38 protein-coding genes and 1 pseudogene (2 of these 39 cut by a window edge) are annotated in these 57,671 nt (G+C 45.2%); 24 read left to right on the top strand and 15 right to left on the bottom strand.

The window, feature by feature from the left end:
- Positions 1 to 145, bottom strand: the 5' portion of a protein-coding gene (locus tag AR442_RS18405) for a small acid-soluble spore protein P (protein ID WP_003153984.1). 2 nt of this gene lie to the left of the window's left edge; the window shows 145 of its 147 coding nt (coding positions 1-145); it begins with the start codon at positions 143 to 145; the stop codon is cut by the window's left edge — 1 of its three bases falls inside, at position 1.
- Between the two features lie 29 nt (positions 146 to 174).
- Positions 175 to 321, bottom strand: a complete 147-nt coding sequence (gene sspO / locus AR442_RS18400; RefSeq protein ID WP_003153982.1) for an acid-soluble spore protein SspO — start codon at positions 319 to 321, stop codon at positions 175 to 177.
- Positions 322 to 552: 231 nt separating this feature from the next.
- Here sspO and acnA point away from each other — a divergent pair, with 231 nt between their 5' ends.
- The 7 genes from acnA (at position 553) to AR442_RS18365 (ending at position 5,349) form a co-directional block, all read left to right on the top strand.
- Positions 553 to 3,279, top strand: coding sequence for an aconitate hydratase AcnA (acnA, locus tag AR442_RS18395; protein WP_017417878.1), 2,727 nt, complete (start codon positions 553 to 555; stop codon positions 3,277 to 3,279).
- 61 nt (positions 3,280 to 3,340) lie between these two features.
- The gene (locus tag AR442_RS18390; protein ID WP_014418022.1) at positions 3,341 to 3,850 is read left to right on the top strand and encodes a TlpA family protein disulfide reductase; all 510 of its coding nucleotides are present in this window, start codon (positions 3,341 to 3,343) and stop codon (positions 3,848 to 3,850) included.
- 78 nt (positions 3,851 to 3,928) lie between these two features.
- Positions 3,929 to 4,054, top strand: coding sequence for an FbpB family small basic protein (locus AR442_RS18385; RefSeq protein ID WP_012117651.1), 126 nt, complete (start codon positions 3,929 to 3,931; stop codon positions 4,052 to 4,054).
- A gap of 63 nt (positions 4,055 to 4,117) precedes the next feature.
- A complete protein-coding gene (locus tag AR442_RS18380) occupies positions 4,118 to 4,264 on the top strand; it encodes an acid-soluble spore protein N (RefSeq protein WP_003153977.1) in 147 nt (48 codons plus the stop codon).
- 24 nt (positions 4,265 to 4,288) lie between these two features.
- Positions 4,289 to 4,531 carry a small acid-soluble spore protein Tlp gene (gene tlp / locus AR442_RS18375; RefSeq protein ID WP_021493415.1) on the top strand — a complete coding sequence of 81 codons (243 nt, stop codon included), beginning with the start codon at positions 4,289 to 4,291 and terminating at the stop codon, positions 4,529 to 4,531.
- An 86-nt stretch (positions 4,532 to 4,617) separates the two neighbouring features.
- The gene (locus AR442_RS18370; RefSeq protein ID WP_003153973.1) at positions 4,618 to 5,034 is read left to right on the top strand and encodes a YbgC/FadM family acyl-CoA thioesterase; all 417 of its coding nucleotides are present in this window, start codon (positions 4,618 to 4,620) and stop codon (positions 5,032 to 5,034) included.
- A gap of 15 nt (positions 5,035 to 5,049) precedes the next feature.
- The gene (locus tag AR442_RS18365; protein ID WP_007611759.1) at positions 5,050 to 5,349 is read left to right on the top strand and encodes a hypothetical protein; all 300 of its coding nucleotides are present in this window, start codon (positions 5,050 to 5,052) and stop codon (positions 5,347 to 5,349) included.
- 32 nt (positions 5,350 to 5,381) lie between these two features.
- On the opposite strand, the gene AR442_RS18360 is transcribed toward AR442_RS18365, so the two are convergent.
- Together AR442_RS18360 and plsY are read right to left on the bottom strand one after the other, a co-directional pair.
- Positions 5,382 to 5,669, bottom strand: coding sequence for a HesB/YadR/YfhF family protein (locus tag AR442_RS18360; protein ID WP_007410318.1), 288 nt, complete (start codon positions 5,667 to 5,669; stop codon positions 5,382 to 5,384).
- Positions 5,670 to 5,757: 88 nt separating this feature from the next.
- Entirely contained in the window at positions 5,758 to 6,339 is a 582-nt protein-coding gene (gene plsY, locus AR442_RS18355; RefSeq protein ID WP_014418024.1) for a glycerol-3-phosphate 1-O-acyltransferase PlsY, read from the bottom strand.
- A gap of 151 nt (positions 6,340 to 6,490) precedes the next feature.
- Here plsY and AR442_RS18350 point away from each other — a divergent pair, with 151 nt between their 5' ends.
- From AR442_RS18350 to parC, 3 genes are all read left to right on the top strand, one after another.
- The gene (locus AR442_RS18350; protein ID WP_007410316.1) at positions 6,491 to 6,898 is read left to right on the top strand and encodes a CoA-binding protein; all 408 of its coding nucleotides are present in this window, start codon (positions 6,491 to 6,493) and stop codon (positions 6,896 to 6,898) included.
- 423 nt (positions 6,899 to 7,321) lie between these two features.
- Complete coding sequence (gene parE, locus AR442_RS18345; protein WP_014305073.1) at positions 7,322 to 9,289, top strand: DNA topoisomerase IV subunit B; 1,968 nt, start codon at positions 7,322 to 7,324, stop codon at positions 9,287 to 9,289.
- Positions 9,290 to 9,291: 2 nt separating this feature from the next.
- Positions 9,292 to 11,715, top strand: a complete 2,424-nt coding sequence (parC, locus tag AR442_RS18340; protein ID WP_053285104.1) for a DNA topoisomerase IV subunit A — start codon at positions 9,292 to 9,294, stop codon at positions 11,713 to 11,715.
- Positions 11,716 to 11,774: 59 nt separating this feature from the next.
- On the opposite strand, the gene AR442_RS21015 is transcribed toward parC, so the two are convergent.
- Positions 11,775 to 11,900: a hypothetical protein gene (locus AR442_RS21015; protein ID WP_003153957.1), complete on the bottom strand. Its 126-nt coding sequence runs from the start codon at positions 11,898 to 11,900 to the stop codon at positions 11,775 to 11,777.
- 24 nt (positions 11,901 to 11,924) lie between these two features.
- Positions 11,925 to 12,278 carry a hypothetical protein gene (locus AR442_RS18335; RefSeq protein WP_003153956.1) on the bottom strand — a complete coding sequence of 118 codons (354 nt, stop codon included), beginning with the start codon at positions 12,276 to 12,278 and terminating at the stop codon, positions 11,925 to 11,927.
- 377 nt (positions 12,279 to 12,655) lie between these two features.
- On the opposite strand from AR442_RS18335, the gene AR442_RS18330 reads away from it, so the two are divergent.
- The 13 genes and pseudogenes from AR442_RS18330 to AR442_RS18270 all read left to right on the top strand — a co-directional run bounded on the left by AR442_RS18330 (position 12,656) and on the right by AR442_RS18270 (position 25,391).
- The gene (locus AR442_RS18330) at positions 12,656 to 14,074 is read left to right on the top strand and encodes an alanine/glycine:cation symporter family protein (protein ID WP_007410311.1); all 1,419 of its coding nucleotides are present in this window, start codon (positions 12,656 to 12,658) and stop codon (positions 14,072 to 14,074) included.
- Positions 14,075 to 14,277: 203 nt separating this feature from the next.
- Positions 14,278 to 15,234, top strand: a complete 957-nt coding sequence (locus AR442_RS18325; RefSeq protein WP_029973851.1) for a sugar kinase — start codon at positions 14,278 to 14,280, stop codon at positions 15,232 to 15,234.
- Positions 15,235 to 15,263: 29 nt separating this feature from the next.
- Entirely contained in the window at positions 15,264 to 16,283 is a 1,020-nt protein-coding gene (locus AR442_RS18320) for a zinc-binding alcohol dehydrogenase family protein (protein ID WP_053285105.1), read from the top strand.
- Positions 16,284 to 16,296: 13 nt separating this feature from the next.
- The gene (locus tag AR442_RS18315; protein WP_053285106.1) at positions 16,297 to 16,932 is read left to right on the top strand and encodes a bifunctional 2-keto-4-hydroxyglutarate aldolase/2-keto-3-deoxy-6-phosphogluconate aldolase; all 636 of its coding nucleotides are present in this window, start codon (positions 16,297 to 16,299) and stop codon (positions 16,930 to 16,932) included.
- A 1-nt stretch (position 16,933) separates the two neighbouring features.
- Positions 16,934 to 18,009: pseudogene (gene uxuA / locus AR442_RS18310) on the top strand (mannonate dehydratase).
- Positions 18,006 to 18,842 carry an SDR family oxidoreductase gene (locus AR442_RS18305; protein WP_053285107.1) on the top strand — a complete coding sequence of 279 codons (837 nt, stop codon included), beginning with the start codon at positions 18,006 to 18,008 and terminating at the stop codon, positions 18,840 to 18,842. Before uxuA ends, AR442_RS18305 begins: the two are co-directional and overlap by 4 nt.
- 83 nt (positions 18,843 to 18,925) lie before the next feature.
- Positions 18,926 to 19,927, top strand: coding sequence for a substrate-binding domain-containing protein (locus AR442_RS18300; protein WP_025650135.1), 1,002 nt, complete (start codon positions 18,926 to 18,928; stop codon positions 19,925 to 19,927).
- Between the two features lie 172 nt (positions 19,928 to 20,099).
- Positions 20,100 to 21,371 (top strand): MFS transporter, encoded by a 1,272-nt coding sequence (locus AR442_RS18295; RefSeq protein WP_053285108.1) that lies wholly within the window; start codon positions 20,100 to 20,102, stop codon positions 21,369 to 21,371.
- A 118-nt stretch (positions 21,372 to 21,489) separates the two neighbouring features.
- The gene (locus AR442_RS18290; protein WP_022553278.1) at positions 21,490 to 22,305 is read left to right on the top strand and encodes a hypothetical protein; all 816 of its coding nucleotides are present in this window, start codon (positions 21,490 to 21,492) and stop codon (positions 22,303 to 22,305) included.
- Positions 22,302 to 22,910, top strand: coding sequence for a DUF4166 domain-containing protein (locus AR442_RS18285; protein ID WP_038461489.1), 609 nt, complete (start codon positions 22,302 to 22,304; stop codon positions 22,908 to 22,910). The genes AR442_RS18290 and AR442_RS18285 overlap by 4 nt, the downstream gene beginning before the upstream one ends.
- A complete protein-coding gene (locus AR442_RS18280) occupies positions 22,904 to 24,532 on the top strand; it encodes a YndJ family protein (RefSeq protein WP_053285109.1) in 1,629 nt (542 codons plus the stop codon). Before AR442_RS18285 ends, AR442_RS18280 begins: the two co-directional genes overlap by 7 nt.
- A 181-nt stretch (positions 24,533 to 24,713) precedes the next feature.
- Positions 24,714 to 24,977 carry an MFS transporter gene (locus tag AR442_RS20545; protein ID WP_014418036.1) on the top strand — a complete coding sequence of 88 codons (264 nt, stop codon included), beginning with the start codon at positions 24,714 to 24,716 and terminating at the stop codon, positions 24,975 to 24,977.
- A gap of 144 nt (positions 24,978 to 25,121) precedes the next feature.
- The gene (locus AR442_RS18270) at positions 25,122 to 25,391 is read left to right on the top strand and encodes a hypothetical protein (RefSeq protein WP_014418037.1); all 270 of its coding nucleotides are present in this window, start codon (positions 25,122 to 25,124) and stop codon (positions 25,389 to 25,391) included.
- 296 nt (positions 25,392 to 25,687) lie between these two features.
- Here the strand turns inward: AR442_RS18270 and thsB are convergent, their stop codons facing one another.
- From thsB to AR442_RS18255, 3 genes are all read right to left on the bottom strand, one after another.
- Positions 25,688 to 26,260, bottom strand: coding sequence for a Thoeris anti-phage system ThsA activator ThsB (thsB, locus tag AR442_RS18265; protein WP_014418038.1), 573 nt, complete (start codon positions 26,258 to 26,260; stop codon positions 25,688 to 25,690).
- Positions 26,250 to 27,143, bottom strand: a complete 894-nt coding sequence (thsA, locus tag AR442_RS18260) for a Thoeris anti-phage system NAD(+) hydrolase ThsA (RefSeq protein WP_014418039.1) — start codon at positions 27,141 to 27,143, stop codon at positions 26,250 to 26,252. The genes thsB and thsA overlap by 11 nt, the downstream gene beginning before the upstream one ends.
- A 296-nt stretch (positions 27,144 to 27,439) precedes the next feature.
- Positions 27,440 to 28,945 (bottom strand): cellulase family glycosylhydrolase, encoded by a 1,506-nt coding sequence (locus AR442_RS18255; protein WP_014418040.1) that lies wholly within the window; start codon positions 28,943 to 28,945, stop codon positions 27,440 to 27,442.
- Between the two features lie 443 nt (positions 28,946 to 29,388).
- On the opposite strand from AR442_RS18255, the gene AR442_RS18250 reads away from it, so the two are divergent.
- On the top strand, positions 29,389 to 29,700 hold the full coding sequence (locus AR442_RS18250; protein WP_014418041.1) for a magnetosome magnetite crystal formation protein family: 312 nt from the start codon (positions 29,389 to 29,391) through the stop codon (positions 29,698 to 29,700).
- Positions 29,701 to 29,749: 49 nt separating this feature from the next.
- Here AR442_RS18250 and AR442_RS18245 read toward each other — a convergent pair whose 3' ends face one another.
- The 6 genes from AR442_RS18245 to bamB all read right to left on the bottom strand — a co-directional run.
- Positions 29,750 to 31,150 carry a sensor histidine kinase gene (locus AR442_RS18245; protein ID WP_032863999.1) on the bottom strand — a complete coding sequence of 467 codons (1,401 nt, stop codon included), beginning with the start codon at positions 31,148 to 31,150 and terminating at the stop codon, positions 29,750 to 29,752.
- A gap of 2 nt (positions 31,151 to 31,152) precedes the next feature.
- On the bottom strand, positions 31,153 to 31,860 hold the full coding sequence (locus tag AR442_RS18240) for a response regulator transcription factor (RefSeq protein ID WP_014418043.1): 708 nt from the start codon (positions 31,858 to 31,860) through the stop codon (positions 31,153 to 31,155).
- A 143-nt stretch (positions 31,861 to 32,003) separates the two neighbouring features.
- The gene (gene xynC, locus AR442_RS18235; RefSeq protein ID WP_053285110.1) at positions 32,004 to 33,275 is read right to left on the bottom strand and encodes a glucuronoarabinoxylan endo-1,4-beta-xylanase XynC; all 1,272 of its coding nucleotides are present in this window, start codon (positions 33,273 to 33,275) and stop codon (positions 32,004 to 32,006) included.
- Positions 33,276 to 33,326: 51 nt separating this feature from the next.
- Positions 33,327 to 34,865 (bottom strand): glycoside hydrolase family 43 protein, encoded by a 1,539-nt coding sequence (locus AR442_RS18230; RefSeq protein WP_032864008.1) that lies wholly within the window; start codon positions 34,863 to 34,865, stop codon positions 33,327 to 33,329.
- Between the two features lie 170 nt (positions 34,866 to 35,035).
- A complete protein-coding gene (gene bamC, locus AR442_RS18225; RefSeq protein ID WP_053285111.1) occupies positions 35,036 to 42,895 on the bottom strand; it encodes a bacillomycin D non-ribosomal peptide synthetase BamC in 7,860 nt (2,619 codons plus the stop codon).
- Between the two features lie 83 nt (positions 42,896 to 42,978).
- Positions 42,979 to 57,671 carry the 3' portion of a bacillomycin D non-ribosomal peptide synthetase BamB gene (gene bamB, locus AR442_RS18220; RefSeq protein WP_053285112.1) on the bottom strand. 1,399 nt of this gene lie beyond the right edge of the window, so 14,693 of the gene's 16,092 nt are visible here — the last part of the coding sequence; its start codon lies off the right edge, out of view; its stop codon occupies positions 42,979 to 42,981.

Here is a 57,671-nt window from a genome sequence, read left to right as displayed (position 1 = left end):
ACATATCGTGGCTTGTATTATGTTTTTGTCTTGTATGGTTGCGGTTTTTCACTTTTTTGCTTCCGCTCAGCGGTTCCGGCTGGCCGGGGTTATGGCCCTTCGGAGCATTTTTATGCATATCTTTACTCGTATTTTTATTTGTCATGTTAAAGCCTCCTTTTTAAGGTGTTCCGGCTATTGGTTTGTTTTTCTTTTTTTATTGTTCTGCCGTTCTTCTTCCGTCAGGACGAGCTGGTCATTTTCTATATAACCCGCGCCTTTGCCTTGGCTTTTCGCATCATTCATGCCGTTAATTACATGATTGGCTTTCCGTTTTACCATGATCATCACCTCAACATTAATATGGCTCTTTACAGCCCGTTGTATGAGGCGGAAAATCGGACAAAATTTACCGAAAATCATACTGATAAGACGATCTTATTGTATTTAATAAAAACATTGATATTTACTTATGTATGATTTTATACTAAGATGAAATTGTGAGAAAATTGTGATGGAATGTGAACATTCATCTAAAGAACGATCTTGATCATTGAAGGGGGATTTTGGAGAATGACAAATCAGCAAAAAGTCGCAACACAAGACGTTTTCCAAGCAAGAAAAACATTTTCTTCAAATGGGAAAACATACAACTACTATTCATTAAAAGCATTGGAAGACGCAGGGGTCGGCAATGTTTCAAAACTTCCTTATTCTATTAAGGTTCTTTTGGAATCTGTTTTGCGTCAGGTAGACGGACGTGTCATTACAAAAGAACATGTTGAAAATTTAGCAAGATGGGGTACTGCTGAATTAAAAGATATCGATGTGCCGTTTAAACCGTCACGGGTTATTCTACAGGACTTTACCGGCGTTCCGGCCGTAGTTGACCTGGCATCTTTAAGAAAAGCCATGGCCTCTGTCGGCGGAGACCCTGATAAAATCAATCCTGAAATTCCGGTTGACTTGGTCATTGACCACTCCGTACAAGTCGACAAAGCCGGTACGGAAGACGCGTTAGCCATTAATATGGACTTAGAATTCGAAAGAAATGCAGAACGTTATAAATTTTTAAGCTGGGCAAAGAAAGCGTTTAACAATTATCAGGCTGTTCCGCCTGCAACAGGTATCGTTCACCAGGTAAACCTTGAGTTTTTGGCAAGTGTCGTTCATACGAAAGAGGAAGACGGAGAACTTGTGACATATCCTGATACATTGGTGGGAACAGATTCCCATACAACAATGATTAACGGAATCGGCGTCCTCGGCTGGGGTGTCGGCGGTATTGAGGCGGAAGCGGGAATGCTCGGCCAGCCTTCATATTTCCCTGTTCCTGAGGTCATCGGCGCGAAACTTGTCGGAAAATTGCCTAACGGAACGACGGCGACTGACTTGGCGCTGAAAGTCACTCAAGTGCTGCGCGAAAAAGGCGTAGTCAATAAATTTGTTGAATTCTTCGGTCCTGGTGTTGCTGAGCTTCCGCTTGCGGATCGTGCGACTATTGCCAATATGGCGCCGGAATACGGAGCGACTTGCGGATTCTTCCCGGTTGACGAGGAAGCACTTTCTTACCTGCGTCTGACCGGCCGTGAAGAAGAGCAGATCGATATTGTGGAAGCATACTGCCGCAACAATGGTTTATTCTATACGCCTGACGCGGAAGAGCCGATTTTTACAGACGTTGTGGAAATTGATCTGTCAAAAATCGAAGCGAACCTTTCAGGACCGAAACGTCCGCAGGATTTAATCCCGCTTTCCGTTATGCAGGAAACGTTTAAAAAACATCTTGTCAGCCCGGCCGGCAACCAAGGATTCGGAGCGGATGCTGCTGAAGAGAACAAAGAAATTTCATTTAAACTTAACAGCGGCGAAGATGCGGTTATGAAAACAGGGGCGATTGCAATCGCTGCTATTACAAGCTGTACGAATACATCAAACCCTTATGTATTAATCGGTGCCGGATTGGTAGCCAAAAAAGCGGTAGAATTAGGCTTGAAAGTGCCGAATTATGTTAAAACGTCACTTGCACCGGGGTCTAAGGTTGTTACTGGATACTTAGTCAACTCAGGCCTGCTTCCTTACATGAAGGAGCTCGGCTTTAACCTCGTAGGGTATGGCTGTACGACATGTATCGGGAACTCCGGCCCGCTTTCTCCAGAGATTGAAGAAGCGGTTGCTAAAAATGATCTCTTGATCACTTCTGTCTTGTCGGGTAACAGAAACTTTGAAGGCCGGATCCATCCGCTTGTCAAAGGAAACTACCTTGCGTCACCTCCGCTTGTTGTCGCATACGCATTAGCAGGCACTGTGAATATCAACCTGAAAACGGATCCGATCGGTGTCGGAAATGACGGACAAAATGTTTATTTCGATGACATCTGGCCGTCCATGGATGAAATCAATTCTCTCGTCAAACAGACTGTTACGCCGGAATTATTCCGCAAAGAGTATGAAACGGTATTTGACGACAACCAGCGCTGGAACGAAATCGAAACGACGGATGAAGCGCTGTATAAGTGGGATCAGGATTCCACTTACATTCAAAACCCGCCGTTCTTTGAGGAAATGTCTGTAGAGCCGGGAAAAGTTGAGCCTTTAAGAGGACTTCGCGTTGTCGGCAAATTCGGCGATTCCGTGACGACTGACCACATTTCTCCGGCCGGAGCGATCGGAAAAGACACACCGGCGGGCAAATACCTGCAGGAAAAAGGCGTTTCTCCTCGTGACTTTAACTCTTACGGCTCACGCCGCGGAAACCATGAAGTCATGATGAGAGGAACATTCGCCAATATCCGCATTAAAAACCAAATCGCACCGGGTACAGAAGGCGGATACACAACACATTGGCCTACCGGGAAAGTGACATCTATTTATGATGCCTGCATGCGGTATAAAGAAGATAAAACGGGTCTTGTCGTCCTGGCCGGAAAAGATTACGGAATGGGCTCTTCACGTGACTGGGCTGCAAAAGGAACAAACCTGCTCGGCATCAGAACAGTCATTGCCGAAAGCTTTGAAAGAATTCACAGAAGCAACCTCGTCTTCATGGGTGTGCTGCCGCTTCAGTTCAAACAGGGTGAAAACGCGGATACACTCGGCTTAACCGGTAAGGAAGTCATCGAGGTGGATGTTGATGAATCTGTACGTCCGCGCGACTTGCTGACTGTCAGAGCAATCAGTGAAGACGGTACGGTAAAAACATTTGAAGTTGTTGTCCGTTTTGACAGTGAAGTGGAAATTGATTACTATCGCCACGGCGGCATTTTACAAATGGTGCTTCGCGATAAAATGAAACAGTAGCAGAATGAACAAAGGAGAGAAAGCAGTCTGCTTTCTCTCTTTTTATGCGGGAGGCCTTGAGATGCTTGCGAAATGGCTGGGCGGAATATTACTTATCGGGTTGTTAGTGTATGCGGGCTGGAACATTTATTCTGTACAAAAAAGTCCGAAAGAAGGGACAGAAGAAGGGATGAAAGCCCCTGACTTTACACTTGATACATTGTCAGGAAAAAGCATCTCCCTTTCTGATTATAAAGGAAAAAAAGTGCTCCTCAATTTCTGGGCGACGTGGTGCAAGCCGTGCCGAATGGAAATGCCCGATATGCAGGAGCTGCAGAAAGAATATCCTGATATTGCGGTAGCAGCCGTTAATTTTACGTCCTCTGAAAAAAATATACAGGCTGTGAAATCATTTGCTGATCATTATCAGCTGACATTTCCTATTCTGATTGACAAAAGCGGAATTAACGGAGATTTCAACGTGCTTTCTTATCCGACAACATACATATTAGACGAAAAAGGAACCATTCAGCACATTCGCGTAGGCACGATGACAAAAAAAGAAATGAAAGAAAAACTGGATCTCAAATAGAGGTTCAGTTTTTTTATTGTGAAGGGCTTAGGTTTTGAAAAATTGGAAAAAATGAATGAAAACACGGAGGTGAGAAGATTGAAAAAAATGCGAAAACGTTCTTTTCATGAATTGGTTATGGAAAATAAACGTGAGCTGATGACCAATACGGAATATTTGAATCAGCTTGAAGAAAAGCTGGAGCAGCGGTTCAAACAAAAATAACCTTTAATTTGCAGTCATGTTTGCACCTCCTTTTGCAAAATATACTCTTAAGGAGGGATGAACATGGGCATAAACAAGAAAGACGGCCAGCCGCAATACGCTCCGAGCCACTTAGGGACAAAACCCGTTAAATATAAACGCAACAAAGGGGAAAAGTTTCATGACAAGTCAAACGGACATCCGATTGTCATGCAGACGAAAGGCGAATAACATCATCAAAGGAGAGCAGACATTATGACAAACAATTATCAAAAACCGAATCCGGATGACCGTTCCGATAACGTTGAAAAGCTGCAGGATATGGTGCAGAATACAATTGAAAATATAGAAGAAGCCAAAGAATCAATGGAATTTGCGACAGATGAGGAAAGACAGCGCATTCAAGAGAAGAATGCCAGACGCAATGAAAGCATTGAATCGTTCCGCAGTGAAATCCAGGATGAATCGGCTGCAAGAGAAAACGGCTATCAATCATAATAAAAACCAGGGAAACCTGGTTTTTTTCTCTTTCCGGCTCGTTGTGATAAAATGGGGCTAATCTGATAATAAGGGAGCAGAGAACGTTGCATGTGTCAAAAAAAGAAATAGAAGTGCGTTATGCGGAAACAGATCAAATGGGCATCGTCTATCATGCCAATTACTTAGTCTGGATGGAGGTCGGCAGAACGGCGCTGATTAAGGAACTCGGATTCCTTTACAAGGATATGGAAGATAGAGGTGTGCTGTCCCCTGTATTGGATATCAGCATTTCTTATAAAAAGCCGCTCCGCTACGGAGAAACGGCTGTCGTACATACTTGGATTGAAGAATATAACGGATTTAAAACCGTTTACGGCTACCACATCTATAATCCGGATCAAGAACTTGCCATCAAAGCGACATCCTCTCATATATGCGTTGATAAAGAGAGCTTCAAACCGATTCAGTTTCGCAAGGCTTTTCCTGATTGGCATGCCGCTTACGAAAAGGCAAAAAAATAAGGAGCGGCTGCACTTATGGCATTTGGAATTACGCGTAAGGAACTGGAAAGATGGAAGCGGGATGTATCGGAAGGGAAAATCGCTTTTTTAACGCATTACTGGCTGGACGACCGCTTTCCGGAGGCTAAGACCGTGACGAAGGCCGGTTCAAGCGATCTCAATAAACTGATCAGATGGGGAGCGGAGTACGGGCTGAAGCCGGAGTGGATTCACCATAAAAATGAATTTCCCCACTTTGACCTGCTCGGTGATACGCAAAGAAGCATATTAGAAAAAGAACGTCTGACTGATCATCTCAAAAGGTTCAGGCTGTAAAAAAAAAGAACGCATCCGCTGCGTTCTTTTTTTTACACATAATCAAATACCGGCTCTTCTGCCTGATCTGAATATGTGACTGACAAATCGTGATTATCAAAGTACCATAAGTCGCTTTCTTCAATAAAAAAGGTAATGCCTTCAACTTCCGTGCTGGTGCCGATGTTCATCGGCCGGTCTTTTAAAATGCCGAGAGAAAAGCCTTTCTGAACGTTGCTGCATCCCCCGTAACGGACAAAGAAACGGACGTGGTCGCCTGTTTCCAGATCGAGCTCTTCTTTGTACCAATCCAGCGCGCCTTTCGTTACTTTCATGTTCATCCGGAACACTCCCTTTTTGTTTCTCATATAAAGAAATTATCTCTATTATAAACGCATATGGCATTTTGATGTCAAAATTGAAGTTTCATCAAAACCATTTGATCTTCGGCTCTGTTTTGTTTATAATCCGTTTGATGTTTGCCCTGTGTCTGTAGATAACAAACGCGGTCAAGAGCGTCACTACGATTAATAAATAAGGGTCTTTTACAAACAGACAGTAAATAATCGTATAAATCCCTGTTAACATTGAAGACAGAGAAACAAATTTCGTAAGGAATAAAAATACGAAAAATACTGCAACCATCGTAACGAATAACAGCGGAGCATAAAACAGCAGGACGCCCCCTGATGTGGCTACGGCTTTGCCTCCTTTAAACTTTGCGAACACGGGGAATACATGGCCGATCACTGCTGCCACCCCTGCGAGAAGAGGATGAATGGGGACGTGCAGTAAATATGGGAGCGCCGCGGCCAAGGTGCCTTTTAAAATATCGGCTGCGATGACAACAGATCCCGCTTTAACGCCAAGCGTGCGAAAAGCATTTGTGGCGCCCAAATTGCCGCTTCCGTGTTCTCTAATATCGATCCCTTTCGCAAGTTTGCCTACGATTAAACCTGACGGGATGCTGCCTATTACATAGGCCAAAATAATCAATAAAGCAATCAACATCTACATTTCTCCTTTTCAATGTCCCTTCACTCTATTTTAACACGAGTTGTTACCGTCTGATGACAAGTTTTTTGAGAATTAAGCTGACAAAGCGCTTTTTTTGATTCCGGCGAAGCGGTCATGTACAATATATCAAAAGGAGATGGTAAAGATGCAAAATCCTTCAAAATCAGAGATTAAAGAAATTCTGGACCGGAGCAAACGGATCGCAGTCGTCGGGCTGTCAGACCGTCCCGACCGGACTTCTTACATGGTTTCCAAAGCGATGCAGGATGAAGGGTATGAAATTATTCCCGTCAATCCAACGATTGATGAGGCGCTTGGCGTTAAAGCCGTCGCTTCATTAAAAGACGTGGAAGGACCGATTGATATCGTGAATGTGTTCAGACGCTCTGAGCAGCTTCCCGGCGTCGCTGAAGAATTTTTACAGACGGACGCTCCCGTTTTTTGGGCGCAGCAGGGTCTTGCAAATGAAGAAGCGTATCGCATGATTACAGACAAAGGACGGACGGCTGTTATGGATTTATGTATAAAAGTCGCCCGCGCTGTTATAAAATAGGAACAAAAAAGGCAAAAATCCTTGGCAAATCAGGGGTTTTTGCTTTTTTATTGAAAGAATACTCTTTGCGTATGATGATGAAACAGATACAATAAAGCATGAACAGCTTTTTTAGAAACCCCTTTATACGGGGGTTTACAGTCTGTTTGCGATGGCCGGCATAAAGCTATATAATAGAAAGCGAACTCATGTTCTTATCCGCCGAAAAGGGCACCAAAAAGATGAAAAGCCGTTCGAATGTATGTCTTGCGGCCTAAAAAACGAGCCATTCGCTTAAATATGTTGCGAAATCAAGCATATTGGTTATAATTGTGAGTCCGAGGAGAATTGGACCGAAGCTTGCGCATACTGAAAAACAAAGACATGAAAACATTTAAAAAAGAGAATGATTAAGAGCAGGTTTTTTGAAAGGGGTTTGTACGTTTGGCTAGAAAACAGCAATTTGATTACAACGAAGATGCCATACAGGTGCTTGAAGGCCTGGAAGCCGTCAGAAAACGACCGGGAATGTACATCGGTTCGACGGACGCACGAGGCCTGCACCATCTGGTATATGAGATCGTCGACAATTCCGTCGATGAAGTTCTTGCCGGCTACGGAGATCATATTATCGTAACGATACATAAGGACAACAGCATCTCCGTACAGGACAGAGGACGCGGAATGCCGACCGGGATGCATAAGCTCGGAAAGCCGACGCCGGAAGTTATTTTCACCGTGCTGCATGCCGGGGGGAAATTCGGACAGGGCGGCTATAAAACAAGCGGCGGTCTGCATGGTGTCGGCGCATCTGTCGTAAACGCGTTATCGGAGTGGCTGACAGTTACTATTGAGCGTGACGGATATGTTTATAAACAGCGGTTTGAAAACGGCGGCAAGCCCGTGACTTCACTTGAAAAAATCGGAACCACCAAAAAAACGGGAACGCTTACCCATTTTAAACCTGATCCGTCAATGTTCAGCGCAACGGTTTATAATTTTGACACGCTGTCAGAACGTCTGCGCGAATCAGCTTTCTTGTTAAAAGGTTTGAAAATAGAATTAATTGATGAACGGAACGGCGTAAAAGAAGTATTTTATTATGAGAACGGAATTGAAGCATTTGTCGCTTATTTAAACGAGGAAAAAGACGCTTTATGCGAAGTGGTTTCCTTTGAAGGCGAGCATCACGACATTGAAGTCGATTTCGCGTTTCAGTTTAATGACGGGTATTCAGAAAATATGCTGTCATTCGTTAATAACGTCAGAACAAAGGACGGCGGCACCCACGAATCAGGAGCCAAAACGGCAATGACAAGAGCGTTTAACGAGTATGCGCGAAAGGTCGCCCTTTTAAAAGAGAAAGACAAGAACCTTGAAGGCGCCGATATCAGGGAAGGTTTGTCCGCAATTATTTCCGTGCGTATCCCGGAGGAACTGCTGCAATTTGAAGGCCAGACGAAAGGGAAGCTTGGCACAAGTGAGGCGAGATCAGCCGCGGATGCCGTCATTTCCGAGAATCTTGCTTATTTCTTGGAAGAAAACCGCGATACGGCGACCCTGCTTGTCAAAAAAGCGATTAAAGCAAGCCAGGCCCGTGAAGCGGCCCGTAAAGCGAGAGAAGAAGCGAGAAGCGGCAAAAAACGCAAAAAATCAGAAGCGACGCTGAGCGGAAAACTCACACCGGCCGGTTCCAGAAATCCGGCGAAGAATGAATTGTATCTTGTGGAGGGAGACTCTGCGGGAGGTTCTGCAAAACAGGGAAGAGACCGGAAATTCCAAGCCGTGCTGCCCCTTCGCGGAAAGGTCATCAACACAGAGAAAGCAAAGCTTGCAGACATCTTCAAAAATGAAGAAATCAATACGATTATTCATGCGATCGGAGGCGGTGTCGGCGCAGATTTTGATATAGACGACATCAACTATGACAAGATCATCATCATGACGGACGCGGATACCGACGGCGCGCACATTCAAGTCTTGCTGTTAACGTTTTTCTACCGCTATATGAAACCTTTAATCGAGCACGGAAAAGTCTTCATCGCCCTTCCGCCTCTTTACAAAGTGAGCAAAGGGAGCGGTAAGAAAGAGATTATTGAATATGCCTGGTCCGACGAAGAAATGGACGGCGTTTTAAAGAAAGTCGGCAAAGGGTATACCATCCAGCGCTATAAAGGTCTGGGAGAAATGAACGCAGACCAGCTCTGGGAAACGACGATGAATCCCGAATCGCGAACTCTCGTCAGAGTCAAGATCGACGATGCGGCACGGGTAGAGCGCCGCGTAACGACATTAATGGGAGACAAAGTAGAACCGAGAAGAAAATGGATTGAAAAGAATGTTGCCTTCGGATTAGATGAGGAAAGCAATATTTTAGAAAATGAAAACTTGTCGGTCGCTGAGGAGGTTTAATAGTGGCACAGCCAGAATTATTTCATGATTTACCGTTAGAAGAAGTAATCGGCGACCGTTTCGGACGCTACAGTAAATACATTATTCAAGACAGGGCGCTGCCCGACGCTCGTGACGGTTTAAAGCCGGTGCAGCGGAGAATTTTATACGCCATGCACGCAGACGGAAATACATTCGATAAAAATTTCCGTAAAGCGGCGAAAACGGTCGGAAACGTTATCGGTAATTATCATCCGCACGGTGACAGCTCCGTTTATGAAGCGATGGTGCGGATGAGCCAGGATTGGAAAGTGCGGAATGTGCTGATTGAGATGCACGGCAACAATGGAAGCATTGACGGTGATCCGCCGGCTGCCATGCGTTATACGGAAGCGAGATTATCTTCTATCGCGTCAGAGCTTTTGCGTGATATTGATAAAAATACGGTTGAATTCGTTCCGAACTTTGATGACACTAGTAAAGAACCGGTTGTTTTGCCCGCCATGTTCCCTAACTTGCTTGTCAACGGATCAACCGGGATTTCAGCGGGCTATGCGACTGATATTCCCCCTCATCATCTGGGTGAGGTCATTGATGCCGTCATTAAACGGATTGAATCTCCGGATTGCACCGTCGATGACTTGATGCAGGTGATTAAAGGGCCTGACTTTCCGACAGGAGGCATTATTCAAGGAGTCGACGGCATTCGGAAGGCTTATGAAACCGGGAAAGGCAAAATTATTATCCGCGGCAAGGCTGAAGTGGAATCCGTAAGAGGCGGACGGGAGCAGATCGTCATTACAGAAATTCCGTTTGAAGTAAACAAAGCCAATCTCGTAAAGAAAATGGACGAATACCGCATAGACAAAAAAGTCGAAGGCATTTCTGAAGTCCGGGATGAAACTGACCGCACGGGGCTTCGGGTGGTCGTTGAGTTAAAGAAAGAAGCCGATGCAAAAGGCATCCTGAATTTCTTATATAAAAACACTGATCTGCAGACAACATATAACTTTAATATGGTCGCCATACATAACCGCCGGCCGATGCTGATGAGTCTTACAGCCATCCTGGATGCGTATATTTCCCACCAGAAGGAAGTAGTGACAAACCGCTCCGTCTTTGAATTGCAAAAAGCAAAAGAGCGGCATCACATCGTTGAAGGACTGATGAAGGCACTGTCTGTGTTAGATGAGGTCATAGCGGTCATCCGGGCAAGCAGCGACAAGAAAGATGCGAAACAAAACTTAATGTCTAAATTCGCATTTACGGAGCCGCAGGCCGAAGCGATCGTATCCTTGCAGCTGTATCGTCTGACAAACACGGATATTACGGCGCTAAAAGAGGAAGCGGAAGAGCTCAGCAAGAAAATTCAGGAGCTCGAAGCCATTTTAAGTCATGATAAAAAGCTGTTAAAAGTCATTACAAGCAGCCTGAAAAAATTGAAAAAGACCTATGCTGACAGCAGACGGTCTGTCATTGAAGAAAAGATTGAGGAAATTAAAATTAATCTTGAAGTCATGGTAGCCTCTGAGGACGTATATGTGACAGTCACAAAAGACGGCTATGTAAAACGAACAAGCCAGCGGTCATTTGCCGCTTCTAACGGCCAGGATTTCGGTATGAAGGATACTGACAGGCTGATTCACCAATTTGAAATGAACACAACGGATGTTCTCCTGCTCTTTACCAATAAGGGAAGCTATGTTTATTGTCCGGTTCACCAGCTTCCCGATATCAGGTGGAAAGACATGGGGCAGCACGTAACGAACATCATCACGATTGACCGTGATGAAACCATCGTGAAAGCTATACCGGTAAAAGAATTTGATCCATCTTCATATTTATTGTTTATGACGAAAAACGGCATGGTGAAAAGAACTGAAATGACGCATTACAAAGCGCAGCGTTACTCGAAAGCGCTTGTTGCCCTTAACCTTAAAGGGGACGACGAGCTGATTGATGTTCATGTCACAGACGGCGGCAGCCAGCTGTTTATCGCCACCCGCCTCGGGTACGGTTTATGGTTCGGTGAAGATGAAGTAAATGTAGTCGGTGCCCGTGCGGCCGGCGTAAAGGGTATAAATTTAAAAGACGGTGATACCGTCGTATCAGGACAAATCCTGCATGAAACAGATTCGCTTGTCCTCGTCACACAGCGGGGAGCAATCAAGCGGATGAACCTATCTGAATTCGAAAAAACATCCAGAGCGAAGCGCGGCGTCATCATGCTGCGTGAGCTTAAAAAGAACCCGCATCGCACAGTCGGCGTATTCGCATGCGCTTTGGCCGACATGATCGCTGCGGAAACAGAAAAAGGCGAGAGAATCGAAATCGCCGTGAAGTCCTTGCGGGCGAATGACCGATACAGCAACGGTTCCTTCTTTACCGATGAAGCTGAGACAGGGCCGGTAACAGATGTATGGCGTATCCCCGCGTCTGATGTTTAAGTTTAAGAGTAAAAATAAAATAAAAAAAACCTCCGCTCATTGAGCGGAGGTTTTACTATTTAGCTTTCGTGGCTGCCGAATAAGTCAGTGATAGCGTGAATGACTTCGATTCCCTGCCATACAAATAAATTCAATGCAGTGAATGAAAACAACCCTAAAATCACCATTCGTAAGATAAACAACATGTTTAACAACCTCCTCATTTTATGTTACATAGATAGGCGATGTTGAACATGAAGCTCATCGAAATACGAGGACTGATAAAATTTAGCGATTAAAAAGCTTTTCTTTCGCTGTCTTCTCCGGGAAGCGGGGCGTCTCCTGTCTGATATCACGATCAGTGAGACAGAAGCGGCAAAAAGCGCCGTCAAGATATATGAGCCCGTCAGCGATTTTTTCTCATCATCAGCATTTTGGCCGGCCTTCATTTCGTGCATTTCCTGCTGGTCGGCTACCGCTTTAAAATGATGAGCAGTATCAAACGCATGGGGAATGGAGAGCAAATGAAAGCTTGCAATCGCTAAAAATAAAATAGAAGCTTTTAAAAACAAGATTTTTTTCAAATGTTCTCCCCCCCTTCATAAGTCTGAATATTTTTATTATAATACCCTAATTTAAATGTAAAGTAAACATATTTATTAAATTTAAAAAATTATTATCCTGGTTAAGTATATACCATTCCATCCATCTTTTCATCTCTTTTATCTTAAAGACCTATTTGTTATGATATGCACGCATTCCTTATGACGTGACAACATTTTTCGGGCTGTAAGATAAAAAACGGGGCATGACAGCAAAAGACGTGATGAAGAAACCGAAACATTTTCTTAAAAAAACTTCTCAACCACGGTCGTTGTGATATAATAATACTCGTTGTGTTAAAAGATCTAACATATGCAGCAAAAATGACAGTAAAAGATACGTAAAAGGGAGGTTAAACATGGAGGCTTTCATCAGTGAAATCATAAATGTTCCAAATGATTTTATTTGGAAGTATCTTGTTTATATTTTAGTCGGGATCGGTTTGTACTTTACGTTCCGTTTTCGCTTTATTCAATTCCAATACTTTATAGAAATGTTTAGAATCGTCGGGGAGAAGCCGCAAGGAAATAAAGGAGTGTCTTCAATGCAGGCATTCTTTATCTCAGCCGCTTCTCGTGTCGGAACCGGAAACTTGACCGGCGTCGCGCTGGCGATTGCAACAGGCGGTCCCGGCGCAGTATTTTGGATGTGGATCGTAGCGATTGTCGGTATGGCTTCCAGCTTTGTGGAAAGCACCTTGGCGCAGCTGTATAAAGTGCGTTCCGGTGACGAATTCCGCGGCGGTCCGGCATATTACATGGCAAAGGGACTGGGCGCCCGCTGGCTCGGTATTTTATTCGCCGTATTGATTACCGTTTCTTTCGGACTTATCTTTAACGCCGTGCAGTCAAATACGATTTCTGTCGCGTTTGACGAAGCATTCCATGTGAATAAAACAGTTATCGCAATCATTTTAGCTGTATTAACGGCTTTCATTATATTCGGCGGTCTGAAACGTGTTGTTTCCGTCTCGCAATTAATCGTTCCGGTCATGGCGGGTATGTATATTCTGATCGCGCTGTATGTCGTGATTGTAAATATTACAGCGGTACCTGAGCTGTTTGTTACGATTGTGAAAAATGCGTTCGGTCTTGAACAGATCGTCGGCGGAAGCTTAGGAAGCATCATTATTATCGGTGCGCAGCGCGGCCTGTTTTCAAACGAAGCGGGTATGGGAAGCGCGCCGAATGCCGCAGCGGCTGCACATGTGTCGCATCCGGCTAAGCAGGGATTAATTCAGACGCTCGGCGTATTTTTTGATACATTTATCGTTTGTACATCGACTGCCTTTATCATTTTATTGTACAGCTTTACGCCTAAAGGAGACGGCATTCAAGTGACGCAAGCCGCACTGCAGCACCACCTCGGCGGATGGGCGCCGACATTTATTGCGATTGCGATGTTTTTATTCGCATTCAGTTCTGTCGTCGGCAACTATTACTATGGTGAAACGAATATTGAATTTATTAAAACAAGCAAAACATGGCTTAATATTTACCGCGTATTCGTCGTAGTGATGGTGGTATACGGATGTTTGGCTGACTTCCAGATCGTCTGGGACATGGCAAACTTGTTTATGGGACTCTTGGCTCTCATTAACTTAGTGGCAATCTTATTGCTGAGTAATGTAGCCTACAAGATCTATAAGGATTATGCCGCTCAGCGCAAAAAAGGTCTTGATCCTGTATTCAAGGCCGAGAATACGCCGGAGCTCAAGCATATTGAAACATGGGCGGAAGAAGAAGGTACAAGCCCCGAACGTAAGACTGCTAACTAAGGAAACATGCATACAATTTTCAAAAAACCCCTTACATTTTGTTGTGAGGGGTTTTTTTATGTGAAAAACCGGGTTATTTTTGCCGAAAACAGATTTTTTTGAATTTGTTGTATTTTTCTCTTGTGTGTGTAAGGGCTTTCATATAAAGTTTAACTAAACCGGTTTACCAAACCGATTTAGTCTTAAAGGAAAGGAGTATTAATGTGGCTTCTGATTATGGCATTTTTACGATCGGTGATGCGATGATCACCTTAAATCCCGCAAGCACAGGGCCTTTGCGTTTTGTTACCCATTTTGAACGAAAAGCAGGAGGAGCTGAACTGAATTTTGCGATTGCATGCGCCAGATTGAATCTGCACTCAAAGTGGGTCAGCAGGCTGGGGAAGGATGAGTTCGGCAGAGTGATTTATCAGTTTGCCAAAGGAGAAGGAATTGATGTGACTGACGTCTCCTATGTTGAAGGCTTTCCTACATCTTTAAATGTCAAAGAGATCAGAAATGACGGTTCAGGCAAGACGTTTTATTACCGTTTCAATTCACCAATTCTGACTCTTGCACCGGAAGATATAACAGAGAATATGTTTGCCGGCATTCACATCGTTCATCTTACCGGCGTGTTCCTCGCGCTTGATAAGAAAAACCTTGAAATTGCTGAAAGGGTGCTTTCCATCGCCAAAGCAAGGGGGATTCCCGTATCTTTTGATCCGAATATCAGGCTGAAGCTGTGGACGATTGAGGAGGCGCGTGCGGCATTTCATCAAATCTTTCCGCATACTGATATTCTTCTGGCGGGCCGGGACGAAATGAAACAGCTGACAGGTCTAGGGGAAAATGAGGCATTAGCCCGGTTTGCAGAGACCTATTCAATCAGTCAGCTTGTCATAAAAGACGGTGAAGCAGGTTCTGCGCTGTATCATGATCATAAGTGGGTTCACAAAGAGGCTTTCCCGGTTGCGCCTGTTGACACGGTAGGAGCGGGTGACGGCTTTAATGCCGGTTACCTGTACAGTTATCTGCATGGTTTTGAACCGGAAAAACGTCTGGAGTTTGCCAATGCGGTCGGTGCGCTCGTCACCACAGTTTCCGGTGACAATGAAGGGCTTCCCTATCTAGAAGAGGTTCTGTCATTTGTAAACAAAGAGACTGTGATTGAACGTTAGCAAGCACAACTTAAAAAGCGGGTGAGAAAATGAAAGCGGTTCTAGTACGGAAAGCATTTGATCTGGTGGTGACGGAATGTGAGAAACCGTCTGTTGTCCACGCGGATGATGTTCTTGTCAAGGTGAAGCGGGTCGGAATTTGCGGATCAGATTTGCATATTTATCATGGGACAAATCCGTTAGCGTCCCTGCCGAGAGTAATCGGTCATGAAGTCACAGGGGAAGTCGCAAAGACCGGTTCTCTTGTCCGGCGTTTCAAGCCGGGTGACCGGGTAGTGATTGAACCGATATCTTATTGCGGAACATGCTATGCCTGCCGGAAAGGACGTCCGAACGTCTGCAAAGCGCTTTCGGTGTTCGGCGTTCATGAAGATGGCGGGATGCGGGAATATATCGTGCTTCCGGAAAAGCAGCTGCATGCCGTTTCGCCCGATCTGCCCTGGGAGGAAGCGGTCATGGCAGAACCATATACGATCGGCGCCCAGGCCGTTTGGAGAGGCGGAGTCGAGAAGGAAGATACCGTTTTGATTCAGGGGGCGGGGCCGATCGGAATCTGCATATTAAAAATGGCAAAGCTCAAAGGCGCTTCCGTCATGATAACCGACTTGAATGATGAACGCTTGGCATTCGCTGAAAAAAACGGTGCGGACGTTACCGTCAACGCGCAAAAAGAAGATCCCGTTTTGCGGGTGAACGAATGGACAAAAAATGAAGGCGCCAATGCCGTCATTGATGCCGTCTGTCTCCCCTCAACGTTTGAAACGTCTATTGACGCGGTGTCTCCGGCCGGTCATGTGGTTGTGCTTGGTTTTGATGAGAGGACTGCCGGCATTTCTCAGCTTCCGATCACAAAAAAGGAAGTCACGATAACCGGTTCAAGATTGCAGACGAATCAGTTTCCGTACATTACAGACTTACTGAATAAAGGCCTGTTAACGCACGGCGGTCTTATTACACATACATTTTCAGCAGATGACGTCCATCAAGCATTTCAGTTGATCGAACAGCACCCGGGCAAGGTGGGAAAAGCAATCATTACGTTTGATTAAAGGAGGAGCGAGAATGCTGCCTAAGTACGTTATTTACGAAAAACTTCTGCATGCACAAGTGGTGGCTGTCATAAGGGGACAAAACAGCCAAGAGGCGCTTGAAGTTTCAAGAGCGGCCATTTCAGGAGGTATCAGCGCCATTGAGCTTACATACACAACTCCTGAAGTGGAAGATGTCTTTAAGGAACTCCGGCATCAAGATATTCTTCTTGGAGCCGGCTCTGTAATGGATACAGAAACGGCGAGACACGCCATTTTATCAGGCGCCTCATTTATCGTCAGCTCTCATTTTGTAAAAGAGATAGCATCTCTATGCAACCAGTACAGCGTACCGTATCTTCCGGGATGCATGAGCGTGTCTGATATGGCTTTGGCGCTCGAAGCCGGATGTGATGTGGTAAAGCTGTTCCCCGCTAATTCGTTTGACCCTTCATTTATCAAGTCGGTCAACGGTCCTCTGCCGAATGTCCGCATTATGCCGACCGGGGGTATCTCATTAAACAGCATGAATGACTGGCTCTCTGCCGGAGCGGTCGCGGTGGGTGTGGGAAGCGACTTGACAAAAGCATATCAAAAGGGCGGCTATGAAGCTGCCGTATCCCTCAGCAAAGAATACGTCTGCCGAAAACACGAATATACGGGGGTGTAACATGAATATCACGTTTCGCTGGTATGGCCAAGGTAATGATACGGTGACTCTTGAACATGTCAGACAAATTCCCGGGGTCAAAGGCATCGTCTGGGCTCTTCACCAGAAGCCCGCGGGCGAAGTATGGGAAAAGGAGGACATTGAAGCGGAAGTCAGATTCATTCAATCCTATGGGTTTCATGCAGAGGTCGTGGAAAGCGTGAATGTTCATGAAGCCATTAAACTCGGTCATGAAGAACGCGGACAATATATTGAGCACTATAAACAGACCATTCGCAATCTGTCCGAATTCGGTGTGAAAGTCATCTGTTACAATTTCATGCCGATATTTGACTGGACGCGTACCGATATGTTCCGCGCGCTGGAGGATGGGTCAACCGCACTGTTTTTTGAAAAAGCGAAAGTGGAAAGTCTATCTCCGGAGGAACTGATCCGCACGGTTGAAGAATCTTCTGATTTGACGCTTCCCGGGTGGGAGCCGGAGAAAATGGCCCGGATCAAGGAACTGTTTGAGGCCTATCAAACGGTTGATGAAAAACAGCTTTGGGCCAATCTTGAGTTCTTTTTACATGAAATTCTTCCTGTAGCGGAGGAACACGGCATTCAAATGGCCATTCATCCGGATGATCCGCCCTGGTCAATTTTTGGCCTGCCCCGTATTATCACCGGTGAGAAAAGCTACGAAAAGCTGCGAGAGATTTCAGATTCACCCGCCAATTGTATTACGTTATGCACGGGTTCGATGGGAGCGGATCCCGCCAATGATATGGTGAAGATCGCCAAACACTATGCGGGAGCTGCGCCGTTTGCCCATATACGAAATGTGAAAATCTGCGATAACGGTGATTTTACGGAAACTTCGCATCTTACCAGTGATGGGTCCATTGATATTACCGGTGTGGTAAAAGAATTGCACGGCCAAGACTATAAAGGATATGTACGGCCTGATCACGGCCGTCATATCTGGGGCGAACAATGCGGCCGGGTTATGGTTTATATGATCGTGCCTTAGGAATTATGTACTTGAACGGACTGTGGGATGCGTTCTCGTCTCATGAGAAAGGGGTGAAGAGATGAGACCGATTCATGAACGTTTATCAGGAAGAACCGCTGTCATAACAGGCGGGAGCGGTGTTCTCTGTTCAGCAATGGCAAAGGAGCTTTCACGGCAGGGGATGAAAATTGCGATCGTCAGCCGGAATGCTGATAAAGCAGAGCGTGCGGCGGGCGAGATTGCTGACGCTGGAGGAACCGCGGTTTCTGTACCGGCTGATGTTTCAGCCCGTGATTCGCTCGAAAAGGCAAAAGACGAGATTATCAGCCGGTTCGGTTCTGTCAATCTTTTAATTAACGGAGCCGGGGGAAATCACCCTGATGCGATCACTGCCAGTGAGACGTATGAAGAGGATGAGCAGGGCACATCATTTTTTGATATGGACGAAACGGGGTTTTCCAGCGTTTTTTCAACCAACTTTACCGGTGCATTTCTGGCATCGCAAGTGTTTGGAAAAGACCTTTTGAAGGCGGAATGTCCCGCGATTATTAATATTTCTTCTATGAGTGCGTATACACCGATGACAAAGGTGCCTGCCTACAGCGCGGCCAAGGCGGCGATTCAGAATTTTACGATGTGGATGGCTGTTCATTTCGCAAAAAAAGGGATGCGGGTGAATGCCATCGCTCCGGGTTTCTTTTTGACAGCGCAAAACCGTGAGTTGTTATTACAGGAAGATGGAAGTCTGACAGACCGATCCAATAAGATTATGGCACATACACCGATGAAACGTTTCGGGAAACCGGAAGACCTTCTGGGAACGCTCCTGTGGCTTTCGGATGATTCATGCTCAGGCTTTGTCACAGGGGTCACCGTTCCCGTCGACGGAGGTTTTATGGCTTATTCCGGAGTGTGACAGAATCCATGTCCCTGTCAGATTGTAAACTATTTACTTCTGACTTATACTAGTGAAAAATGAAGACAGACGGGGATGAGTCTATGAAAACCATTACAATTTCTGATGTGGCGAAATATGCAAACGTATCTAAAAGCACCGTATCTCAATTTTTAAATCAGCGCTATGACTATATGAGCGAGAAAACGAAACAAAAAATAGAAGCGGCCATTCAAGAGCTGAACTATCAGCCGAATTTCGTCGCCCGCAGCTTAAAACAGAAATCAACATTTACAGTAGGTGTGGTGGTGGCTAATATTCTTCACACCTTTTCCACTCAGGTCATCAGGGCGGTGGAAGACTATTTTCATGAACAAGGATTTCATATTATTGTCTGCAATGCGGATGATGAACCGGAAAAAGAAAAGAAATATATTGAAATGCTGCGGGCCAAGCAGGTGGACGGAATTATTATTTTTCCGACGGGCGAAAATCTCTCTTTATATGAAAAGATGAAACGCGATACGTTTCCGGTCGTGTTTATGGACAGAACCATTGAAGAACTCGGGATTCCGACAGTGATGCTTGATAATCATCATGCAGCCGGTCTTGCCGTTGACCGGTTTATCGAAAGCGGCATAAAGAGAATCGCGATTATTACGACGTCCATTATTCGGGAAATCAGTCCGAGGGTAGAAAGGATTGAAGGGTATAAGAAGGCGCTTGACCGCCACGGAATGATAGTGCGGAACGAATATATCAAAACAGCCGATGCGGCTGATATTTCCAATGTTTTGTCAGAGCTGTTCTCACTTGAAGAGCCTCCGAAAGCGATATTGGCGGCAAACGATATCGTTCTTGTTGAGGTGCTGAAGTATATGAAGGAGCATGATATGACAATTCCGGATAAGGCAGCCGTCATCGGAATTGATGAAGTTCCTTTTGCGGGTTTTTTTACTCCTCCGATTACGACGATCGTTCAGCCTGCGGCAGAAATGGCGCGAAAAGCGGGAAGCCTTCTTCTTCGCCAGATACAAGAAAAAGATGGCGGTGAAAAACGGATTCACCGCTATAAACCGGCGCTGCTCGCAAGGCAATCCGGATAACCGGTTTCATTGCATAAACCGGTTTACTCCGGCAATTTTAATATCTGAATATTATGAAATAAGAGGGAGGGATTTTATGTTCTCAAAGGATAGATTCCCTTTTCATTGCATAAACCGGTTTACTCCGGCAATTTTAATATCTGAATATTATGAAATAAGAGGGAGGGATTTTATGTTCTCAAAGGATAGATTCCCTATTATTCTTCTTTTATTTTCAGCCGGGGTGATTAACTATTTAGACCGCTCAGCGCTGTCTATTGCAGCGCCGTTCATACAGCAGGATCTCACATTGTCGGCAACCCAAATGGGGCTGATTTTCAGCAGTTTCTCTGTCGGATACGCTGTGTTTAACTTTCTCGGCGGTGTTGCATCTGACCGGTACGGGGCTAAATTGACATTGTGTACGGCGATGATCGTTTGGTCTCTTTTCAGCGGAGCGGTTGCGCTTGCTTTCGGATTTGTAAGTCTTTTGATTATCCGTGTTTTATTCGGTATGGGGGAGGGGCCGCTGTCGGCTGCCATAAGCAAAATGGTCAACAATTGGTTTCCTCCGTCTCAGCGCGCCACGGTCATCGGCCTGACAAACAGCGGAACGCCGCTCGGCGGAGCGATCTCCGGCCCGATTGTCGGGATGATTGCTGTGGCGTTCAGCTGGAAAGTTTCCTTTGTCCTGATCATGATCATCGGTTTAGTCTGGGCGCTCATCTGGTTTAAATTTGTCAAAGAACGGCCGGCGCCGACGGAAGACGCCCCGGCAATGAAAGCAGCGATTCAATCGCATGAGCAGCATATCCCGATGACCTTTTATTTGAAACAAAAAACGGTTCTCTTCACGGCTTTTGCCTTTTTCGCCTACAACTACATTTTATTTTTCTTCTTAACATGGTTTCCGAGCTATCTGGTGAAAGAACGCGGTTTAAGTGTTGAATTTATGAGCGTGGTGACTGTTATTCCCTGGATTCTTGGATTTATCGGTTTGGCGGCAGGCGGAATGATTTCTGATTATGTATTCAAAAAAACCGCCGGAAAAGGGGTTTTGTTCTCACGGAAAGTCATTCTTGTCACTTGTCTGTTCGCTTCCGCTGTACTGATCGGATTTGCCGGACTTGTTACCACTACCGTAAGTGCCGTTATTCTCGTTGCTTTATCAGTCTTCTTTTTATATATAACGGGCTCTATCTATTGGGCGGTCATTCATGATGTGGTTGATCAAAGGAATGTCGGGTCAGTCGGCGGCTTTATGCATTTTCTTGCAAACACGGCCGGTATTATCGGGCCTGCTTTAACCGGCTTTATCGCGGACAAAAGCGGATCATTCTCGGGGGCGTTTTTGCTTGCAGGCGGATTAGCCGTTTTGGCCTCGGCTGCGGTAATCCGTTTCGTGCGTCCGATTATCATTCAAACCGCTTCTGAAGATAAAAAAGACACGATACCTTATTCATAAGTCATCAAAGTCACTGAGGCTGTCCTGCCGATAACGGGATGGCCTTTTCGTTCTGCCGCTTGATCTGTTCCTATGATAATATAGGAATTGTTTACAAAAGAAGGGAAGAGGAGGGGGCATGAAACAGAAGCCGATATATGTCGAAATCTATATTGCATCTGATATAGAAACGCTTTGGGAATATACGCAAACCCCGCATCTTCATAAGGAATGGGATCTGCGTTTTTCTGACATTACATATCTTCATAGGCTGCCAGATGAACCGCAGAGATTTCTATATGAAACACGAATCGGTTTTGGGCTGAAGGTATGCGGCACGGGCGAATCAATAGGTGACATAAGGCCTCGCTCGTCAGAAAGAGTGTCTTCGCTCGCTTTTGCCTCTGATCATCCGCTGTCACTTATAAAAGAAGGCAGGGGCTACTGGAAGTATATAGAGCGGGATAACGGACAAACCGCATTTTTGACTCAATATCAATATGAAACGGCCCGCGGTCTGCCGGGAAGTTGGATAGACCGGTTTTTATTTCGTCCTCTGCTAAGCTGGGCTACCGCATGGAGCTTTGATGCGTTGCGGCTTTGGATAGAACAAAACAGACATCCGAAGATATCAGTCCGTTTCGGGTTTGTCTATGTCTGTATGTGTCTCGTATTCAGTATGTATTGGTTTTTTCAAGGCTTTCATGATGGCTGTGCCGATGCAGAGATCGTGAGGGGAGCGCTGGAGACAGGGTTAGGGGTATTATGGCTGCTTCCCATGCGGAGAAAGTGGCTGATTCACACCGGGCAGTCAGTCTTCTTTTGTGTAACGGCACTGCTATATTCCGGCGGCGGATTCGTGATCTCATTAGGAGTGCTTACGATAGCCGGCATGATTCTTAAGCTCAAGCTGCCGAGCGCCTGGCATACAAAGCGAAAGAGAGAAGTGAAATGACGGATTCAATGTATGAAAAAACGATTACTCATTATCAATCACTGCACCCGATGCTGCAGAAACGGTACAGATTTGACGGATCACGCACGTTTTGCGGAGAAGGCGTTATGTCAGAAATAAAGGGAGGTTCTTTTCTTGTCAGAATGCTTTTAAAGACAGGTGTTTTTTTCAGATGTTTTTTCTCAGAGAGGGGAAACGATATCCCTTTCACTATCGAAAACAAAAACAGGCAAAATGGCGTGGAATGGAATCGTACCTTTTTCTTTAAAGGCAAAACGCGTTTTTTTGATGCGGTCATGGAATATGATGAGCGGGAAAACAGAATTCTTGATTACTTCGGCAAACCCCGCATCCTACTGTCTGAACTGCATTTAGAAGCGTCTTCAGAAGGAGGGCTTGTTATTACATCCGGAAGGCAGTGGCTCCTGATAGGCGGAAAGAAAATCCCGCTTCCGGCATGGCTGTGCGGCAGTTCAACCGTTTATGAGGCTTATGATGAGGAAATGAATAGCTTCAGCATAAAGGTTCATGTGAAAAATCGGATACTCGGCACGCTTTTCTCTTACCGGGGGACTTTCCGGGAAACAGAGGGAGAAACATGCTGAAGCGTCATCTCATGGTAAGCGTGATTTGCTTTTTGGGATTTGCGGCGGCTGAAGCTCCGCATATATCAGCTGCTGAGACGTTTGTTTTATTTTCCGTACTTTTTTTCGTTCCTGCTGTATTCGATTTTGCTTTTCGGCCGTCAAAGACCTTAGAGAATGTGTTGTTACGGAGTTATCCTGTTGCCGCTTTATGTGCGGTGCTTGCGCTTGTCACAGACTTCAGTTTTTTTGCCGTTGTGTGGCTCATTTATACGTTTGGGCTGGCACTGTATGCTGTCCGGCGGCTGATGAAAACAAATATTCACAGAACAGAAGAGATGTCTGTTATGGCGGGTTTCATTTATTTGGCCGGGGGCGGATTCTGGTTCTTCGCATATGTCCTTGAGATTCCCGTCATGAATTTCGGCCCGCTTATCGTTCTGCTGACGGCGGTGCACTTTCACTATTCCGCTTTTCTCATTCCGATCTTTAACGGATTGCTCGGCAGGATCATACGGGAGAAACGCGAACTTTACCGGTGGAGCACGGTCATTATTTTGATTTCGCCGATCCTTATTGCCTTGGGGATTACATTTTCAAAGACACTTGATGTGATTGCTGTCGCTCTGTATCTGGCGGGTCTGTATGTAAATGCATATCTCGTCTTTAAGGCGCCGTTTGTTACGAAAACAGGCAGGATCTTGATCAGGAGTTCTTCGGCTGTGTTAATGATCACAATTGCTTTTTCTTTGATATATTCGTACGGTGTCTACCGCGAGGAGGCAACGCTCACGATCAGCCAGATGATTTGGATTCACGGGGCCGTCAATGCATTCGGCGTTATCCTGCCGGCTTTGGCGGGGTGGAGGTTGGAAAATCCGAGACCGTTTGATGAGGGCAGTGATAGAACGTTCAGCCGTATTTACGGGAAGAGAACGATAGGCAAAGAATTTTTGACTGATATTCATGCAGCAAATGACATCCATTATACCGGCCTTCTGAATCAGATGAGAGAACTGCATTCTGAAGACTTTTCAATTGAAAAACTGGCGCCGGCCGTTATTTCCTTTTATGAAGAGACAATTGATTATGACATCATGGCAAAAGTGACGTGGAGCAGATGGTTTCGTCCGTTCGCGCGCGTGTACGAGCCGTTCAGCAGAAGAGCGGGGCAGATTCACCTGTCCATGAATCCGGATTGGTATATTATGCACAGTGATATCATAGGCGTTGACTCTGACAAAGACGGCAGAAAAAATGTCCGTGCGTGGATCAGAACAAATGAAAAGCAGGAAACCGTTTTTACTGCGCTGTATTCAGCGTACAGGGCAAAAGGGGAAGGATACATGAATATATCTCTCCCGCTGCCGTACGGCCAAATGACGGGCATTTTAAAACCTTATGCGCGTAAGCAGAATCTTGTTTTGACAAGCAGACGGCGAAAAAGCGGAGCGGGTGATGAAGGGATTTATCTGCAGACGAAATGGGGGGCGTGTCATCTTCCGCTGGCAGAGACATTTCTTATTTCAGCCCAGAGCGAAACAAGCCTGAAGGCCGTTCATCATATGTGGCTGTTCGGACTGAAATTTTTAACTGTGCATTATCGGATCACTCATGCTTCCGCAGGTAACCGAAGCAAATAACAAGCTGCAGAGCCGTCTGTTCATCAGGCGGCTTTTTCTCATCTACATGGGTTATATTCACCATTTTATTTGCGAGCTTTTTTGCGGCAGATGACACGAAAGGAGTCATGCGCTGGATCTCATTTATTCTCGTGTTAGCTCAGCTGTCAGGGATGGGCATGAGCGGTTATGTTGTCAGTGAATGAGGATGGGACGCAGCCTCGGTCTTGCCAGTCTTTGCCTGTCTTTCATGATTCGCGAAATGAAAACGACCGCAAAGATACCTGTTACATTGAGCGGTATGGTGAAGGCAGCCGGGCATATGTCCTTGCTGAAAATCTCGTTTTTATCCATTTTAGCCCATGACATGATTTTTACGAAAATGTTTGGCTTCACAACGGCATATGCGCTGCGTATAGGTGTCAGTGAGAAAGAAATCAGCTTGTTGTATGTGGGGATCGGATAAAATTCATGACAATATATGTATTTTTAGTGAAAATAAGTATCCTATCTACAAAATATGACAAATTCCCTTTGTACAAGATGGTAAAATCAGATTACCTGCTAAGTGAGAAAGCAGCAGGCAATAAATCATAAGGGGGCAATATTAATGTTAAAAAGTAAAATTAAAAAAATAGCCGGTGCGGCTGTAATTGCTGGAGCATTATTAGTTTCTGTGTCGCCAGCAAAAGCAGAAACTCTTCCGGGATTGATCTGGGTCATGGACAAATATACTGACGCTTTTAAATTCGACATGTTTATTAAAAACGGAAATGAAAAATGGGTTTATGTTTACACAAGATTATCCGATGGCAAAGTTGATGTGGAAGAAGTAAAGTGTGAAACAATTTATAAAGATCGATGCTATGTAAAGCAGTAAGAAATAAATACAAATCGTAATACATCCTATTTTTTTAATTCTGTCTCACCAACTAAGTATACTTAAGATAACGAGACAGAATTTCCATTAAAGATTTAACTTCCTAGAATATATATTATGTAAACTAGATAAAATGAAATTCATATCCAATAATCTATCTTCATCATTTTAATACCAAAACCTCTACCTCCTCAATAAATTAAATTGGTCATAGAGGTTTTTGAATTAATGAGCTACCATGAGGACGAAACTGAAAATCTATTCTTTCTCTTTAAATTATATTCACCCATAATAGATTAACATGGATAAAAATAAACCGAACCTGCAGAAATCTTTGAATTAATCATAAAATCTTTGTTCTCTAAAGCTTTTTTAATTTGGTCTTTTTTATAAGGAATATGAATAGTTGGTACCTTTAGCATAGAGTCTTTAAAAACAGGGACTCGACTCCATAAATTCACCACTTCTGATCTGAAAACCTTTGTAGTGCAGTCGATGATGTCACTCTTTTCGGAAAGTTCAGGGTATACAACGATAACTGGTAGCCCCTTCACATTAATACCGTAATCAATTTCTTCTCGCAAAGCTTTGCTGTTTTCAGTATGCTTACTTAAAAAAAAGATTATATTTTTTGATTGATCTAATCTTTTTCTTAATCTTGGCTTTAATGTTTTCTCCCAATCACTACCGTCCCGTACATTGTATGTTTTATCGTGGGAGTCATTAAATGGGTAGTTATTATCTTTTCCTTTCCATGCTCTTAACATGTTATACGACACAAAATCCTTGGTTGCATTAGCCCCTAAACTACTTTCACTAAACGGTTCACTGACATAGAAAGCAGCATAATTTCCATTCCTATAACCCATTCTTCTCAAACTCCTTTAACTTATAAAAATTGATCTTCTTGTGATCATTTTTGTACAAAAGAATTGTAACTTTGGCTGGTTCTCTAAACTTTACTTTACTGATCTGAAATGTCCACAACATTATATGTAATAGTTCATTGACTCCAACATCAGAATCCACATGTCTTGTTATTCCAGAACCTAATAAGGGGATAAACACTTCTTTGCTTGCATGTAATGTATTGATTTCATTCCATACATTAAGCATGCAGCTTGCATATTCATTTAGTTTTAATTGGGCACGATTTTCCCTATCAAACTTCGAAAAAGCAACTAGAAAAAAATCCATATCTTTAAAGACTGATCCCAAGCTGTAACGTGTTGTTTTTCCTCCAAAAGGTCTTTCAACATTTTTTTCTTCAATTTTAAGTTTTACGTCATCTTTAATTTTCTGATCCAACTCAGTGATATCTTGATGTGAATAATAACGCTTTATATATTGACCATTTAATGTTTCGCGGGCGATTATTACGTCATCTACTTGAGTGTCAAAATACTCATTAAATGCAATGACTTTATAATTATTTCTTGGCACTTCAAAAATATCACCTTTTTTAATTTCAACTTCGGAACCATTGAGATTAAGAGTGATATTATTCATAAAAAGTAGTCTAATGAATTGAACAATTATTATGACTAGCGACAACCCTACTAATATAAGTAAAATAATTAATCTACAACGAGCATCCAAGTCTAGAAATGAAATGAATGTACTCACACTAGTTGGAATAGTCAGAATTATACTCAGAGCCCACCTTCTAAATGTCTTATCTCTTATTAATTCTTTAAACTTCCACATAAAACCTCCAATGTTAGTATTGCGATCACTACCTATTATATTCATATTTTCAATTTATTACAATGAAAATATGAATATAGAACCATGACATAAATCTTGTGTAATGATTATGTCTTATCTAATAATGAAGAGCGCCTTTGACTAGGCCCTCTTCATTATTAGATTTAAATTGAACATCTGTTCAGTGAATCATATCTACTCCTGGGCTTTCTTGAGATTGCTAACAACATTTGTACAGGCCCATATACTGTTTCAGAGTTTCATCCGCCACGTAAACCTCCTTGTATTGCTGTTAAGATGATAAAAGCGGACATCGTTGCTGATGTCCGCCTAAAGCTTAACTAATTGGGTTCTGTTCCCCAAATCAGTTTTCCTTGATGATATAATGTGATTTTTTTCGTTGTTTTAAACGTATTTGATTGGAAAAAGGAATAATCGCCGCTTTGTGCATAATTGCTCCAGTCATCATTGTGAAGACGAAGCTGAATATTCCCTGTGCTTGCTCCCGGTGACAGCGTTCCTGTTTTAAACCCCAGTTCCAGATAGGTATCTGCACCTTGCTTAGGTTTATGCAGCGTCACAAATTTGTGGGTCAGATTGCCGCATCCAATCTGCGCGTAGTCACAGTCAAAGTCAAAGTTTTGGCCTTTGTTTTTCACGTTATACCAGTAACGGGCAGTGACATCTTTTAAATCCACCGTCGCATCGCCGTTATTTTTTATGTGAAGCTGCGGGCGGATTTGATTGCTGTTCACACGCCCATCCCCTGCTTTGTATTGTACAGAAATACCTTTTTCCTGTGTGGGGTTATCTTGTGCTGGCGTTTCAGGGCGTTCTTTCGTTGAATCTTTGTAGCCGCGAATGTTTTCTCTAACGAATGTTCCTGAAGCAGTTAAATCTGTAAGCGGCCAGCCGCCTGTTTTAGATGCTCCCGGCTTTAAAGCCGAGGATGATTCCTGCTTATCAGAAAGATTCCAGTTCACCCAGCTGATGTTCTTGCTGTCGAGATAATTCAGCCATTCCCGCGACTGGCCAAGGAATACACCGCCATTTCCAGACGCATCGCTTGTTCCCCATTCCGTCACGAAAATAGGCGCTCCTTTGCTGAGTGCGTAGTTTGCTTTATCCCGTAAAGATTGGCCGTGTGTGCCGGCATAAAAATGAAGCGCGTACATGACGTTTGCATCTTTTAGCTGGTCATCGGCAGCATCATTCACATCCTGGCTCCATGTACCGGTTCCGACAATGATGATGTTGTCTGGATCATTTTTGCGGATAACGGAAATCACTTCTTCCGCATACGGTTTAATATCACGCTTCCAGTTCACGTCACCGTTTGGTTCGTTTGCAATTTCATAAATGACGTTTGGCGTGTTTCCGTAAAGACTTGACATCTCCTTGAAAAATTCTTTTGCCTTCTCTTTATTTTGGTTTGGGTTGCCGTCATTTAAGATATGCCAGTCAATGATGACATATATCCCAAGTTCTTTTGCCGCTTCAACCGCTTCTTTTACTTTATTTTTCACGGTCGGGTTGTCAATATAACCGCCATCTGCCGTATACATTGCCGCGCGGAAAACGGTGATGCCCCAATCGTCTCTCAGCCATTTTAAGCTGTCTTTATTGACGAAATCGCCATACCATTGCAATCCATGTGAACTGATCCCTTTCAGTTGTACCGCTTTGCCGTCTCGGTTTACGAGTTGTGTACCTTTTATGCTAAGCTGACCATTCTTGGCTACTGGCGTTTTTGTCCCTGCTGCAGATGCCGGCGAAGGCAGCAAGCCGCCCATTGTCAATACCGCAATCAATAAACACGTAATAAAAATAGAAATTGACCGTTTCATATCTAATCTTTTCCTCCCTCGCATCATTTTGGCTCTTCACTTCTTATGAGCTCGAACTCATTGTAAAAATCTTTCTCATGATTGTCTATCAACCTAATTTCTTGTTTTTGAGAGGTGTAAAAGCCTGTCAATTTGCTCTATCTCTATTAAATAAGACACACCTGACACATATAGAACAAAGAAAACCGGACTGAAACGGGACTTTACACGTCATTTTTCAATCGAATCCAACGTAGACACGCTGAATGTGATGAGTCTCAATATGGCATTGAATCTTATGATTGCTGTAAGAAGACGAGCCCTTGCCCGTCCTTGTTAATGTAAGGTTGATGTAAGGTTTGGATTAATACGGGTTAAGGTTGGAGTTGTACAATAAGATTGTACTTCAGTGAGGGATTCAGCCAGAAGAATTCCCCTTCAATAAATCATAGAGGTGAAAAGGTTTGAGAGAAAATAAAATTTTGTCTTCATTATGTTACTTCAGTATATTTTTTGCGCCGTTTCTGTTTCCGATTATCGTCTATTTCTTAGGCCAGGACGATGTGAAATATCATGCGAAAAAATCTTTGTGGACGCATCTGATTCCTTATTTGATTTTTGTAATTGGCATCATCGCTTCAGGTTTACTTGGTATGAATGACATCAGGCACGCCGGGCCTTTCCTGCTTGCGACGTATGCTGTTACATTCCTTGTGGCGATCTACTTTTTCATTTGGAACATTGTCAAAGGAATCAAAGTGTTTTCGGAACAATAGGAAAAAAAGGTTCTGTTATTGATCAACAGAACCTTTTTTTGTATAGCCATTATGATAATTGTATATCTATCGTTGTCCCTTCTCCCGTGGTGCTTTGAATGGTGATGTCCCCTCCGTGCTTTTGGATAATATCCTTTGCTATGGCCATTCCAAGACCAGAGCCTGCATGCGTCGTTCCTGTATTTGTGCCCCTGTAATAGCGATCAAACACTTTTTCCAGCTCCTCTTCTTCTATCCCTTTGCCGTTGTCCTTAATTGTCACATGAGTTCGTTCTTTTTGTTCAAGCTGTACAACGATCTTCACATCAGGATCATTGTGAACGAGGGCATTTAAAATGAGATTCGTGACCGCTCTCCGAATTAATATCGCATCAAGGTTCAGCATCAGCTTTTCCAGGTTCGTTTGAAGTTCAATGGATTTATCCGCATATCTAGAATCGTTTAACATATCAATTAACGTTTCCCGCAGCAGCGATACAAGGTTTACCCGCTCTGTATGTAACATCACATCGTTGTTTTTCAGCCTTGTCGTTAAATTTAAATCTTCCATCACATCTTTCATATAGAGGGATTTACTCTGAATGATCTGGGCGTACTCTCTGATCTGTTCGACTGTGAGATGGTAATTTGGATCTTGGATGATTTCTGCATAGCCTTGAATAGATGCTAATGGTGTTTTAATGTCATGAGAAATATGACTGATCCACTCTTCACGCATTTGCTCTAATTTATCTTTTTCTTTTTTGCTTGAAGATAGTTGTTCCGATAAATGATTGACATTATAGAAGACATCTTTATAAATGCCTTTGGATTTCATTTTGATCGTATAATCTCCATTAGCTAACCGCTGGATTCCTTGAATGACACGGCCGAGCGGTTTTGTGAGCTGCCGGCTGAATAGATAGCCGATGAGTAACGCGATCAATGCATCTATTGATAATAATATGATGGTCCCTGCATTGAACTTCGTCACAAATTCCTTGGTATCATATGAGAGGACATATTTTCCGAGAGAGGGATTTTTAAACCCTATAAAGTAACTGTACTCCTTGCCGTTTACTTTTTTTCCGCCGGCGTAAATGGTTGATAATAATTGTTCATCCTTATATTTATGTAAATTTACAATTTCAATAGGCGTATATTTTTCCTTCAGTCCTTTAGGTTCTCTATCATGATAAACATCCTGTCCGTTTTCATCTAATATTTGAATCCATGCATTCTGCTCTTTTAAAGCTTTTTGGCCCTCTTTGTTTACTGTGATACCATTGTTCGATAACGTGACATATTGTCGGAATGATCTTGTGAAAGTTTCCGGTGTACTTTCTTCGTTATGTTGGCTGTTCGCCTGGAAAACGAGCCAAAACATAAAAATAAATAAATTAATGAAGACTGTAATGATGGTCACGATAATGACAGAGACCATATATCTGCCTGTTAATCGCCAATTCATCCTTACGCATCCTTTACAACAAATTTGTAGCCTAACCCTTTCACAGTGACGAGAAAGTCTGGTTTTGATGGGATGTTTTCTATTTTCTCACGGAGCCTGCGTATATGAACCATCACCGTGTTGTCAGAACCGAAGAAATCTTCTCCCCATACAGCTTGATAGAGTGTTTCTTTACTGATCACCCGATTGGGATGCTGCAGAAAATAGGTCATAAGCATAAGTTCTTTAGGTGTTAACTCAATAGCCGCTTCATTTTTGGTGAGCTCAGCTTGTTGTTGGTTTAATTCAAATGGTCCTTTTTTTATTACGGTTCCGGTTTGAGAAGGCTGTAAGTAAGAGACCCGTCTCAGCTGCGCTTTGACCCGATATGCAACTTCCTTAGGGCTGAAGGGTTTTGTAATGTAGTCGTCTCCGCCGATGGCAAGTCCTACAATTTTATCCGTTTCCTCCCCCTTTGCAGACAAAAAGATAATAGGAACGTGTGAAATGTCTCTTATTTGCTTGCAGATATCATAGCCTTCACCGTCTGGCAGCATGATATCCAATATCACAAGATCGGGATTTTCTTGATGAAATTGAGCCAATCCGTCACGGGCAGTCGAAGCGGTCACTACGCGATCAATGCCTTCTCTTATTAATACGGTTTTGATCAGTTCCAAAATTTCTTTTTCATCGTCTATGATTAATACTTTGCTGTGAAGCCGTGACATATATTGATCACTCCTTGAAGTCATTGTCATTATTATACCCAATGTCCGTGTATCGTTAAAAAAATCAACACTTCTCTCCCACAGAAAATAAGCCAATTTTCTTTTTCGAGTAAGAAAATTGGCTTATTGCAATGCTGATGCCTTTAACGCTTTACAACAAATGTTGTCACGCTTTGAGACGGAAGATGGGCCCAAAAATGATTGTCCGTTACTTTGAGATCCGTTCCAGGTTGAAGATTGCTGCTGCTGCTCGTGATCCATCTGGATACTTGCGAAGCAGTTCCATTCTGCAGTACAAAGTTTTGGTTGACCCCTGTGTTATTTTTATTAATGGCAACAATCACGACTTTATTGTCTCCTTTATAGGCTGACACGTAAACATTCGGTTCAGGATTTTTCGTTGCATCAATCCTTACATAGCCAGGGCGCACAAATTTTGAGAAATGAGCCATATTGTATCCGCGTTTGCTGATCATCCCATCTTCTTTCATAGGGCCGTATGATCTGCGGATGTACCACCACACATAAGCTTGAAAATCTCCCTCTACCATTGAATGATGAATATGCTCTGAAACACCTAAAGCCTCAGGCCAGCGATCCGCTGAATTGTTGTCACTGTTCGGATAGTATACCTCCGTCATCCATAGCTCTTTCCCTCCTCCTTTTTGTTTGAAAAGAGGATAAGGGAATTGGCTGACCTGAGTGCCGTACAGGTGGGCTCCGAGGATATCCATATTCCTAAGCGCCTGCGGATCGTTCAAAATGGGGTCCGATATATTTTTCAGGTATTGAAATGATTCCGGCGCAATCACGCGGGCATTAATGGAACCGGCATTTTCTCTCATGAAACGCAGGATTTCTTGGGGCGTCCACCATGTCCATTCGTGAGCGTAATCAGGCTCGTTTTGCATAGAAATCGCATACAGATTCACACCATTACTCTTCATGAAATTAACGAAATCGTTAAGATGCTGCGCGTATGCGGCGTACTTATCGTATCTCAGCCGCTTAGCTGATGTGTCACCATTATGATTGAAAGTCTCAACCATATCGTTCGGCGGATTCCAAGGGGAAGCGAAAACGATTGCTCCATGTTTGATCGCACTCTTTGCAGTCTCCACTTCCTTGTACCAATTATTTCTATTTTCATCTACATGAATTCTTAAGACCGAAAAACCTAACTGATTCTGTCCATTGCCAAAAGCGGTCTCCCGTTGAGGCGCAGTCAAATCTCCAATCCAAGCCGGGTGGTTCATTCCTCCAAAACCGCGAATCACTTGTCTATCTGCAGATATATTAACTGTCGCATCACTTGCTGCTGAAACTTCAGTAACTCCCGGTCCTAAGAGCATGACGGACATCATTGTGAAACATACCAATAATACACAAATTGATTTTTTTACGCTCGACATCATTTTTTCCTCTCTTTCATATGTCTTTTATGGACTTAGAAAACGTACCTTTGCTTATCTTTGTGTAAACTGCCAGTAATCAACGTTAAACAAGTTTCCTGTACCAGTTCCCGTAAATACAAAGAATACGTTGTGAACACCGGATGCGCCGCTTACCGCAGTTTCTATTTCTCTCCAGGATTGCGTTCCGCCTGTCGAAGGGACATTCAAGGTTCCGACAAGCTTACCGTTTGCACTGTCTAGCCGTACTTCTATTTTTCCGCCTCTAGCGGACGCTACATTTGCTTTAAACGTCCTAGCGCCGCCTGACTCGAAGTCTGCATTTCCAACAGCAATCCAGTCTCCGTTATGAATGTTTGTGACATGTTGATTATTGACCGGCCCGCCGGGTGCTGAGGATGCCTCTGTCAAAATTCGTCCGTTCCAGGCAAACGTTTCCGCTTCTACCCGGTGATATGGATTCAAGTTGGATAGCTGTTTGACACCTGCAAAATTTGCCGCTACCTCTTGCAGGGAGCCATCTGGATTATGCACAAGCTTATTAATATGGGGAGAACGGTATCCTTTGCCGGCCCCGTAAAGAGCGGAGCTGACAGTTTGAGTATGATACACCACATACCACTCGTTTTTAAAATTGAAAACAGCATGGTGATTGTTCCCGCCGCCTCCGAAAAATGCTCCCGGATTTTTCAGAAAGTGCCCTCTATACGAAAAGAAACCCATGGGACTTGAGCTGGTCATATAGCCAATCTCACCTGGAGGTTTATCGGCCGGGTGCGCGCCCCCGAAATTGATACAATAGGAATAGTAATATTTCCCGTTATACTTATGCATCCCTGAGTCTTCAAACATAAATGGCGCATCAATGGTCGATGCACTTCCGGCAACACTGGTCATATCAGGACCTAATTTCATGACTCTTGCTGTTTTAGGATTGGCCCATTGTCCCTGTGCGGGATTTGAACCGCCCGGAACGCCTCCGCCGGCATATAGGTAACCGGTACCGTCATCATCTACGAATACTGCCGGATCAAAAAGCCATACAACACCGGACATTCCTGGCGTATTTGGCGTTACCAGCGCTTTTCCGATCGGATCTGTCCATGGACCGGTCGGGCTGTCTGCGGTGAGAACCCCGATACCTCCGCCGCCGTTTGCGAAATAAAGGAAAAATTTATCCTTACCATTGATCTTTTTCACCGCGGCTGACGGGGCCCATGATGCTCCTGCCCATTTGGCAATCCCCCGGCCGCCATTCGCCCCATTGGCACCCGCTGCGGGAATCGCTCCGTGATCTGTCCAGTTCACCATATCCGCTGAAGATATGACGGATATTTTATTCAAATTGGCAAATGAATTATCCTTAATCGTGCCGTCGCTATTATATTCATAGTCATCGCTTGACATATAGATGTAGACTCTTCCGTTATAGGTCAGCGCAAACGGATCTGCGCCCAGATGATGGTCGATAAGCGGATTTGAATTCCCGGCATGTTTTGCAATTGGAGTGCTTACCGCATTCGCATATTCCCCAGGTAAACAGCTCAATAATAAAGCAAGAATCAATAAACATACGCTGCACTTTTTCATCAGCTTAACATCCTCCTGTTTCCGCATATTAGGTTTTTAAAAAATATGATAACAACAGGTCATGAAGAATGCGTAAAATGAATGATTTTTAGAGTGAAAACGCTGCAAATATCTGACCCTCTTTTATGAAAAATGCCGCCGATTGCAGTCAGCGGCATTTTGCTCTGGATCATTTACATTTTGTCAAACTTTGCGTCCCCCGCAAACGATCCTATTGACAGTTGTTCTTCAAGAACAAGTCCGTGATGATGCCGTTCTTCAATCCTTTTGATAATAGATCGAATTGCATCCGTATTTTCTTCGATATTGTGAGGGTCAAAGATCGTCACATGGTCTCCTTTTAATTTGTACTCAAGGTAATGCTGTGCGGTTGATTGCGTCCATCCTCTATCGGTCAACTCGCCGCATTGAAAATGATGAATGTTGGCGTTCACCGCGCCGGAATTGATCAGTTTATTGTGATATGTGAGATAGCTTCTGATTTTATCCTTAATGGAAGGAATGGTTAATAATTCTCTATAATAATCCGGAATGATATCCAGATTCCGATGAATGATCTCTTCGGTTTCCTCTTCTGAAAAATAATTCACCGAAACGGCTCTTTTAGAATCAAGCATCATAATGTCCGATACGATGCGTCCGCGCTTCTCCAAGGCTTTGGCAACCTCAAAAGCCAAATTTGACCCCGAGGAGTAACCGAGTAAAACAAAGGGCCCTTGTTCCTGAATGCCTATCATGCTTTCTGCATACCGGTCAACGATCTCTTGCTCGTAAGACGGCTCTTCTAGGAAATCAGCGGCATAGACGGTGCAGCGGCCGTCAAGTCTTTTCGCCATTTCATTATAGACCAGCCCGTACCCGATTAAAGGCGGGAAACAGAACACAGGGATTGAACCGTTCTGATTCATCTTGACGAATACGTTATCCGTCTTGGACTCGAAAACTGCCGCTTGAATGGCGCGTGCCATTGTTTCGATGGTAGGAAAATCGTATACGGCTTGATAATGCATTTTGATTCCCATACGGTCGTTGATTTGATGAATAACTTGCAATACTTTGAGCGAATGGCCGCCAACGTCAAAGAAGTTATCTTTAATTCCCGGGTCACTGAGAGCTAAAATGTTCTTCCATATCTCGGCCAGCTGCTTTTCAATTAACGTTCCGGGCGCTTCGTATTCGGTTCCGGTGAGCCTATTTCCCTCAGGAGCCGGCAAAGCTTTTCGATCGATTTTTCCATTTGCGGTTATCGGCATCTTCTCCATTTGGACAAAGTAAGCCGGTATCATATAAGCGGGCAGTTTGTTCAGTAAATGACGCTTCAGCTGCGCCGTATTTAATGAATCGTCTCCTGACAAGTAGGCGCACAGCTGCTTTGAGCCCTCTTCTTCAATCGCGATGACGACCGCTTCTTTGACAGATTCCAGTTGCAATAAAGCCGCTTCGACCTCGCCAATTTCAATCCGGTAGCCCCGGATTTTCACCTGATGATCAATTCTTCCCAAATACTCGATATTGCCGTCAGGCAGCCACCGGGCGACATCTCCCGTTTTGTACATTTTTTCGCCTGCGGCAAACGGGTGTTCAACAAATTTCTCAGCCGTTAATTCCGGGCGGTTCAAATATCCTCTGGCCAGTCCCTCTCCTGCCACATAGAGCTCGCCCGGTATGCCCATTACCTGAATGCGCTGATATTCGTCCAAAATATACGCTTGCAGAGTAGGAATAGGTTGTCCGATGTTGCTTCTGCCCTCGTCGATTTCCCGTTCCGTGATTTCTTTATATGTGACATGAACGGTGGTTTCGGTAATGCCGTACATATTGATTAATTGGGTTAAAGGATATTTAAGCTTCCAGTCTTTCAAGAAGGATGGATTTAACGCCTCTCCGCCAAATATGATTTTTCGGATGTTTAAATTGGATTCGGGATCTTCTCTCTCCTCCTGCATCAGTTGATAGAAATAACTCGGCGTTTGATTTAAAATGGTCACAGCTTCCGATTTTAACAATTGCAAATACCTTTCCGGGTTTTTTGCTGTTTGTTTCGGAACAATCACTAATTTGCCCCCATACAGCAGCGCTCCGTACATTTCCCATACTGAAAAATCAAAGCAGAAGGAATGAAACAAAGTCCAAGTGTCCGATGCGTTAAAATCAAAAACATTTTTGTTGTTAAATAACAGACGAACCACGTTTTTATGTTCAATGAGCGTGCCTTTCGGATTCCCTGTTGTTCCTGATGTATAAATAACGTAGGCTAATTGATTTGGCATCACGTTCAGATTGAGATTAGATGATTCGGCGCCGTATGATGACGGATCGTCAAGGAAGACAGTATGACTTTGATAATCGGTATCTTCCAGAAGATGATGCTGCAATAATAAGATAGAGACGTTAGAATCCTCAAGCATATAATGGATGCGTTCTTTCGGATAATCCGGATCGACCGGTACGTAAACACCCCCGGCTTTCAAAATAGCAAGGATGCCTATCACCATCTCCGGTGAACGTTCCGCCATAATGCCGACAAGATCCTCGGCCTGAAGTCCTTTGGCAGCCAAGGTTCGGGCCAGCTGATTGGCGCGTTCATTTACTACCCGATACGTCAGCTTCTTATCTTCAAAAACAATCGCCACGTGCTCCGGCGTTCGCTCCGCTTGTTCTTCAAACAATTGATGAATCGTCTTTTCCTTTGGATACTCCGCCGCCGTATCGTTGAACTTATCTATCAGGAGCGAACGTTCATCCGCTGTTACGATATCAAGGTCTTGTACGCGAATTTCCTGATCGTCCGCCATTTGCTTCATGATTTGCATGAAATGCGTCTGCATCCGTTCGACACTTGCTTGATCAAAAACATCGCGATTGTATACAAAACGAATGTCAATTTCTCCATCCGGCATCACTATAAAAGTAAAATCGTAATGAGTATGTTCTTCCATATGAAAATCGAGAATGTCTAATGCGTTGTCATCCTGCTTCATATGTTCTATTTGTTTCTCAACCGGGTAATTCTCAAATACCATAATATGATTGATCAACTGCTGCTTTTGCTCAGTTTGAGCCTGAATGTCATACAGCGGAAATGTATCATATTTTTGAGAAGCCAGTGCCCGCTCCTGATTCATTTTCAATACTTGTGCAGCTGTCATTTCAGGCTGCGTATGAATACGTACGGGAATGGTATTGATAAATAAACCGACCATGGTTTCAATTCCCGGAATTTCTGCCGGTCTGCCGGATACGACCGTGCCGAAGACGACATCCTGACTCCCGTTGTATCTTTGCAGCAATAAGCCCCATGCGGTTTGTATCCATGTATTGACGGTGACTTGCTGGCGGCTTGCGGCCCGTTTGATTTCGTCTGTGAGCCGCTTTCCTAAACGAAACTCATGCTCACCTTTTTCGTATCCTTTCGCCCGGCCGGAAGATTGTTCTTGTAACAAAACAGTTTGCCCTTCATAACCTTCTAAATAGTTACGCCAATAGGCTGACGCCTGCTTGTGGTCTTGTTGATCCAGCCATTCGATATATCGGCTGTATGGAGTGACGGCTCCCCGCTTCGGCTGCCTTTGCTCGAGTATCGCATAATAGGTTTCAAACACTTCTTTCGTAACAAGAGGCAAACACCAGCCGTCCATTAAAATATGATGAAAGCTCCATATCAATCGCGCTTGGTCTTCCTCTGTCCGCAGGATCGATACGCGCATTAAAGCATCCCGGGTGAGATTGAATCCCCGCGCCTTATCTCTTCTTGCAAAATCGGCAATAAACTCGCTGCGCTGGTGACTGTTCATGCTGCGAATATCTTCAACGGCCGTTTCAATCGGCTTTTGCCGGAATACAATCTGCAAAGGCTGATCTTTCCATTCTGTATAAAAAAGAGTCCGAAGAATGTCATATTTTTCGGCCAGATGCGCCAAACTCATCCTGAATGCATCGATATCCAAGAATCCTTTCAGATCAAAAGCGGCTTGTTCAAAGTAAGCTTCGGAAGCCGAATCGATCAAGCTGTGGAACAACATTCCTTTCTGCATCGGGGTTAATGGGTATATATTTTCAATGTCACCGAGATGACTCGTTTGCTGCACAAATTGATCCAATTCACCGATCGTTATACCTTTTAACGAAATGTCGCTTGGCGTCAGGTGAATTTGATCTTGAGCATCACAATGTGCGATGACTTGCTGCAGGCTGTTTTTTAAGAGATCGGCACAGGCTTCCATTGTTTCTCTCTGATATTGTTTACCGCAATAGCTGATGGCCAGCGACAATCGGCCGTCTGAAATCATGCCGTTGATATCAAGTGTATAGGTCAAGGGACGATTGTCACTGGCTGTTTTCCCGCTTGAGTAAGGGGATACCTCCATCTTGCCGTTCCGGACATCTTGATCAAATTGACCCAAATAATTGAAACGTATTTCCGGATGTCCGGTCCATTCATGTGCCTTCGGGTGATCGGACAAATATTTGATCAGGCCGTAACCTATTCCTTTTTGGGGGATCTGACGCAAATTTTCTTTCACTGTTTTAATCCGCTGCGGGATATCCTGATCAGCTTTGATTTGAAGCGAAACCGGATATAGGCTTGTGAACCATCCCACCGTACGCGAAATATCGAGATCCGGAATGATAGACTCTCTGCCGTGTCCTTCAAGATCAATGAGAATGTCTTCATATCCGGTCCAACGATGAATAGCAATTCCCAGACCGGTCAGTAATAAATCGTTCATATCGGTCGAATAAGCCCGGTGAGCGTTTTTTAATAAACGTTCGGTTTCCTCAACGGTCCATTGAACGATGACCGTTTCCCGGTCTTTGGCCAGACCGGTCTCCTGTTCATTGTCCTTTGGCAATGTATGCTGCGGATTATGTTTCTGTCTGAACCAGTATTGATTTTCCGCTTCGAATTCCTGACTTTCTGCATAACGATTCAACTGTTCAGCCCATAACAGGTAAGAGTCCGTTTTCTTCGGAAGCCGGATCGCTTCGCCGTTTTGGAGCTGCTCATAAGCTGCCGCTATATCCTCAAGTAAAATCCTCCACGATACGCCGTCGATGACCAGATGATGAACCGCAATCAGCAAATGATCTCCCTCTTGACACCGGAACAATCCCAGTTTCATGAGCGGTCCTTCGGCTAAATGAATGGATTGCTGAATCTCATTGGAAATGGTTTCTATCGTCTGGGACACATTTTTTTCTTCGCGTAATGAGATCACTTCAAGGCTGAACAGATCACCTTCTTCGATCCCCCGATTTCGGGCTTCATATCCATCTTCTGTCGGAACATAGACCATGCGCAAAGCATCGTGATGCTCTGTGATCTTCTTCATGACGTCCCGAAGCTTTGATTCATCCAGTCCCTCTTTCCAATAAAGCATAACCGCTTGATTATAATGGTGTAATTCCGGGTATTTCTGGTCAAAAAACCAATGCTGAATCGGTGTCAGCAGCGCCCGGCCTTTAATTTCTCCTTGTTCTGCGATTCGGGTTACCGGCTCTACGTATGGAACAAGCTCGGAGATCGTTGGGTATTTAAACAAGTGTTTGATTTCAAACTTATACCCGGCTTGGTATAATCTTGAGGACACTTGAATCGACTTAATGGAATCGCCCCCCAATTCGAAGAAATGATCTGAGATTCCGACCCGTTCTAAGCCTAAGACCGACTCCCACACCGCGGCCATTATTTTTTCCAGTTCTGTTCGGGGAGCTTCATAGTTCATGCCTGTAAGATTCTCTCTTGGAGAAGGAAGGGATTTACGGTCTATTTTCCCGTTGAAAGTAAGCGGCATCTCTTCCAGCTGAACGAAATACGCAGGTATCATATAGGATGGAAGCTGCCGGGACAGCTCTTCACGGAGCTGGCCTGCAGTTAAAGCATGTTGTGCGGTATAATAGGCGCACAAGGATGTTTCCCCATCGATTTCCCGGGCGATAACGATGGCTTCTTTGATCGCCGGCAGCTGAAAAAAAGCGCCTTCGACTTCGCCGATTTCAATGCGGTAACCGCGGATTTTCACCTGGTGATCAATCCGGCCCAAATACTCGATATTGCCGTCCGGCAGCCATCTTGCCAAGTCTCCCGTCCGGTATATCCGTTCTCCTGCTGCAATCGGATGGTTTACAAACTTCTCGGCCGTCAGTTCGGGACGATTCAAGTAGCCCCTTGCAAGCCCATCGCCCGCTATGCACAGTTCTCCCGCTACACCGGTCGGCTGCATATGTTCCAAATCAGCATGTAATATATACAATTGAATGTTGGAAATCGGTTTGCCTATCGGAATCGATGCATACGTTTCTTCCGTCTGGCAATCAAAGTATGATACATCAATTGTTGCCTCAGTCGGTCCGTACAAGTTGATGATTTGAGCCTGGCTCACCGACGTGATGATGCGTTTGAAGCCTGCGACATGTACAGGCTTCAAAGCCTCCCCGCTTGCAAACACATGTCTTAATGACGCTAATTTTTGTTTCAACATCCCGCTTGGCTTCTGATCCATGGATTCCAGGAAGGCATGCAGCATCGCCGGTACAAAATGCATTGTGCTGACACCTTTTTGTGCAATTGTATCTAAAATCAGCTCGGGATTCTTTTCTCCTCCGCTTGGCAGCAGCACCAGTTTAGAACCTGCCATCGTCCACCAGAACAGTTCCCACACTGATACATCAAAGGTGATCGCAGTTTTTTGCAGAATCGCATCCCGCTCATCGAGAGGGTATTTTTCCTGCATCCACACCAGCCGATTGATGACCGACCGGTGCTCAACCATAACCCCTTTCGGCTTGCCCGTTGAACCCGATGTATAAATAACATAGGCCAGATGATCCGGACCAGCAGCCGGCTCTACATTCGACCCGTCTTCACAAAAGTTTTGCGGATCTTTCATATCCAGCACTTTTCCCGTAAAAGGTACTCTCTCTTGCGATTGATTCTGCACGAGTAACAACTTCGTATCCGAATCCTCCAATATGTATCGAACCCGTTCCTCGGGATAGCCCGGGTCAATCGGTACATACGCCCCGCCGGCTTTCAAGATCCCGAAGATCCCTACAATCATATCCAGGGAGCGTTCGGCCATAATCCCGACCGGCTGATCCGGCTGCACGCCTTCAGATTGCAGTGTCCGAGCGAGTTGATTCGCCCTTTCATTCAATTCACGGTACGTCAGACGGCTATCCTCGTAGACAACAGCCGTTTGATCAGGGGTACGTCCCGCTTGTTCCTCCAAAAATTGATGAATCGTTTTTTCTCTTGGATACTCTGCAGCCGTTTGATTATAGGCGATGAGTTGATTTGTCTCTGAGTCTGACAGAATATTAAGCTGGCGGATCATAAGGTCGGGTTGGAATAACAAAATCGAAAAAATCCGGTTTACATGTTCGATCACTTGCATCATATACTGGCGATCATAAGCTTGTTCATTATAAGTTAACTTTAAATGAATCGAATCATTTTCTATGGAAAACTGAAATAACGTATCAGCAGCGGCCGTTTCTATAAAACGAATGGGGTGAAGCTGATCTAGTGATACGATCGTGTGGATCATTGGCAAATGATTTGAATCGTAGTTCAGATTTAATGGACCGGCCATTTTATCGAAAGGAACGTGCTGATGTAAGATGGCTCCGTTCAGCGTATGCTTGAATTCATTAAATATGGATTTAAATGTGCCGTCCGCATTTATGTTTTGTTTGATTAACATGACTTGATCTAAACGAAGGTCTTCATCGGTTTCGTCTTCAAAGGTCGGAACACCTACAATAACGCCCTCTTCCCCCGTATATTTGTATAAAAGACACTCGATTCCGACCAGGAGAACCATATAAACGGCCATTGGCGATTTATTCGTCATCTTCATGATGCGCAGGGATACATCGGAGCTCAATGAACTGTGAATACGGTTGGGTGCACTCGGCGCATCGTGCTCTATTGTTGAGTCCGACATTTGAAACGAAGGGATTGCACTGGGACGATCTTCCGCATTGAACATGCTGCTCCAGAACAACTCCTGTTGCTTAAATTCTGACATTAATATCCCTCCAGTAAGTTTTAGCCGGCTGATGGCTGTCCCCGTAAAAACACCATGCCGGGGACAGCCGGTACCGGCCGTTTTTAGAAATTCAATTCGATTTCGCTTGCAAAGTGTTCACTTTTGTTTACTTTCTCACTTAATTGAATTTCTTTTAAAGGAATCGATGGGTCTTTTATGATTGCCGACAGAATCATGGCGTAATCCTTGCTCAGCGTAGCGATGGTTTTCTGTTTGAACAGCTTCGTGCAGTACTCAAAGCTTCCTTGTATCTCGTGCGGATTCATCACGAAGGTCAGCTGCAAATCAAATTTGGCCGCCGTATTTGTTTGTTCATATGGTCTGACCGCGAGAGAGTCCAATTCGATATCCGTTTGTTCCGTATTTTGCAGAACAAACATCGTATCGAATAACGGATTACGGCTTAAGTCCCGTTTCACTCCCAATTTCTCAACTAATTCTTCAAAAGGATATTCTTGATTTTCATAAGCTTTCAGCATCGTTTCTTTTGTTTCCGTTACATAGTCCATAAAGGTCTTTTCTCCAGCCGGGGCCGTACGGATGGCCAGCGTATTCACAAACATCCCGATAATATGCTGTAAATCTTCATGCATTCTTCCCGCAATAGGCGTACCGACGACGATATCTTCCTGACCGCTGTATTTGGCCAGCAGTATGTTATAGGCTGACAGCAAGATCATGTAAGCGGTCGATCCGGTCAATTCTTCCATCTGTTTTATCCCCTGGACCACGGTCTCATCGAGAGCGAAATTGTATCGCTTGCCTTCAAAGCTTCGAATTCGCGGTCTGGCAAAATCTTTCGGCAGCTCAAATGGCGGGAGTTCCTCATGAAATACGTTCAGCCAATAGTTCTCCTGCCTCTTGATGCGTTCCCTCTGCTCCGCCTGCTGCTGCCATACAGTGTAATCTTTGTATTGAATCCGGAGCGGGGTTAATTCTTTGCCGTCATACAATTGAATCAGTTCTTCAACAAAAATATTCATAGAAGCGCCGTCTGAAATGATATGATGCATGTCAAACATGAAAACATGTCTGTCCTGTTCTAATTCGATGAGTCCGGCCCGAAGCAACGGAGCCTGACTGAGATCGAAAGGCCGCACGAAATTGCGGAACAGCTCCTCGACCTGCTCATCAGCTGCTTTGTACCTTTCTATAGAGAAATCCGCCTGCGGCTTGATCACCTGCACCAGCTCTCCGCGGACCATTTCAAATCCGGTTCGTAGCGATTCATGGCGCTGGATCAGACTTTGGAACGCAGATTGTAAACGATTCATGTCCATCCTGCCTTCCAATGTCAAAATCCCCGGCATGTTGTAACTTAGTTCTCCGCCTTCAATTTGTGTAGACAGGTAAACCATCTTTTGCACAGAAGATACAGGATAAACATCTTTGGCTTCTGCAACAGGGATTTCATCCGGTCCGCTGGTTTCCGCGCCTGCAATGACCCTCGCTATTTCTTCAATCGTCGGGTATTGAAACACTTCTCTCAATGAAATGCTTTTGTCGAATTGCTTATGGATCTTGGTAACGAGCGTCATCCCCCGTAACGAATGCCCGCCGAGATCGAAAAAGTTATCTTTGACGCCGACTTGTTCTACCTTCAATACTTCTTTCCAGATGTGAACCAGCTGCTCTTCCGGCTTTGTCCTTGGAGCAACATAGTCAATCCCGGTCTGCAAGCCTGCTTCAGGCAGCGGTAACGCGCTGCGATTCACTTTTCCATTGGAGGTTAACGGCATTTGCTCCAGTTGCATCAAGTATGAAGGAACCATGTAGCCTGGTATTTGATCGGAGAGTTTTTCTTTAAGCTGATTGATCGGCAGTGACTTCTCCCCTGTAAAATAGGCATACAAATCGCTTTGCCCCTCTGCATTTTCTCTGGCCAGGATCACCGCTTCTTGTACATGCTCGATGTTGAGAAGAGCGGCTTCCACCTCGCCAAGTTCGATCCGGTAACCGCGAATTTTAACCTGATGATCCTTTCTTCCGGCATATTCAATGTTTCCATCCGGCAGGTAACGGGCAAGATCGCCTGTTTTATACATCCGCTCTCCGATTACAAACGGATCGGCCACAAACTTTTCACCCGTTAATTCAGGCAAGTTCAGATACCCTCGTCCTACTCCGTCTCCGGCGATGCACAGCTCACCCTTTACACCTATAGGCAGCATCCGATCATGGGAATCAACAATATACACACGGTTGTTGCCCAGCGGTTTGCCGATCGGCACGTAACCGCCGTCGTCAGCGGATGCCAATGTCCCCGGTACGATATGAAAGACCGATGCATCCACACAGGTTTCCGTCGGACCGTATACATTGGTTATGAGCGGCATTGATGACCCGTTCGAAGCAAACAATTCAAGCAATTGCGCCGCCGTCGCCTGCGGGAGCGCCTCTCCTCCAATAAGCATGTGGCGGATCGTTACCCCATGAAGGCTGTCTGCAGCGATAAGCAATTGCAAATGTGACGGTGTTCCGTCTGTTACGTCAATGCGGTGGGTGCGATAATAGTTTGACAAGGCATAACCGTCTGATACTGATGCTTTAGGGACGATATACAGTGCATGTCCCCCTAACAGTGCCGCGAAAATTTGCTTGACCGATGCGTCGAAATAGTACGGTGCCAACAGAGACACACGCAATCCCGAATCATAAGCACCGTACACTTGTCCGCGGAGCCCCTCCATCAAATGAAGGACCTGGCGATGCTCAATCAGCGTGCCTTTTGGCTTGCCGGTTGTGCCTGATGTGTAGATCACATACGCCAAGTGATCCGGTCCGGCTGCCGTCACCAGATTCGAGCCGTCCCCGCTGTTCATTCGTTCGTCATTCAGCAGTAAAATCTCTCCGGCAAAGGATACACGATCTTGTAAATGGGGCTGTGCCAGCAGAACCTTTGCTCCTGAATCCTCCAGAATATAGCGGATGCGTTCCTGCGGGCTGTCCGGATCCATCGGCACATACGCGCCCCCGGCTTTCAGGATCGCCATAATCCCCACGATCATTTCCAGAGAACGTTCTGCCAGAATACCCACAGGCTGGTCAGGCTGCACGCCTTCGCTTCTTAAAATCCGCGCCAGGCGGTTGGCCCGCTCATTCAGCTCACGGTATGTGAATCGGCTTTTCTCGTAAACTGCGGCCGTATGTTCCGGCGTGCGCTCCGCCTGCTCCTCGAACAATTGGTGAATTGTTTTGTCCCTTGGGCAGTCTATCGCCGGTTGACCCCATCTCTCCACAATCTGCTCTTTCTCCTTCGCGGTGATCATCTCCAGCGATGAAAGCGGCGCCTGCGGATCATTCGCAATCGCTTCGATCAATTGGATAAAGTGCTTTGCCATGCGTTCCGCAGTTTCCTGCTTGTACAGCGCTGCCGCGTAACTGATCATACCTGTAATTCCGTCTTCATTTTCTGCCGCTTGGAACGTCAGGTCGAACTTCGCCATCGCATGGTTGTCCGGATAAGGGGTAAAACGCACATCATCGAGGCTCAATTCTCCCCGTTCTGTGTTTTGCCATATGAACATCGTGTCAAACAGCGGATGGCGGCTGAAATCCCGGGACACATTCAGCTTGTCCACCAGTTCGTCGAATGGATACTCCTGGTTTTCGTACGCTTTTAATGTATGCTCTTTGACTTCCTGCACGTACTCCCGGAATGTTTTTTCCCCGACCGGATTCGTTCGTATCGCCAGTGTGCCCACGAACATGCCGATTAAGCTTTCCAAATCCGAATGGGTTCTTCCGGCAATCGGGCTGCCTACTACGATGTCTTCTTGCCCGCTGTATTTGGCAAGCATGGTCGTATAAGCAGCCAGCAGCACCATGTACAGCGTGCTTTCGCTCTTCACCGCCAAGCCTTTCAGCTGTTCCGTCAACTCCGGTCCGATGACAAACTCGATTTGTCCTCCTTCAAAGCTCCGCGCAGCCGGTCTTCCGTAGTCGGTTGGCATATCCAGCACCGGAACCTCTCCGCTGAACACATCCAGCCAGTACGCTTCCTGTTTCTTCATCCGTTCGCTTTGCATATCCGACAGCTGCCACGCCGCATAATCTTTATACTGAACCCTTAATGGCGGCAATTCTTTTCCTTCATATAATGAAACGAACTCTTCAATCAAATTCTTGATAGATACGCCATCGGAAATGATATGATGCATGTCAAACAGCAGCAAATGGCGGTCTTTTGCAAGCTCGATCAGTCCTACCCGCAGCAGCGGCGCTTTCTCCAAGTCAAATGCCCGCACAAACCCATGAACGAGGGCTTCCGCCTGTTCTTCTTTCGCCTGAGTGAATTCCACTGCAAATGGGACGTCGTCATAAATCCGCTGCACCGGTTCTCCATCTATCAGTTTAAAGCCGGTACGCAGCGTTTCATGGCGCTGAATCAGCTTGCGGATCGCCTTCTCGACAAGTTCCCGATCCAGAGCTCCATCGGCTCTCATGACACTCGGCATGTTGTAGCTCAGTTCTCCGCCTTTCAGCTGATTCAAAATGTACAGCCGTTTTTGCGCCGAGGAGACGGCATAGTATTCTTTTGCGTCAACGGTCGGGATAGATGTATATGCTGTGTGTTTCACTCCGGTAATCGTTTCTGCCATTTCTTCAATTGTTGGCGATCGGAACACTTCCCGCAGCGGCAGGCTGACCCCCATCTCTTTGTGCAGCTTCGCCGTCAGCGTCGTTGCCCGCAGCGAGTGACCGCCGATGTCGAAGAAGTTGTCTTTCACGCCGATACGCGGAAGTCCAAGCACCTCTTTCCAGATATGCGCCAGCTGCGCTTCCGCCGCTGTACGGGGAGCAACGTATTCGCCCCCCGTTTGCACGCCTCCTTCTGGTTCTGGCAATGCTTTGCGGTCGACTTTTCCGTTTGCCGTGAGCGGAATCGATTCAACAAAAGCCCATTTCACTGGAATCATATAGTCAGGAAGGTTTTTGGCCAGATCTTCCCGTAATGCTGAAGGATCAGTCGCTTTTGAGACGCTGCAGTACGCGCACAATTCATTTTCACCCAAAGCGTTTTTTTGAATAAGGACCGCTGCTTCTCTCACCGCCGGGTGATTGGCCAATATGACCTCAACTTCTTTCGGTTCGATCCGGTAGCCCCTTATTTTCGCCTGATCATCAATGCGGCCGAGGTATTCGATTTGCCCGTCCTCACGCAGCCTTGCCAAATCTCCGGTGCGGTACATAACGGCTCCCTCTCTGAACGGATCAGGCAAAAATTTCTCTCCCGTTAAAGCCGGGTTATTCACATAGCCTCTCCCGGTATTTGCTCCGGAAATATACAGTTCTCCCGCAATGCCCAAGGGCTGAAGCTGTTTGTTCTTGTTGATGACATACATATTGTTATGGCATATCGGTTTGCCGATCGGCGGATATTCAGGAATATCATCTCCCGGTTGAATGGTATACGTCGACACTACATGAGTTTCTGACGGACCGTAATGATTGTGCAAATGCAAGCCGTGTGTGCGGAGCACTTGCTGAAATAAACGGGATACTGTTAATTGTTCTCCTGCTGTAATCAAATGCTTCACACAGCGTGGAAATGAATATGCATAGCTCTCTTCGTTAAAAAGCATTTTGGCAAAAGCAGTCGGGAAAAAGACGATGTCCGTCTGATGTTTATTAATAAACGAAAACAGCTGAGCCGCGTCCCGCTTTATTGATTCAGGCACGATGTGGAGTGTGCCGCCGCTGAGCAGGGCTGAAAACAGCTCTTGATAGCAGACGTCAAATGCCGGAGATGCGTATTGAAGCACATTGGTTTTGAAATCGATGCCTGAGTTTGTAAATTGGTCATACAGCAAATTGGCCATATTTCTATGTTCAAGCAGCACACCCTTCGGTTTCCCCGTCGTTCCTGATGTATAAATAACGTAAAGCAGATCCTCCGCCGTGTTTATCGTCTGCACATTGCTCCCGTCCGGTTCTGTCTCCGCTTCTTCTATGAATGTGACAATCTGCGTTGCTGCCTCGGGGACTGACCGGTCTTTCTCTGTCACAACATGAGTGCAGCTGCTGTTTTCAATGATATAGCGGATTCGTTCGGCAGGATGGCTCGGATCAATCGGAACAATGGCACCGCCCGCTTTTAAAATGCCTAAAACAGCAATCGCTAATGATGGTGAACGCCCGGCGATCACAGCCACCGGCTCCTGATGCTTCACACCTCGCTTACGGAGAATCCGCGCCAGTTTATTGGCCGTTTCGTTCAGCTCTTTGTAAGAAATCTCCGCCCCTTCGTATTGAATTGCGATTTCTTGCGGCGTTTGTGCCGCCTGGCGTTCAAACATAGTATGAATCGTTTCGTATTCAGGCTTCTCTGTTCCCCCGGAAAGCGGAGTGAGCAGCTGTTCTTTTTCTTGCTGCGTCAGTAGTTCCATTTCTTCTATTTTGACAGACGGCTGCTGCAAAATTTGGTGAATGAGCTGTTCAAAATGTCCGCGAATCCGCTCTGCCTCTGATTGTCCATATTCATTTTGGTTGAAATCAAAATGAATGGTGAGTTGTTCGCCAGGAATGACAACTACATTAAAATCGTAATGAGTATGTTCTTCTATATGGAAATTCACGATATTTAAATCCGCAGCATCATGACCCTCTTCGACTTGCTGCCCTATCGGATAATTTTCAAAGATCATGATATGATCAATTAAGTTTTGCTTTTGTTCCGTTTGGGCCTGAATTTCGTATAAAGGATAGGTATCGTACGATTGGGAAGCCAGCGCGTTTTGTTGAACCATTTGCATCGTATCAGCAAAAGTGCTGTCTTCATCGCAGCGGATGCGAACCGGAATGGTATTGATGAACAGGCCGATCATCTGTTCCACATCAGGAATTTCCGCCGGCCTTCCCGACACAACACTGCCGAAGACAACGTCTGCGGACCCGCTGTATTTCTGTAATAAAACTCCCCATAACGTTTGGATCAACGTATTTAATGTAACCTGATGCTGATTTGCGATCTGCTGTAATTGTTTTGTCTGTTCGTGATTAAATCGGCAGATCACATTGGCATAGGCGTATTCTTTTTGTTCATGCTGCTCTATTTTATGAAGAAGCGTGGTTTCACCTTTATATCCTTCAAGATACCCGCTCCAGTACCGCTTTGCCGCTCCCTGATCTTGGCGGTCAAGCCACTCGATATAGTCGCTGTAAGGAGCTGCCGATGACGGTTCTGGTTCCCTGCCTTCCTGTAAGGCGCTATAATGATCAAACACTTCCTTCGTGATAAGAGACAGGCACCAGCCATCCATCACAATATGATGGAAGCTCCAAATCAAATGATATTTGCGGTCTTCCATACGGAAAATCGCTATGCGCATCAGCCGATCCCGAGCCAAGTCAAATCCTTTTGCTTTATCTTCTCTTTGATAGGCTGCGATTGCATCCTCGCGCAGGTGCTCCTCTCTATCACGCAAATCTGCAAAATGAATTTGCGGTGTTTGCGTTTTATAGACAATTTGTAAAGGAGTATCGTTCCAGCCGCTGTAAAAACGGGTTCTGAGCACGGCGTATGTTTCAAATAATCGTTCAAGGCTTGCTTTAAACCAATCAATCTTTAACTCTCCCTGCAAATCGAACGATGCTTGTTCAAAATAAGAACTTGAGGCCTCGTCCAGCAGGCTGTGGAAGAGCATTCCTTTCTGCATCGGAGTGAGCGGATACACGTTTTCAACCTCACCTGCATGCGGCAGTTGAATGAGGAGCTGATCCAATTCGTCAATGGACATGCCTTTTAACAAAATATCGCTTGGCGTCAGTTCCGATTGTTCTTTATGAACGCAATGCGTAATGATGGTCCGCAGGCGGCTTTGAATCGTTTCCGATAACCGCATGATCGTTTCTTTTGCGTACTGTTTGCTGCTGTAGCTGATCGTAAGCTTCAGCCGGCCCTCGGTGATCATTCCGTTTATATTCAAGACATACGGTCTTTCTTGATTTCCGCTTGAGTCTGAACCGCAAGAATAAGAAGATAATTGAACCCCATGCTGCTGTAAATCTTGGTCAAACTGTCCCAGGTAGTTAAAGCTGATCTCAGGATTGAGTTTCGATGGCATTCCGCCGCTTAAGTACCTTGTTATTCCATATCCGATCCCTTTATGCGGAATTTGGCGCAATCCTTCTTTGGTCGTCTTGATATAATCAGAGATTTCTTTGCCCGGCTGCGCGTGCAGTACAACCGGATACAGACTTGTAAACCACCCGACCGTGCGGGAGATATCTATATCCTGTATAATCTGTTCTCGGCCGTGTCCCTCTAAATGAATCGGAATTTGTTCCAGTCCTGACCAATGCGATATGGAAAGACCCAGAGAAGTTAAGAGCAAATCGTTTATTTCCGTGTTATAAGCGCGATTCGCTTGTTTTAATAAGAGCTCCGTTTCCTCTTTCGTCCATTCCACAGCTGCTGTTTCACTGTCTTTTGCAGTTGTATGGGTTTCATGAAAATCTTTAGGCAGCGGTTTGACTTCGGTTTGTTCGATCTTTGTCCAATATTCCTGTTCTTGTTTTATGGTTTCACTTTGCGCATATTCTGAAAGTCTCTTAGCCCATAATTGGAAAGAGTCTGTTTTTTGCGGCAGTTGAATTACTCGCCCGTTCTCGGCTTGCTTGTAGCCGCTAACGATATCTTCCAGTAAAATGCGCCATGAAATCCCGTCTATAATCAAATGATGGATGGCAATGAGCAAATGATCTCCATTTGCGCATTGAAACAACCCGGCTTTCATTAACGGCCCATCACTTAAACGCATACTGCTTTGTATCTCATCAGCTTTGGCCTCAATTGTCCGTCCCGGATCGGAATCTTCTTTCAGATTCAGGACGTCTAAGCGGTACAGTCCGCTTTGGGCGATTTCTTCATTCTGTGCCTCACAGCCATTTTCCGTAGTCCGGAACGTCATGCGGAGCGCATCGTGATGTTCAGCAAGCTTTTGCAGGGTTTGACGAAGCTGCGTTTCCTGAAAACCTTCCGGCGCATGCAGCATGACGGCTTGATTGTAATAATGCTGATCTGTCGTTATGTGATCAAAGAACCAATGCTGAATAGGAGTCAGGCTGACTTTTCCTTTGACCTCACCTTGATCGGCTATACGCAGATTCTGCTTGATATGCGGACTCAATTCTGCAATTGTTGCATATTGAAACAAGTCTTTGATTTCCATTTTGTATCCTTGCTGATTTAATCTGGAGGATACTTGAATGGATTTAATGGAATCTCCGCCAAGGTCAAAGAAATTATCAAGAATACTGACGTTTTCAGCGCCTAATACCGATTCCCAGGCAGAAACTAATACTTCTTCCGCTTTTGTTCGGGGAGCTTTATACTCTGCTCTGTCCTGCAGCTCGAAATCCGGAGCAGGCAGCCCTTTTTTGTTTATTTTTCCGTTAGAAGTTAAAGGCATTTCATCAAGCTCGATAAAATAAGCCGGAACCATATAACTTGCAAGGGTTTGAGACAATTGTTTCCGGAGCCGGGCTGCCGTTGTTTGTCCGCCGCTTACGTAATATGCACACAATTGTTTAAACCCGTGGACATCCTCTCTGGCTGTAACGACAGCTTCCTTGATCGCTTCTTCTTGAAGCAGTGCCGCCTCGATCTCGCCTAATTCGATACGATAGCCTCTGATTTTCACTTGTTCATCTATTCTGCCCGCATATTCAATGTTTCCGTCCGCCAGCCACTTCGCCAAATCTCCGGTCTTATACATCTTGGCTCCGGGCTCAAACGGGTCATCGACAAATTTCTCTGCCGTTAATTCGGGACGGTTCAAATATCCTCTTGCCACACCGGCGCCGCTGATATAGATTTCTCCCGGGACACCGATCGGTGCGGGTTTCATATTTTCATCAAGAACGTAAATGCTCGTGTTTGCCGCAGCGGTTCCGATCGGTACCGATTCCCGCCTGTCCTTTGCGGCATCGTAACGGTAAATCATGCAGCCGACAACGGTTTCCGTCGGTCCGTACTCATTGCATATTTCAATCCGGCCTTCGAACTGTTCATGAATGCTGCGGGCTAACCGGGTGCTTAAGTTTTCCCCGCCCACAATCATTCTTCGGACAGCCGTTTGATCGGCAATGTTCATTTCTTTCAAAACCTGCAAATGGGCCGGGGTCAATTTAATGATATCCACCCTCGGGTCCCGCACAATCGATTCAAGCAGAGCTGTTTTATCCTCTCCGTCATAGACGATGATTGCATTGCCTGTGACAAGCGGCGTGAAAATAGAAGTCACCGTCAGATCAAAAGAAATTGACGAATACAATGGGAAGTTGGCTTTCTCGCCTTTTACATAAAGTTCTTTCGCCCACCAAATATAATTGGTCAAGCCTCGGTGCTCGATTAGTACGCCTTTTGGCCGGCCTGTGGAACCTGACGTATAAATGACATATGCCAAATGGCTCGCATCATTTATCGGAGCAAGGTCAGAGCCATCTTGGTGATAAGAACTTTCATCATCAAGTAAAACCGTGGCGCCTTCATAGGCAAGCTGTTTCCTGACGTCCCGCTGCATTAAAACGATTCCGGCTTGGGAGTCATCCAGCATATACCGGATGCGGTCTTGCGGATATTCCGGATCTATAGGGACATAGGCTCCGCCTGATTTTAAAACGGCAAGGATTCCGACCACCGATTCGATGCTGTTTGTTGTGATGATGGCTACAGGCTGATCCGTCTGCACTCCTTTCGCTCTTAACGTTCGCGCCAGGCGGTTGGCCCGCTTATTGAGCTCTCCGTACGTGAGCTGCCTGTCCTTATCAATGACGGCTGCTTGATCGGGCGTACGCTGCGATTGCTCTTCAAATAATTGATGAACCGGCGTCTGCGGAAACGGCGCGGCCGTGTCGTTAAGCGTCTGCAGAAGGGTTTTTCTTTCGCCTTCCGTTAACAATTCCGCTTGATCCACCCGGATATCCGCATCTGTTACGACTTGATGCAGGATTTGCATGAAATGTTCCCGAACCCGCTCTATGCTTGCCCGCTCATACACATTTGCATTGTATTCAAAAGAGATGTTCATCTCGTCGCCCGGTATAACGGTCAAATTAAAATCGTAGTTGGTCTGTTCTTCCATTTGTACGTTGGAAATCGTGATGGATGTTCCGTTTTGGCGGCCTATACTTTCCATATACTGATCAACCGGATAATTTTCGAATATCATTAAATGTGTAATTAAATCTTGCTTTTGCGTTGTACGCGCTTGAATATCGTACAGCGGGTGTGTCTCAAATTGTTGAGACGCTACAGCCCTTTCCTGCGCCTCTTTCATAAGCCCGGCAAACGTTGTCCCGGCTTCACATCGGAACCGGACGGGAATGGTGTTAATGAATAAGCCGATCATGGTTTCCACGTTTGGAATTCCAGCAGGTCTTCCGGATACAACACTTCCAAACACAACGTCCCGGCTTCGGTTATATTTCTGCAGCAAAACCGCCCATGCCGTCTGCAGCAGCGTGTTCAGCGTGACATGATGCTTGCCTGCCGTCCGCTTCATTTTCGAAGTGAGATCGGAGCTTATGTCACACGTCACTTTTTCAGGAACGTATCTTCCGTCTTCCGCTGCATGGTGATCCTTAGGAAGGCCGGTTTGCTCCTCATATCCCTCCAAGTACTGATCCCAATAAGCCGTGGCCTCTTTCGCATCTTGCCGGCCGAGCCATTCAATATATTGACTGTACGGAGTAATTGATGATTGTTCAGGCTGCTTTTGCTGAAGCAAGGCAAAGTAATTCTCGAATATTTCTTTTGTAATCAGCGGCAGGCACCAGCCGTCCATCAAAATATGGTGGAAACTCCAGATAAAACGGTATGTTTTTTCATCCGTACGAAGGATGAATAACCGCATTAACGCGCCTTTTTCTAAGTCGAACCCCCGCATCTTATCTTCTCTGGCATACTGCTGAATCATCGCTTCTTTTTGTGATTCCTTCATCTCTCGTAAGTCATTGAATTGAAAACCGATTTTTTTCGTTTTGAATATGATTTGGAGCGGCTGATCCTTCCAGCCTCTGTAAAAATTTGTGCGGAAAATGTCATATTTTTGCGATAAGCCTTCCAAGCTTTTTGAAAATGAATCAATCTCCAGATCTCCATGCAGATCAAACATCGTTTGCTGAAAATAAGCACCTGAATTCGGATCAAATAAGCTGTGAAACAGCATGCCCTTCTGCATCGGCGTTAATGGATAAATATTTTCCGCTTCGCCTAATTCACGCGTCTGCTCCAAAAGCTGTTCCAGTTCGTCGATTGAGATGTCTTTTAACAGGATGTCACTTGGTGTGAGAGAAGTCTGCTGCCGGCTTACGCAATGCGCAATGACTTCTTGCAGACTTTCTTTCAACCCCCGGGCAAATTGCGCCATAGTAGATCTTTCGTATTGTTTGCTGCTGTAGCTCAGTGTCAGTGATAATGTCCCTTCGGCAATCATGCCGTTCAAATCAAGCACGGCCGTTCTCTCTTGGTTTTCGTTCATTGATAACCCTGTGGAAAAAGGCGAGATGCGTAAAGCCTGATGCTTCAGGTCTTGGTCAAATTGTCCCAAATAGTTAAACGATATCTCCGGATTCAGCTGCAGGCTGTCGGCTTCCGGATGCCCGGATAAATATTTGATGATGCTGTAATTCATTCCTTTGTCAGGGATGCGGCGCAGTCCTTCTTTTACGATCTTGATCCGCTGCGACAGGTTTTTTCCGGCTTCCATCCTCAGGACGACAGGGTACTGGCTTGTGAACCATCCTATCGTGCGGGAAATGTCAGCATCCGGAATAATCGGTTCTCTCCCGTGGCCTTCCAAATTCACGACAATGTCTTCCGTGCCTGTCCACTTGTGAACAGCCAGCCCTAACGAAGTCAGCAGCAGATCGTTGATATCCGTGTTGTAGGCGCGGTTCGCATGTTTTAATAATTGCTCCGTTTCCTCTTTTGTCCATTGAATCGTCACTTCTTCGCTGTCTCTTAATAACGATCCTTCGCTGATAGTGTCCTTAGGCAATGGCTGAGGCTTTATACTTGAAAGCTCAGTCCAATACGCAATCTCCTCTTCCATATCGGTTTTTGCCGCATATTTGGACAATTGATCGGCCCAAAATGGAAACGAGTCTGTTTTTTGCGGGAGCTGGATCGTTTGTCCGCGTTCTGCCTGCTCATAACCGCTTGCAAAATCTTCGAGTAAAATACGCCAGGATACTCCGTCAATCAGCAAATGATGAATTGCAATCAGCAAATGATCTCCGTCCGGACATTGGAACAAACCGAGCTTCATCAATGGCCCTTTGTCTAATACCATGCTGCTTTGAATCTCATTCGCTTTATCGGCAATCGCTTGAGCCGGATCGGTTTCCCCTTTATAATTCATCACTTCCAGATGGTATAGTTCACTTTCATCTGTTCCTGTAATTCGCGGAGCGTATCCATCCGGCGTTTTTTCAAAAATCATCCTCAAGGCATCGTGATGCGACGCGATCCGTTCCATCGTCCGGCGAAGCGGAGCCTCTTGAAAGCCTTCCGCCGAATATAACATGACGGCCTGATTGTAATGGTGTGCATGCGGCATTTTTTGTTCAAAAAACCAATGCTGTATCGGGGTCAGCTTGGTTCCGCCATTCACTTCTCCTTGATCAGCCACCCTGCTGACCGGCGCTACAAACTGACTAAGTTCAGCAATCGAGGGGTGTTTAAACAAATGCTTCATATCAACCTTGTATCCGGCTTGATACAATCTGGATGACACCTGAATTGATTTAATCGAATCTCCGCCAAAATCAAAGAAATTATCCAGAATTCCTATACGTTCTGCCCCTAATACTTCTTGCCAGATGGACGCCAGCAGTTCTTCTATTGTGTTCCGCGGGGGTATGTATTCGTTTTCCGTCCGCGTATTTTCGTCAGCAGCAGGCAAAGCTTTCAGATCAATCTTTCCATTGGAAGTGAGCGGAATGCGTTCCAAAGGGATAAAACGGGAGGGAATCATATAATTCGGCAGTTCCCGGGATAAGTCTTCTCTGAACTGCGCAGCGGTCAAAGAAGCCTCGCCGACATAATAGGCATACAATTGTTTGGCCCCGTCTGCGTCTTCCCGCGCGACGACTGCGGCTTCACGAACGTTTTCCAGATTGAACATGGCTGCCTCTACCTCGCCGATCTCAATCCGGTAGCCGCGAATTTTCACTTGATGATCAATCCGCCCTAAATATTCAATCCGTCCATCTGGCATCCATCTGGCGAGATCCCCCGTTTTATACATCTTTTGACCAGGGACATGCAGATGCTCCACAAATTTTTCCTCCGTCAATTCAGGCCGATTGAGGTAGCCGCGGGCCACTCCCGCTCCTCCGACATACAGCTCTCCCGGTACGCCGATCGGCTGGATTTGATGGTGCGCTCCTAAAATATAAGCTTGATGGTTGGCCACCGGGCTGCCGATTGTGATCTGTTCATCAGCGGACTGAACAGGGTGAAATGTAGATACCACGCTGTTTTCTGTCGGTCCGTATTCATTATTGATCCGAATGCGAGGCTGCAGAGAATGCAGCTTCTCAACTGTATCTGTTTCCAGCTGCTCACCGCCTACAACAACATGCTGAACATGGATGAAATCCTCTCTGTTCATCTGTTCGATCATCGTTTTCAGAAGACGGGGAGAAGTTGAGAAATGGGTAATTCTTTCTTGTTTTATGGCATTTTGAATGGCGAAAGTTTCTTTATTCTCCTCATTAGGCAAAAGGTGCAAAGTTGCCCCCGAGA

The organism is Bacillus velezensis (assembly GCF_001461825.1).
In the GTDB taxonomy this organism is placed as follows: domain Bacteria; phylum Bacillota; class Bacilli; order Bacillales; family Bacillaceae; genus Bacillus; species Bacillus velezensis.
This window is presented reverse-complemented; position numbering and strand designations above follow the sequence as displayed.

What these genes read in the sequence shown, in the direction of transcription:
- AR442_RS18255 (WP_014418040.1), bottom strand. Translation starts at nt 28,945, where the DNA reads ATGAAACGGTCAATTTCTATTTTTATTACGTGTTTATTGATTGCGGTA.
- thsA (WP_014418039.1), bottom strand. Translation starts at nt 27,143, where the DNA reads ATGAATATAATAGGTAGTGATCGCAATACTAACATTGGAGGTTTTATG.
- tlp (WP_021493415.1), top strand. Translation starts at nt 4,289, where the DNA reads ATGACAAACAATTATCAAAAACCGAATCCGGATGACCGTTCCGATAAC.
- thsB (WP_014418038.1), bottom strand. Translation starts at nt 26,260, where the DNA reads ATGGGTTATAGGAATGGAAATTATGCTGCTTTCTATGTCAGTGAACCG.
- plsY (WP_014418024.1), bottom strand. Translation starts at nt 6,339, where the DNA reads ATGTTGATTGCTTTATTGATTATTTTGGCCTATGTAATAGGCAGCATC.
- AR442_RS18245 (WP_032863999.1), bottom strand. Translation starts at nt 31,150, where the DNA reads ATGAATTGGCGATTAACAGGCAGATATATGGTCTCTGTCATTATCGTG.
- AR442_RS18380 (WP_003153977.1), top strand. Translation starts at nt 4,118, where the DNA reads ATGGGCATAAACAAGAAAGACGGCCAGCCGCAATACGCTCCGAGCCAC.
- AR442_RS18305 (WP_053285107.1), top strand. Translation starts at nt 18,006, where the DNA reads ATGAGACCGATTCATGAACGTTTATCAGGAAGAACCGCTGTCATAACA.
- AR442_RS18285 (WP_038461489.1), top strand. Translation starts at nt 22,302, where the DNA reads ATGACGGATTCAATGTATGAAAAAACGATTACTCATTATCAATCACTG.
- AR442_RS18315 (WP_053285106.1), top strand. Translation starts at nt 16,297, where the DNA reads ATGCTGCCTAAGTACGTTATTTACGAAAAACTTCTGCATGCACAAGTG.
- AR442_RS18280 (WP_053285109.1), top strand. Translation starts at nt 22,904, where the DNA reads ATGCTGAAGCGTCATCTCATGGTAAGCGTGATTTGCTTTTTGGGATTT.
- bamC (WP_053285111.1), bottom strand. Translation starts at nt 42,895, where the DNA reads ATGTCAGAATTTAAGCAACAGGAGTTGTTCTGGAGCAGCATGTTCAAT.
- AR442_RS20545 (WP_014418036.1), top strand. Translation starts at nt 24,714, where the DNA reads ATGAGGATGGGACGCAGCCTCGGTCTTGCCAGTCTTTGCCTGTCTTTC.
- AR442_RS18240 (WP_014418043.1), bottom strand. Translation starts at nt 31,860, where the DNA reads ATGTCACGGCTTCACAGCAAAGTATTAATCATAGACGATGAAAAAGAA.
- AR442_RS18300 (WP_025650135.1), top strand. Translation starts at nt 18,926, where the DNA reads ATGAAAACCATTACAATTTCTGATGTGGCGAAATATGCAAACGTATCT.
- AR442_RS18390 (WP_014418022.1), top strand. Translation starts at nt 3,341, where the DNA reads ATGCTTGCGAAATGGCTGGGCGGAATATTACTTATCGGGTTGTTAGTG.
- AR442_RS18320 (WP_053285105.1), top strand. Translation starts at nt 15,264, where the DNA reads ATGAAAGCGGTTCTAGTACGGAAAGCATTTGATCTGGTGGTGACGGAA.
- AR442_RS18270 (WP_014418037.1), top strand. Translation starts at nt 25,122, where the DNA reads ATGTTAAAAAGTAAAATTAAAAAAATAGCCGGTGCGGCTGTAATTGCT.
- AR442_RS18290 (WP_022553278.1), top strand. Translation starts at nt 21,490, where the DNA reads ATGAAACAGAAGCCGATATATGTCGAAATCTATATTGCATCTGATATA.
- xynC (WP_053285110.1), bottom strand. Translation starts at nt 33,275, where the DNA reads ATGATGTCGAGCGTAAAAAAATCAATTTGTGTATTATTGGTATGTTTC.
- AR442_RS18365 (WP_007611759.1), top strand. Translation starts at nt 5,050, where the DNA reads ATGGCATTTGGAATTACGCGTAAGGAACTGGAAAGATGGAAGCGGGAT.
- AR442_RS21015 (WP_003153957.1), bottom strand. Translation starts at nt 11,900, where the DNA reads ATGTTGTTTATCTTACGAATGGTGATTTTAGGGTTGTTTTCATTCACT.
- AR442_RS18360 (WP_007410318.1), bottom strand. Translation starts at nt 5,669, where the DNA reads ATGAACATGAAAGTAACGAAAGGCGCGCTGGATTGGTACAAAGAAGAG.
- AR442_RS18350 (WP_007410316.1), top strand. Translation starts at nt 6,491, where the DNA reads ATGCAAAATCCTTCAAAATCAGAGATTAAAGAAATTCTGGACCGGAGC.
- sspO (WP_003153982.1), bottom strand. Translation starts at nt 321, where the DNA reads ATGGTAAAACGGAAAGCCAATCATGTAATTAACGGCATGAATGATGCG.
- AR442_RS18330 (WP_007410311.1), top strand. Translation starts at nt 12,656, where the DNA reads ATGGAGGCTTTCATCAGTGAAATCATAAATGTTCCAAATGATTTTATT.
- acnA (WP_017417878.1), top strand. Translation starts at nt 553, where the DNA reads ATGACAAATCAGCAAAAAGTCGCAACACAAGACGTTTTCCAAGCAAGA.
- AR442_RS18295 (WP_053285108.1), top strand. Translation starts at nt 20,100, where the DNA reads ATGTTCTCAAAGGATAGATTCCCTATTATTCTTCTTTTATTTTCAGCC.